This is a genomic window from Aeromonas sp. s12 (genome assembly GCF_040907925.1).
GTDB classification, from domain to species: Bacteria; Pseudomonadota; Gammaproteobacteria; order Enterobacterales; family Aeromonadaceae; genus Aeromonas; species Aeromonas veronii.
Window position 1 is genome coordinate 44,895 of record NZ_JBFOCT010000017.1, and the last position, 57,671, is coordinate 102,565.

At 59.4% G+C, this 57,671-nt stretch carries 49 protein-coding genes (1 of these 49 only partly in view); 19 read left to right on the forward strand and 30 right to left on the reverse strand.

Going from position 1 to position 57,671, the window contains the following annotated elements:
• Positions 1-25: 25 nt before the first annotated feature.
• The 4 genes from AB5Y67_RS08825 to AB5Y67_RS08840 form a co-directional block, all read right to left on the reverse strand.
• The gene (locus AB5Y67_RS08825) at positions 26-298 is read right to left on the reverse strand and encodes a hypothetical protein (protein WP_005337011.1); all 273 of its coding nucleotides are present in this window, start codon (positions 296-298) and stop codon (positions 26-28) included.
• Between the two features lie 379 nt (positions 299-677).
• The gene (gene guaA, locus AB5Y67_RS08830; protein ID WP_040066364.1) at positions 678-2,267 is read right to left on the reverse strand and encodes a glutamine-hydrolyzing GMP synthase; all 1,590 of its coding nucleotides are present in this window, start codon (positions 2,265-2,267) and stop codon (positions 678-680) included.
• An 84-nt stretch (positions 2,268-2,351) separates the two neighbouring features.
• Positions 2,352-3,815, reverse strand: coding sequence for an IMP dehydrogenase (gene guaB / locus AB5Y67_RS08835; RefSeq protein ID WP_005360033.1), 1,464 nt, complete (start codon positions 3,813-3,815; stop codon positions 2,352-2,354).
• Positions 3,816-4,259: 444 nt separating this feature from the next.
• Complete coding sequence (locus tag AB5Y67_RS08840) at positions 4,260-4,811, reverse strand: cytochrome b (RefSeq protein ID WP_199428064.1); 552 nt, start codon at positions 4,809-4,811, stop codon at positions 4,260-4,262.
• A gap of 290 nt (positions 4,812-5,101) precedes the next feature.
• Here AB5Y67_RS08840 and xseA point away from each other — a divergent pair, with 290 nt between their 5' ends.
• Complete coding sequence (gene xseA, locus AB5Y67_RS08845) at positions 5,102-6,481, forward strand: exodeoxyribonuclease VII large subunit (protein ID WP_199428065.1); 1,380 nt, start codon at positions 5,102-5,104, stop codon at positions 6,479-6,481.
• 116 nt (positions 6,482-6,597) lie between these two features.
• On the opposite strand, the gene AB5Y67_RS08850 is transcribed toward xseA, so the two are convergent.
• Positions 6,598-7,317, reverse strand: a complete 720-nt coding sequence (locus AB5Y67_RS08850; RefSeq protein ID WP_005337027.1) for a GntR family transcriptional regulator — start codon at positions 7,315-7,317, stop codon at positions 6,598-6,600.
• Positions 7,318-7,564: 247 nt separating this feature from the next.
• On the opposite strand from AB5Y67_RS08850, the gene mngA reads away from it, so the two are divergent.
• Both mngA and mngB read left to right on the forward strand, forming a co-directional pair.
• Positions 7,565-9,511, forward strand: a complete 1,947-nt coding sequence (gene mngA / locus AB5Y67_RS08855; RefSeq protein WP_199428066.1) for a PTS 2-O-a-mannosyl-D-glycerate transporter subunit IIABC — start codon at positions 7,565-7,567, stop codon at positions 9,509-9,511.
• 86 nt (positions 9,512-9,597) lie between these two features.
• The gene (mngB, locus tag AB5Y67_RS08860; protein ID WP_199428067.1) at positions 9,598-12,252 is read left to right on the forward strand and encodes a mannosylglycerate hydrolase; all 2,655 of its coding nucleotides are present in this window, start codon (positions 9,598-9,600) and stop codon (positions 12,250-12,252) included.
• Between the two features lie 168 nt (positions 12,253-12,420).
• Here the strand turns inward: mngB and AB5Y67_RS08865 are convergent, their stop codons facing one another.
• Both AB5Y67_RS08865 and AB5Y67_RS08870 read right to left on the reverse strand, forming a co-directional pair.
• Positions 12,421-13,410: a D-alanine--D-alanine ligase gene (locus tag AB5Y67_RS08865; protein ID WP_058057457.1), complete on the reverse strand. Its 990-nt coding sequence runs from the start codon at positions 13,408-13,410 to the stop codon at positions 12,421-12,423.
• Between the two features lie 204 nt (positions 13,411-13,614).
• Positions 13,615-14,223 carry a 2OG-Fe(II) oxygenase gene (locus AB5Y67_RS08870; RefSeq protein ID WP_019445550.1) on the reverse strand — a complete coding sequence of 203 codons (609 nt, stop codon included), beginning with the start codon at positions 14,221-14,223 and terminating at the stop codon, positions 13,615-13,617.
• Positions 14,224-14,572: 349 nt separating this feature from the next.
• On the opposite strand from AB5Y67_RS08870, the gene AB5Y67_RS08875 reads away from it, so the two are divergent.
• Positions 14,573-15,049, forward strand: a complete 477-nt coding sequence (locus AB5Y67_RS08875; protein WP_042080383.1) for a glutathione peroxidase — start codon at positions 14,573-14,575, stop codon at positions 15,047-15,049.
• Between the two features lie 182 nt (positions 15,050-15,231).
• Positions 15,232-16,620 carry a DEAD/DEAH box helicase gene (locus AB5Y67_RS08880; protein WP_005351275.1) on the forward strand — a complete coding sequence of 463 codons (1,389 nt, stop codon included), beginning with the start codon at positions 15,232-15,234 and terminating at the stop codon, positions 16,618-16,620.
• A gap of 111 nt (positions 16,621-16,731) precedes the next feature.
• Here AB5Y67_RS08880 and hutW read toward each other — a convergent pair whose 3' ends face one another.
• Positions 16,732-18,093: a heme anaerobic degradation radical SAM methyltransferase ChuW/HutW gene (hutW, locus tag AB5Y67_RS08885; RefSeq protein WP_199428068.1), complete on the reverse strand. Its 1,362-nt coding sequence runs from the start codon at positions 18,091-18,093 to the stop codon at positions 16,732-16,734.
• 256 nt (positions 18,094-18,349) lie between these two features.
• Between hutW and AB5Y67_RS08890 the strand changes: the two genes are divergently transcribed.
• On the forward strand, positions 18,350-19,945 hold the full coding sequence (locus AB5Y67_RS08890) for a methyl-accepting chemotaxis protein (RefSeq protein WP_199428069.1): 1,596 nt from the start codon (positions 18,350-18,352) through the stop codon (positions 19,943-19,945).
• A gap of 126 nt (positions 19,946-20,071) precedes the next feature.
• Here AB5Y67_RS08890 and aroG read toward each other — a convergent pair whose 3' ends face one another.
• The 5 genes from aroG to AB5Y67_RS08915 form a co-directional block, all read right to left on the reverse strand.
• Positions 20,072-21,127, reverse strand: a complete 1,056-nt coding sequence (gene aroG / locus AB5Y67_RS08895; protein WP_005351268.1) for a 3-deoxy-7-phosphoheptulonate synthase AroG — start codon at positions 21,125-21,127, stop codon at positions 20,072-20,074.
• A gap of 220 nt (positions 21,128-21,347) precedes the next feature.
• Positions 21,348-22,631 carry a 3-phosphoshikimate 1-carboxyvinyltransferase gene (aroA, locus tag AB5Y67_RS08900; RefSeq protein WP_005351267.1) on the reverse strand — a complete coding sequence of 428 codons (1,284 nt, stop codon included), beginning with the start codon at positions 22,629-22,631 and terminating at the stop codon, positions 21,348-21,350.
• 227 nt (positions 22,632-22,858) lie between these two features.
• The gene (gene serC / locus AB5Y67_RS08905) at positions 22,859-23,947 is read right to left on the reverse strand and encodes a 3-phosphoserine/phosphohydroxythreonine transaminase (protein WP_150388966.1); all 1,089 of its coding nucleotides are present in this window, start codon (positions 23,945-23,947) and stop codon (positions 22,859-22,861) included.
• A 225-nt stretch (positions 23,948-24,172) separates the two neighbouring features.
• Positions 24,173-25,099 (reverse strand): electron transfer flavoprotein subunit alpha/FixB family protein, encoded by a 927-nt coding sequence (locus AB5Y67_RS08910; protein WP_150388965.1) that lies wholly within the window; start codon positions 25,097-25,099, stop codon positions 24,173-24,175.
• Positions 25,096-25,848 (reverse strand): electron transfer flavoprotein subunit beta/FixA family protein, encoded by a 753-nt coding sequence (locus AB5Y67_RS08915; protein ID WP_150388964.1) that lies wholly within the window; start codon positions 25,846-25,848, stop codon positions 25,096-25,098. Before AB5Y67_RS08915 ends, AB5Y67_RS08910 begins: the two co-directional genes overlap by 4 nt.
• A 169-nt stretch (positions 25,849-26,017) precedes the next feature.
• Here AB5Y67_RS08915 and AB5Y67_RS08920 point away from each other — a divergent pair, with 169 nt between their 5' ends.
• From AB5Y67_RS08920 to AB5Y67_RS08930, 3 genes are all read left to right on the forward strand, one after another.
• The gene (locus tag AB5Y67_RS08920; protein ID WP_199428070.1) at positions 26,018-27,661 is read left to right on the forward strand and encodes an electron transfer flavoprotein-ubiquinone oxidoreductase; all 1,644 of its coding nucleotides are present in this window, start codon (positions 26,018-26,020) and stop codon (positions 27,659-27,661) included.
• 293 nt (positions 27,662-27,954) lie between these two features.
• Complete coding sequence (gene corA / locus AB5Y67_RS08925; protein ID WP_005337059.1) at positions 27,955-28,902, forward strand: magnesium/cobalt transporter CorA; 948 nt, start codon at positions 27,955-27,957, stop codon at positions 28,900-28,902.
• Positions 28,903-29,050: 148 nt separating this feature from the next.
• A complete protein-coding gene (locus AB5Y67_RS08930) occupies positions 29,051-29,512 on the forward strand; it encodes a DUF2919 domain-containing protein (protein WP_047438295.1) in 462 nt (153 codons plus the stop codon).
• 12 nt (positions 29,513-29,524) lie between these two features.
• On the opposite strand, the gene AB5Y67_RS08935 is transcribed toward AB5Y67_RS08930, so the two are convergent.
• Positions 29,525-30,244, reverse strand: a complete 720-nt coding sequence (locus tag AB5Y67_RS08935; RefSeq protein ID WP_234915175.1) for a hypothetical protein — start codon at positions 30,242-30,244, stop codon at positions 29,525-29,527.
• Positions 30,245-30,527: 283 nt separating this feature from the next.
• On the opposite strand from AB5Y67_RS08935, the gene AB5Y67_RS08940 reads away from it, so the two are divergent.
• Both AB5Y67_RS08940 and AB5Y67_RS08945 read left to right on the forward strand, forming a co-directional pair.
• Entirely contained in the window at positions 30,528-31,079 is a 552-nt protein-coding gene (locus AB5Y67_RS08940) for a lipoprotein (RefSeq protein WP_005337065.1), read from the forward strand.
• A 195-nt stretch (positions 31,080-31,274) separates the two neighbouring features.
• Entirely contained in the window at positions 31,275-33,272 is a 1,998-nt protein-coding gene (locus AB5Y67_RS08945) for a hypothetical protein (RefSeq protein ID WP_064338133.1), read from the forward strand.
• Between the two features lie 84 nt (positions 33,273-33,356).
• Here the strand turns inward: AB5Y67_RS08945 and glgC are convergent, their stop codons facing one another.
• Complete coding sequence (glgC, locus tag AB5Y67_RS08950) at positions 33,357-34,631, reverse strand: glucose-1-phosphate adenylyltransferase (protein ID WP_064338134.1); 1,275 nt, start codon at positions 34,629-34,631, stop codon at positions 33,357-33,359.
• Positions 34,632-34,820: 189 nt separating this feature from the next.
• On the opposite strand from glgC, the gene AB5Y67_RS08955 reads away from it, so the two are divergent.
• The gene (locus AB5Y67_RS08955) at positions 34,821-36,461 is read left to right on the forward strand and encodes an EAL domain-containing protein (protein WP_064338135.1); all 1,641 of its coding nucleotides are present in this window, start codon (positions 34,821-34,823) and stop codon (positions 36,459-36,461) included.
• Here AB5Y67_RS08955 and AB5Y67_RS08960 read toward each other — a convergent pair.
• The 9 genes from AB5Y67_RS08960 to AB5Y67_RS09000 form a co-directional block, all read right to left on the reverse strand.
• On the reverse strand, positions 36,424-36,918 hold the full coding sequence (locus AB5Y67_RS08960) for a hypothetical protein (RefSeq protein ID WP_042055706.1): 495 nt from the start codon (positions 36,916-36,918) through the stop codon (positions 36,424-36,426). The genes AB5Y67_RS08955 and AB5Y67_RS08960 overlap by 38 nt on opposite strands.
• A 175-nt stretch (positions 36,919-37,093) precedes the next feature.
• Entirely contained in the window at positions 37,094-37,456 is a 363-nt protein-coding gene (locus AB5Y67_RS08965) for a DUF2750 domain-containing protein (protein ID WP_005337077.1), read from the reverse strand.
• A 180-nt stretch (positions 37,457-37,636) separates the two neighbouring features.
• Complete coding sequence (locus AB5Y67_RS08970; protein ID WP_005337079.1) at positions 37,637-38,941, reverse strand: inosine/guanosine kinase; 1,305 nt, start codon at positions 38,939-38,941, stop codon at positions 37,637-37,639.
• A 186-nt stretch (positions 38,942-39,127) separates the two neighbouring features.
• Positions 39,128-39,520, reverse strand: coding sequence for an MAPEG family protein (locus AB5Y67_RS08975; protein ID WP_064338136.1), 393 nt, complete (start codon positions 39,518-39,520; stop codon positions 39,128-39,130).
• Between the two features lie 34 nt (positions 39,521-39,554).
• Positions 39,555-40,529 (reverse strand): ferrochelatase, encoded by a 975-nt coding sequence (hemH, locus tag AB5Y67_RS08980; RefSeq protein WP_064338137.1) that lies wholly within the window; start codon positions 40,527-40,529, stop codon positions 39,555-39,557.
• Between the two features lie 98 nt (positions 40,530-40,627).
• A complete protein-coding gene (gene adk, locus AB5Y67_RS08985) occupies positions 40,628-41,272 on the reverse strand; it encodes an adenylate kinase (RefSeq protein ID WP_005337083.1) in 645 nt (214 codons plus the stop codon).
• A 303-nt stretch (positions 41,273-41,575) separates the two neighbouring features.
• The gene (miaE, locus tag AB5Y67_RS08990) at positions 41,576-42,334 is read right to left on the reverse strand and encodes a tRNA-(ms[2]io[6]A)-hydroxylase (protein WP_005346385.1); all 759 of its coding nucleotides are present in this window, start codon (positions 42,332-42,334) and stop codon (positions 41,576-41,578) included.
• A gap of 205 nt (positions 42,335-42,539) precedes the next feature.
• On the reverse strand, positions 42,540-44,060 hold the full coding sequence (gene purF, locus AB5Y67_RS08995) for an amidophosphoribosyltransferase (RefSeq protein WP_005351229.1): 1,521 nt from the start codon (positions 44,058-44,060) through the stop codon (positions 42,540-42,542).
• 21 nt (positions 44,061-44,081) lie between these two features.
• Entirely contained in the window at positions 44,082-44,570 is a 489-nt protein-coding gene (locus tag AB5Y67_RS09000) for a CvpA family protein (RefSeq protein WP_005337086.1), read from the reverse strand.
• An 8-nt stretch (positions 44,571-44,578) separates the two neighbouring features.
• On the opposite strand from AB5Y67_RS09000, the gene AB5Y67_RS09005 reads away from it, so the two are divergent.
• Entirely contained in the window at positions 44,579-44,755 is a 177-nt protein-coding gene (locus AB5Y67_RS09005) for a hypothetical protein (RefSeq protein ID WP_155396129.1), read from the forward strand.
• A gap of 2 nt (positions 44,756-44,757) precedes the next feature.
• On the opposite strand, the gene serS is transcribed toward AB5Y67_RS09005, so the two are convergent.
• From serS to lrp, 5 genes are all read right to left on the reverse strand, one after another.
• Positions 44,758-46,053 carry a serine--tRNA ligase gene (gene serS, locus AB5Y67_RS09010; RefSeq protein WP_005351225.1) on the reverse strand — a complete coding sequence of 432 codons (1,296 nt, stop codon included), beginning with the start codon at positions 46,051-46,053 and terminating at the stop codon, positions 44,758-44,760.
• A gap of 306 nt (positions 46,054-46,359) precedes the next feature.
• Positions 46,360-47,697: a replication-associated recombination protein A gene (locus AB5Y67_RS09015; protein ID WP_368207680.1), complete on the reverse strand. Its 1,338-nt coding sequence runs from the start codon at positions 47,695-47,697 to the stop codon at positions 46,360-46,362.
• 76 nt (positions 47,698-47,773) lie between these two features.
• Positions 47,774-48,382 carry an outer membrane lipoprotein chaperone LolA gene (gene lolA, locus AB5Y67_RS09020; RefSeq protein ID WP_041202312.1) on the reverse strand — a complete coding sequence of 203 codons (609 nt, stop codon included), beginning with the start codon at positions 48,380-48,382 and terminating at the stop codon, positions 47,774-47,776.
• 80 nt (positions 48,383-48,462) lie between these two features.
• Positions 48,463-50,979, reverse strand: coding sequence for a DNA translocase FtsK (locus AB5Y67_RS09025; RefSeq protein ID WP_270819055.1), 2,517 nt, complete (start codon positions 50,977-50,979; stop codon positions 48,463-48,465).
• 202 nt (positions 50,980-51,181) lie between these two features.
• Positions 51,182-51,673, reverse strand: a complete 492-nt coding sequence (lrp, locus tag AB5Y67_RS09030; RefSeq protein WP_005300047.1) for a leucine-responsive transcriptional regulator Lrp — start codon at positions 51,671-51,673, stop codon at positions 51,182-51,184.
• A 150-nt stretch (positions 51,674-51,823) separates the two neighbouring features.
• Here lrp and ald point away from each other — a divergent pair, with 150 nt between their 5' ends.
• The 3 genes from ald (at position 51,824) to AB5Y67_RS09045 (ending at position 55,385) form a co-directional block, all read left to right on the forward strand.
• Complete coding sequence (gene ald, locus AB5Y67_RS09035) at positions 51,824-52,939, forward strand: alanine dehydrogenase (RefSeq protein ID WP_005337098.1); 1,116 nt, start codon at positions 51,824-51,826, stop codon at positions 52,937-52,939.
• Positions 52,940-53,124: 185 nt separating this feature from the next.
• The gene (trxB, locus tag AB5Y67_RS09040) at positions 53,125-54,075 is read left to right on the forward strand and encodes a thioredoxin-disulfide reductase (RefSeq protein ID WP_019445530.1); all 951 of its coding nucleotides are present in this window, start codon (positions 53,125-53,127) and stop codon (positions 54,073-54,075) included.
• Positions 54,076-54,137: 62 nt separating this feature from the next.
• Positions 54,138-55,385 (forward strand): diguanylate cyclase, encoded by a 1,248-nt coding sequence (locus AB5Y67_RS09045; RefSeq protein WP_064338140.1) that lies wholly within the window; start codon positions 54,138-54,140, stop codon positions 55,383-55,385.
• A gap of 108 nt (positions 55,386-55,493) precedes the next feature.
• Here the strand turns inward: AB5Y67_RS09045 and AB5Y67_RS09050 are convergent, their stop codons facing one another.
• The gene (locus AB5Y67_RS09050) at positions 55,494-55,964 is read right to left on the reverse strand and encodes a glycine zipper 2TM domain-containing protein (RefSeq protein ID WP_064338141.1); all 471 of its coding nucleotides are present in this window, start codon (positions 55,962-55,964) and stop codon (positions 55,494-55,496) included.
• A gap of 19 nt (positions 55,965-55,983) precedes the next feature.
• Between AB5Y67_RS09050 and aat the strand changes: the two genes are divergently transcribed.
• The 3 genes from aat to infA form a co-directional block, all read left to right on the forward strand.
• Positions 55,984-56,691 carry a leucyl/phenylalanyl-tRNA--protein transferase gene (gene aat / locus AB5Y67_RS09055; RefSeq protein WP_064338142.1) on the forward strand — a complete coding sequence of 236 codons (708 nt, stop codon included), beginning with the start codon at positions 55,984-55,986 and terminating at the stop codon, positions 56,689-56,691.
• Complete coding sequence (locus tag AB5Y67_RS09060; RefSeq protein WP_005351203.1) at positions 56,688-57,404, forward strand: arginyltransferase; 717 nt, start codon at positions 56,688-56,690, stop codon at positions 57,402-57,404. Before aat ends, AB5Y67_RS09060 begins: the two co-directional genes overlap by 4 nt.
• 68 nt (positions 57,405-57,472) lie before the next feature.
• On the forward strand, positions 57,473-57,671 hold the 5' portion of the coding sequence (gene infA, locus AB5Y67_RS09065; RefSeq protein ID WP_005300033.1) for a translation initiation factor IF-1. The gene runs 20 nt beyond the window's last position; 199 of the gene's 219 nt are visible here — the first part of the coding sequence; the start codon lies at positions 57,473-57,475; its stop codon lies beyond the right edge, outside the window.

Consider the following 57,671-nt stretch of genomic DNA (forward strand, 5'->3'; position numbering starts at 1 on the left):
CTCCCCACCTTGCCCCACCACCCAATCAAATCGGGGTAATGGAAGTGATATGGGCATCCCCGTCCAGTGATTTGAAGATCTGCACCACGGCTTCGCCATGGATCGGTTTGGCAAGCGGCACAGTGCTCTTGCACTTGAAGCGGTAGTTGGTGCCAGCCACCACTTGAGTGGAGACTTCAAAGGGTACGTACTGCACCCCGACAAATCCTTTCAGCGCCTGGTCAAATACCGCCTGATCCTCGGCGGTCAGCTTGTGATATGCGGTCCATCCACCCACCAACACTGCTTGTTCTGACATATCAAACTCTCCGTGCTCTATGATCCCGACTCGTTTGGCCGTTCGGGCTGCGCCCCGTTGATTCAAGTGGTTTCCGGTCTCCACCGGGGTGCCATCACTGCCGGTCGGCGCGATGACGATGAGCAAATTTGCGCAGCTATCTGCAACTGGATCAGCCCTCCCCCTTTCCACAAGCCGCTGTTGACAGCAGGCTCAATTGGCATGAGAGAGCCTAGTGCGAGATCGCAAAAATGCCCCTGTCACATATGACAGGGGCAAGGTGGCGAAAAAGCTGCTCGAAAAAAGAAGATATGTGGCGCAAACGATTGAGAAAAGAAAAGACGCCTCAAGGGCGTCTTTTTGCATTTTTATGCTCGAAGGGCAGAAGGGCGCGCGCCGCTTATTCCCATTCGATGGTTGCAGGCGGCTTGCCGGAGACGTCGTACACCACGCGGGAGATACCGTTGATCTCGTTGATGATGCGGTTCGATACGTGACCGAGGAAGTCGTACGGCAGGTGAGCCCAGTGGGCAGTCATAAAGTCGATGGTTTCGACGGCGCGAAGCGCAATAACCCAGTCATATTTGCGACCATCGCCCATCACGCCAACGGAGCGCACCGGCAGGAACACGGCGAACGCCTGGCTGACCTGGTTGTAGAGGTCGGCTTTGCGCAGCTCTTCGATAAAGACCGCATCGGCGCGGCGCAGAATATCGCAGTACTCTTTCTTCACTTCGCCAAGGACGCGCACGCCCAGACCCGGGCCCGGGAACGGGTGACGGTAGAGCATGTCGTAAGGCAGACCCAGCTCCAGACCGACGCGGCGCACTTCATCTTTGAACAGCTCGCGCAGCGGCTCGACCAAACCCATCTTCATCTCTTCCGGCAGGCCGCCGACGTTGTGGTGAGACTTGATGACGTGGGCCTTGCCGGTCTTGCTGGCAGCAGATTCGATAACGTCCGGATAGATGGTGCCTTGCGCCAGCCACTTGGCGTTTTTCAGCTTTTTCGCTTCATCATCAAACACTTCGACGAAGACGCGGCCGATGATCTTGCGCTTGGCTTCCGGCTCGTCAACACCGGCCAGGGCAGAGAGGAAGCGCTCTTCCGCTTCAACCTTGATGATGTTCAGACCAAAGTGATCGCCAAACATCTCCATCACCTGCTCGCCTTCGTTCAGACGCAGCAGACCATTGTCAACGAAGACGCAGGTGAGGCGATCGCCGATGGCACGGTGCACCAGCATGGCGACCACGGAGGAGTCGACACCACCGGAGAGGCCGAGGATCACTTCATCGTCACCCACCTGCTCGCGGATGCGGGCAACGGCGTCGTCGATGATGGTGGCCGGGGTCCAGAGGCATTCGCAGCCGCAGATGTCTTTGACGAAGTGCTCCAGCATGCGGGCACCCTGACGGGTGTGGGTCACTTCCGGGTGGAACTGCACGCCATAGAAGCGCTTGGCTTCGTTGGCCATGGCCGCGTGGGGGCAGGTCGGGGTCTGGGCGATGGTGGTGAAGTCGGCCGGAATGGTGGTGACCTTGTCACCGTGGCTCATCCAGACATCCAGCAGGGCATTGCCGTTGTCGGCGATGGCATCTTCGATATTGCGCAAGAGGGCGCTGCTCTTGCCAGCTTCGCCCAGCACTTCCACCTTGGCGTAACCGAATTCACGCTCGGTGGAGGATTGCACCTTGCCACCCAGCTGCTCGGCCATGGTCTGCATGCCGTAGCAGATACCGAACACAGGGACACCGGCGTTGAACACATACTCGGGGGCACGCGGGCTGCCCGCTTCGGTGACGGACTCGGGGCCGCCGGAGAGGATGATGCCGCTCGGATTGAATTCGCGGATCTGCTCTTCGGTTACGTCCCAGGCCCACAGTTCGCAGTAAACGCCGATTTCGCGCACGCGGCGGGCGATCAGCTGGGTGTACTGGGAACCGAAGTCGAGGATAAGGATACGGTGCTGGTGAATGTCTTTAGTCATTTTATTCCTGCATCAGGCTGATGTTGTCACAAAGGGCACGGGATAAAAAAAGGGTGGAAAAACGGGGCGCAGGGCCCCGTTTTATCAGCCCATCCGATAGTTGGGGGCTTCTTTGGTAATGGTCACATCGTGGACGTGGGACTCTTTCATCCCGGCGCCGGAGATGCGCACAAATTCAGCTTTAGTGCGCATGTCGTCGATGGTGGCGCTGCCGGTCAGGCCCATGGAGGAGCGCAGGCCGCCCATCTGCTGATGGATGATCTCTTTGAGGCGACCCTTGTACGGCACGCGACCTTCGATGCCTTCCGGCACCAGCTTGTCGGCGGCGTTGTCGGTCTGGAAGTAGCGATCGCTGGAACCTTTGGACATGGCGCCCAGGGAACCCATACCACGGTAGGATTTGAAGGAGCGACCCTGATAGAGCTCGATCTCGCCCGGCGCTTCTTCAGTACCGGCGAACATGGAGCCCACCATGACGCAGCTGGCGCCCGCGGCGATGGCCTTGGCGATGTCGCCGGAGAAGCGGATACCGCCGTCGGCAATCACCGGAATACCGGTGCCTTCCAGCGCGTCAACGGCGTCGGAGATGGCAGTGATCTGGGGCACACCCACGCCAGTCACGATACGGGTAGTACAGATGGAGCCCGGGCCGATACCGACCTTGACGGCGTTGACACCGGCAGCAGCCAGCGCCTTGGCGCCCGCGGCGGTAGCGACGTTGCCACCGATGATCTGAAGATCCGGATAGGCGTCACGAGTGGCCTTGATGCGATCCAGCACGCCCTGGGAGTGGCCGTGGGAGGAGTCGATCAGCAGCACGTCAACACCGGCTTCCACCAGCGCAGCGACACGCTCTTCGTTACCGGCACCGGCACCAACCGCAGCACCGACCCGCAGACGACCCTTGTCATCTTTACAGGCGTGGGGCTTGCGCTCGGCTTTCTGGAAATCTTTAACGGTGATCATGCCCTTGAGTTTGAAGTCGGCGTTCACCACCAGCACTTTTTCGATACGGTGCTTTTGCATCAGGGCAACCACCTCTTCACGAGGGGCCCCTTCACGCACGGTGACCAGACGATCTTTCTGGGTCATGATCTGTTCAACGGTCTGGGAGAGGTCAATCACGAAGCGCACGTCACGGCCGGTGATGATACCGACCAGCTGATTGCCGTCAGTCACCACGGGGTAACCGGCGAAGCCGTTCTTGTGGCTCAGCTCCTTGATTTGGGCGATGGTCATGTCAGGGCGCACGGTAACGGGGTCAGTGACCACGCCGCTCTCGTACTTCTTGACCTTGCGCACTTCGGCAGCCTGCTGCTCGATGGACATGTTCTTGTGGATAAAGCCGATACCGCCTTCCTGGGCCAGTGCGATAGCCAGACGGGCTTCGGTCACTGTGTCCATGGCAGCGGAGATCATCGGGATGTTCAGGCTGATGGCAGAGGTCAGCTTGGTACGCAGATCGGCAGTATTGGGAAGAACTTCGGAGTGGGCGGGAACCAACAGTACATCGTCGAAGGTTAACGCTTCTTTGGCAATCCTGAGCATGGCAATATCTCACCGTTGAGGAAGTGGGGGTGTAAAATATTGCCGACGAAGTTTACTCACGCATTGGTCACTGGTAAAGAAGTTTTTTGAATTTTTTATGGCATAGCCCTCGTTTAGGCGGCCAAAACGCCAAAAAACCAAGATTATCAGTACGAAAAGTGCCATTTCGGGGCAAAAGAGTTGGCTAACCGGTGATTTATGCAAAACCGGTAGGTGCCGACGCAGCCTAACCCCCATGCAACGGGATGATCGACAGGGGCTCAGGGGGCAAGCGGCCTCTGATCACCCTCCCCTTGTCTTGTGTCCTTGTATTGTCTCTTGCCCTCGCGGCGACCACTCGCACCGGTATCATTCTCTTCTCAATGTCCTTTGCTCGGTCTGGATAATAAATTTCGCCCGCTGACAATATATATTTTCTGGCACAACAAGGGTTGCCTCTCTTTATTATTTTCGTCCCACCATCCGCAGCAAGGTATTATCTTTATCCAGCAGATGATGTTTCAACGCCCCGACAATGTGCACTAGCAAAAATGCCAGCATGACATATGGCAAATAAATATGGATTGTGTGGGCAATATCCCGAACGGATTCACTGAATGGAATCACATTGGCAGGATCACGGATATCTGGATTCATCGGAATAATAGACCAGCCAAATATCGCAACACCTCGGCCAGCCGCTGCGGAATAACAGAGACCGGACACCGGAATAAGCAGCGTTGAAATCAGCAAACCCCAGTGGATCGCCCTGGCTGCCAATGCCTCGTAAACAGGATATTGACGCACAGGCTCAGGCCACCCTCTAACAAGGCGGAAAATGGCGCGGGGCAGGATCAAGATCAGTGCAATCACCCCCAGAGATTTATGCAGGGCATAGAGATCCCATATTTCAAATTTAACCATCAGATAGCCCACAAGGGTCAGGCCAATCATCAGCAAGGCAACCGACCAGTGCAGCAAACGGGTCGTCAAACTTAAGCGGATTGAGGGATTCATAAGCTACTCCAAACAGGGGGCGAGTAAACGTTGGTCAAGATGGTGGCGCCGTGAACATCAGCAACACCTGAGAGATCAACGGCATCTAGGCAAGCCGCGACTTGGCTAGATGCAGGCAAGCACGAGGGCTTTTATAGGGAGCCATACTGCCTGCCCGAATAAACGGCAGCGTTTCCAATCTTGCTTTTCTGCTGCTGGCGCCTCCTGCTTCACGCCCTCCCCCTGTTTCGGGTTAAGATAGCGGCCATTGTTTTATCCCGGCCCCGCCGGTGCAGACCACAGGTACGCCATTGAACCGATTTACTCCATCCAGTACGGCGAACGGCCGCGAGCAGCAGGTCTTTACCGTCACCCGCCTCAACAGCGCCGTGCGCATGATCCTGGAGCAGGATCTGGGGCTGGTGTGGCTGACCGGCGAGCTCTCCAATCTGGCGATGCCAAGCTCCGGCCACTGGTACTTCTCCCTCAAGGACATGTCGGCGCAGGTGCGCTGCGCCATGTTCAAGGGCAACAACCGGCGGGTGGCGTTTCGCCCGCAGGATGGCATGCAGGTACTGGTGCAGGCGCGGGTCTCCCTCTATGAGCCGCGCGGCGACTACCAGCTGATCATCGAGTCGATGCAGCCCGCAGGCGATGGCGTGCTGGCGCTGCGTTTTGAAGAGCTCAAGCGCCGCCTCGGCGCCGAGGGGCTGTTTGACGAAAGCCGCAAGCGGCCGCTGCCCCGCGAACCGCGGGCGGTGGGTCTTATCACCTCCGCCACCGGCGCCGCCCTGCACGATATGCTGACGGTGCTTAAACGGCGTGCGCCGGATCTGCCGATCTTTATCTACCCGACCCAGGTACAAGGCAGCGCCGCCATCAGCCAGATCGTCGCGGCGATCGCCAAAGCGAACCAGCGCGCCGAGGTGGATGTGCTGATCGTCGGCCGTGGTGGCGGGTCGCTTGAAGATCTCTGGTGCTTTAACGAAGAGGCGGTGGCGCGCGCCATTGCCCACTCCGCCATACCTGTGGTGAGCGCAGTGGGTCACGAGGTGGATGTCACCATCAGCGACTTTGCCGCCGACTTGCGCGCTCCTACCCCGTCGGCCGCCGCCGAGCTGGTGGCGCCGGATCAGAGCGCCCGTGCCCAGCGTCTCGTTCACCTCAAGCAGCGACTGCTGCAGGCGATGAGCCGCCAGCAAACCGCCGCCCGCCACGATTTCATCCTGCTGCAAAAGCGGCTCGACCATCAGGATCCGAAACGGCGACTGGAGCAGCAATCACAGCGCCTCGACGAGCTCTCCACCCGTTTGCAGCAACTGCTGCGCCAGCGGTTGCATCAGGGGGAGCGGCGCCTTACCAACCTTGAGCTGCGCCTGCAGAGCAAGAGCCCGGAACGTTTGCTGGCCGTGGGCAAGCGCCGCCACCAGCTGGCCGAGGAGCGGCTCTATGCCCTGATTGCCAAACGCCAGGATCTGGCGAGCCACCGCCTCGCCATGCTCACCGCCCGCCTCGACGGGGTGAGCCCGCTTGCTACTCTGGGTCGCGGCTACTCCATCACCCGTACTGCGCGTGGCGACGTCATCAGCCGCGCCGATCAGGTCAACAGTGGCGATCAGCTCGTCACCACCTTGGCACAAGGGAGCCTGCAGGTGCGGGTCGAGGAAGTTATCAAAGACTCAGCGCAGTAGATCAGCTGCATCAAACCACCAGCCAATCTGCTATTCAGCCCGGCAATCAGCCAAAAACAAAGGCCACCACCGCAAACAGGGTGGTGGCCTTTTTTATCTCGGGTGCTGTCGCCTGCTCACCCCTTGGCGCGGCGGGCGACCAGGGTGAACTTGTAATCATCGCTCTTGAAGAAGTTGCGACTGAACTCGAACACGGTGCCATCTTGCAAGAAGCCACGGGAAACCTTCTCGATAATGGGCTTGGCAGGATCGATACCGAGCGCCTCCACCACCTGCGCCGAGGGGAGCACCGGAATGATCTCCTGCTCGCTGCGGTCGATCACCAGCTGCTTCACCTCCTCGATGTAGTGGTACTTGGAGCCCTGCATCACCGCATAACTGAGATCGGGGAAGAGGGCGAGCGGCATCCAGGTCTCCTCGAGCGTTACCGCGATCTGGCGAATAAAACGCACCCGCTTGACGTAGTAGACCAGCGCCCCTTCCAGCAGATTGAGCCGCTCGGCCAGCTCGCTGCTTGCCTTGATCACCTCGAAGGCGAGAATGTCGCTGTGGGTCTCGGCCGCCGGATCAGTCACCTTCTCGTAGAGGCTGGTGAGCTGATAGATGTCGTAGTTCACCTTCTCCTGCCGCACATAGCTGCCGCTGCCCTGAATGCTCTCGATGACGTTGAGTTCGGTCAGCTGCTTGAGGGCCTGACGCACCGTCACCCGGCTCACCCCGAACTGCTCGCGTAGCTCGGCTTCGGTGGGCAGGGCATCGCCGGGGGCCAGCTCCCCTTGCGCAATCCACTGCTGGATGGTGTCGGCTATCTGGCGATACATGGGTTTTTTCGACACGAAAGGCCACCTCGTCGGCTCTGCGCCATGATAAATGGAAGAGGCGCCATTCTACCCCAGTTGCATGGCAGACAAAACGGCTCAGCCCCATTTGACCTAACAAATCACCTTGAACAAACAATACAAAAACAATACAAATAACGAATTGTATGATACTACTCACAAAAATCAGTCGGCCGGTTTGTTAGCATCGCTGTCACTTTCACCATGACGGCTTGCTGGCAAGCCAACCTGACAGAGGATCATCATGAATCTGACCAGTCTTACCGGCCCCCATCTCATCACGCTGCAAACCCGGTTTGCCGATCGGGATGCGGCCATTCATGCCCTGGCTGATCGGCTCGATCAGGCCGGCAAGCTGCACGACAAGGCCGCCTTTCTGGCCGCGGTCATGGCCCGCGAGGCGCAGGGCCCCACCGCCCTTGGCGAAGGGCTGGCGGTGCCCCACGGCAAGTGCGATGCGGTGCGCGAAGCGGCCTTTGCCGTCGCAACCTTAAGCGAGGAGCTGGGCTGGGAGGGGATCGACGGCCCCGAGCCGGTCAACCTGATCTTCATGCTGGCGATCCCGACCGATCAGGCGGGCTCGACCCATATGCAGCTGCTCACCACCCTCACCACCGCCCTGGTGGATGACGATACCCGCGAGGCAGTGCTGGCGGCCCAGAGTGCCGAGCAGCTGATGGCGCTGCTCGATGGTGAAGGGGATAGCGGCAAGCAACCAGCAAAAGAAGACAACTTAGATACAAATCAACCCACTGTGGTCTGTGTCACCGCCTGTCCGGCGGGGATCGCCCACACCTATATGGCTGCCGAGTATCTGGAAAAGGCGGGGCGCAAGCTGGGCATTCGGGTACTGGTCGAGAAGCAGGGTGCCAACGGCATCGAGGATCGCCTGCCGCAAGAGGCGCTCGATGCTGCGGTGGCTTGCATCTTCGCCGCCGAAGTGGCCATCAAGGAGCAGGAGCGTTTTGCCGGTATCCCCCGGATCGAGACACCGGTGGCCGAGCCCATTCGCCATGCCGAGCGGATCCTCAATGATGCGCTGGAAGCGGCCAAGGCAGGGCGCACCGCCCCGACGCCCAACCCCAGCCAGAGCGACGTGCCGACCGGCAAGAAGGTGAGCCTCAAGACCGAACTCAAGCAGGCGCTGCTGAGCGGCATCTCCTTTGCCGTGCCGCTGATCGTGGCAGGCGGTACCGTGCTCGCCGTCTCTGTGCTGCTGGCCCAGATCTTCGGCCTGCAACATCTGTTTGATACCGAGAACTCCTGGCTCTGGATGTACCGAAAACTCGGCGGTGGCATGCTGGGCACCCTGATGGTGCCGGTTCTGGCGGCCTATACCGCCTACTCGCTGGCAGACAAACCGGCGCTGGGCCCGGGCTTTGCGGCGGGACTGGCCGCCAATATGATTGGCTCCGGTTTTCTCGGCGGCGTGGTCGGTGGCCTTATCGCCGGTTACCTGATGCGCTGGGTCAAGCAACATGTGCGCCTTAGCCCCAACTTCAACGGCTTTCTCACCTTTTACCTCTATCCGGTGATCGGCACCCTGGTGGCAGGCAGCCTGATGCTGTTTGTCATCGGCCAGCCGGTAGCCTGGCTCAACAACAGCCTCACCGAGTGGCTCAATGGCCTCTCCGGCACCAATGCGCTGGTCCTGGGCGCCCTGCTCGGTTTTATGTGCTCGTTTGACCTGGGTGGCCCGGTCAACAAGGCGGCCTACGCTTTCTGCCTCGGCGCCATGGCCAACGGCGTCTACGGCCCCTACGCCATCTTCGGCGCGGTCAAGATGGTCTCGGCCTTTACCGTCACCTTCTCCACCCTGCTGGCGCCGCGCCTGTTCCAGACCTTCGAGATCGAGACCGGCAAGTCCACCTGGCTGCTGGGGCTGGCAGGGATCACCGAGGGCGCCATTCCGATGGCCATCGAAGATCCAATCCGGGTGATCGGCTCCTTCCTCGCAGGCTCGGTGGTCACCGGCGCCATGGTGGGTGCCATGGGGATTGGTCTCTCCACCCCGGGGGCCGGCATCTTCTCCCTGTTCCTGCTCCATGATGGCGGCCACGGCGCCCTGATGGCTGCCGCCGTCTGGCTCGGTGCGGCGCTGGTGGGCACCCTTATCTCCACTGTGGTGCTGATCGGCTGGCGCCGTCACGCCATGCAGCGCGGCACCTATCAGGTGGTCGCCGCAGAGTAAGGCTCATCTTCACTACCGATTTTTCAACAGACTATTTTTCCGCACGGCAGGCAAGGGCCGCCGTGCGTCAGCAAAGGATCATTGTCATGACAGTTTCACGAGTTCACATCACGCCGCACATGCACTGGGATCGGGAGTGGTACTTCACCACCGAGGAGTCCCGCATCCTGCTGGTCAACAATATGGCGGAGATCCTGGCGCGGCTTGAATCCGACCCCGACTACAAGTTCTATGTGCTGGACGGCCAGACCGCGGTGCTGGAGGATTATTTCGCCATCCAGCCCGAGAACAAGGCCCGGGTGAAGGCGCTGGTGGAAGCGGGCAAGCTCATTATCGGCCCCTGGTACACCCAGACCGACACCATGCAGGTGAGCGGCGAGTCCATCCTGCGCAACCTGCTCTACGGGATGCGCGACTGCCTTAGCCTTGGCGAGCCGATGAAGATCGGTTACCTGCCCGACTCGTTCGGCATGTCCTCCCAGCTGCCCCACATCTTCAACGGCTTCGGGATCGATCGGGCCATGTTTTGGCGCGGCTGCTCCGAGCGCCACGGCACCGACAAGACCGAGTTCCTCTGGCAGAGCAACGATGGCAGCGAGGTGACCGCCCAGGTGCTGCCGCTCGGCTACGCCATCGGCAAGTACCTGCCGGAAGATGAAGCGGGCCTGCGCAAGCGGCTCGAATCCTACTTCGAGGTGCTGGAGAAGGCCTCGGTGACCCAGGATATCCTGCTGCCCAACGGCCACGACCAGATGCCGCTGCAGCAGAACATCTTCGCCATCATCGACAAGCTTCGCGAGATCTACCCCCAACGTGAATTCCACATGAGCCGCTTCGAGCAGGTCTTCGAGCGCATCGAGGCGTGCCGCGACCAACTGGCCACCCTCAAGGGGGAGTTCAACGACGGCAAATACATGCGGGTGCACCGCACCATCTCCTCCACCCGGATGGACATCAAGCTGGCCCACGCCGCCATCGAGAACAAGATCGTCAACATCCTCGAACCGCTGGCGAGCATCGCCTGGGCGCTCGGCTTCGAGTACCACCACGGGCTGCTCGAGAAGATGTGGAAGGAGATCATGAAGAACCACGCCCATGACAGCATCGGTTGCTGCTGCAGCGACAAGGTGCATCAGGAGGTGATGACCCGCTTCATTCTGGCCGACGACATGGCCGAGAACCTGATCCGCTTCTACATGCGCAAGATTGTCGACAACATGCCGGTGGCGCTCTGTGAAGACGGAGTACAGGTGGCTGACAAGCTCTGCCTGTTCAACCTGATGCCTTTCCCCCGTCAGGAGGTGATCAACACCAGCATCCGCATTCGCGCCCAATCCTTTGCCCTGCGCGATGAAGCGGGCCAGCCGGTCCCCTATTTCATCCGCGCCAGACGCGAGATTGACCCGGGTCTGGTGGACAGACAGATCGTGCACTACGGCAACTACGACCCCTTTATGGAGTACGACATCCAGCTCTGCCATCCGCTACCTGCCATGGGCTACTGCACCCTCCATATCGAGGGCAATCAGCCGGGACTGGAGCAGCCGGTGACGACCAGCGGCGAGCTGCTGGAGAACGATTTTTACCGCATCGCCCTCAATGACAACGGCACCCTGCAGATCCTGGACAAGCTGCGCGGCACCACCTTCGATCAGGTGCTCACGCTGGAAGAGGGCTCCGATGATGGCGACGAGTATGACTACTCGCCATCGCGGGACGAGTGGCTGCGCTACTCCACCGAGTTTGCGGTGACCCGCGAGGTCACCCATCAGGCGTGGCAGAGCATCGCCACTCTCACATTGCGTATGGCATTGCCTGCCAACCTCGCCGAGCGAGCCAGCCGCCAGTGCAGCAGTCACCTCGATGTCACCTGCCGCATCACGTTGGCGCATCAGAGTCCGCGCATCGACATCGAGCTGGAGCTCGACAATCAGGCCGATGATCACCGGGTGCGGGTGCTGATCCCCACCCCCTTCCCGAGCGACACAGTTGTTTCCGATAACCAATTTGGCTGCATCACCCGCCCTACCCGCGACAGCGCCATGGCGAACTGGGAGGCAGAAGGGTGGAAAGAGGCACCCATTCCGGTCTGGCAGCTGATGAACTTCGTCGCCCTGCAAGATGGCAAGCAGGGGCTGGCGGTACTGAGCGATGGTCTGCGCGAGTTTGAAGTGATCGGTGAGCAGTGTGACACCCTAGCACTCACCCTGCTGCGCGGGGTCGGCGTACTCGGCAAAGAGGAGCTGCTGCTGCGCCCGGGTCGCCCCTCCGGCATCAAGCTGCCCACCCCGGACTCCCAGGTGCGTGGCAAGCTCAGCTGCCGTTTCAGCCTGCTGGCGTTTGCCGGCGATCACATCAGCGCCAACGTGATGCAGGCGGCGCGCAGCTACCTCACCCCGGTGCGCTGCTACAACAAGATCCCGTTCGATGCCATGAAGCTCAACAAGGCGAGCTTCACCACCCCGCTCCACTTCAGTCTGCTCACCATGGATCCGTCCGGTCCGGTGCTGAGCGCCCTGAAGAAAGCCGAAGATGAAGAGGCGCTGGTGATCCGGGTCTACAACCCGAGCGAGCAGGCGGTACTAAAGGGTGGCAAAGTGAGCAGCGAACACGCCCTGAGCGACTGGCAAGCGGTGCGAATGGACGAGCAGCCCCAGCCCCTTGAACTGGCCGCTGGCGAGTTTGGCGAGCTGGCGCCGTGCCACTCCCGCAGCGTGCGCTTTCGGGTGGCTCGCGGCTAACGGTCGGTAACACCCACAGGTAGCAACAGGCGGGGAAGAGTCATCCCCTCCCCGCCTGTTTATCCCTTCAAGCTGGCCTGCCCCGCTTGATAAAGGCATAAAAAATCCCCGCCGATTGGCGGGGATTTTTATTGGGTTCTTCTTCATCCCGCGAGCGGGAGAGCACGCTTAGCTGGCCTTGCGCAGGATCTGCTCAAGGTAGTCGGCGAAGCGGTGACCGTGATGCTCCAGCAGTTTCGGGAACATGGAGATGGAGGTCATGCCCGGGAAGGTGTTGATTTCATTCAGCAGGATCTCCCCCTCCTCGGTCAGGAAGAAGTCGATGCGCGAGAGATGGGTCAGTTTCAGCTGACGGAACGCCTTGAGGGCATACTCGTGGATCGCATCGGCCTGCGCCTGGGTCAGCCCCTCGGCACGCAGTGCCGTCTCGGTATGGCTGGCGCTGCTGTACTTCTCTTCATAGGTGTAGAACTTGTCCTGCGGCACGCAGATCTCGCCCGGATAAGTCGCCACCAGCTCGTCACCATACTGGTAAACCGCCACTTCCAGCTCACGCGGCTTGACCGCTTTCTCGATCAGAACCTGTTCGGAGTAACCAAAGGCATCGGCAATACCTTTCACCAGGTCCGCTTCGTTGCTGGCAGAGTAGCAACCAACGGAAGAGCCCTGGGAAGCCGCCTTGATAAAGACCTTGCCCCACTTGGCCAGCGCGGCTTTGGCCTCGGCCAGCGCCGCCTCATTTTGCTCGGTCAGGAACAGGTATGGGGTGTTGGGAATGCCGATGGCGGAGAGCCACAGCTTGGTACTGATCTTGTTGAAGCAGATCTTGCTCGCCTCGGCATCGCAACCGAGATAAGGCAATCCAGCCAATTCGAGGAAGGATTGCAGATCGCCGGTCTCACCCGGGTAGCCGTGGATGCAGGGCACCACGTAATCCACCGGACGGGCCACGCTGTCGAACGAAAGCAGCTTGTCGAGCCCCAGCTTGCACTCGCGGCCATCGGCACTGAGCCAGCGATCGGCGAACATCTCGACGCGGGTCACTTCGACACCGGGCAGAAGGCCCAGTTGTTGCTCGAGGAAATTGGCGCTGCGCAGAGAAACTTCGTGCTCTGAGCCACCGCCGCCGCACAGCAGCAAGACATGCATGTTCTTCATTAGATGTGATCCCTTGGGAAAAGCGGCCTCGTCATGACCATTTGATAAGCCAACCACCATAAAAACCGGACGAAGCCAGATACGAACATAAGTGCGCGCCAGTGTAGCAAGGGAGATCAACCCTTGTCAGCTGATGGGAGACCCATGACCCCACTTCTTGCAGTGAAAAGTCTCCCCTGTGTCAAAATCGGGACACATTGCCCCTCAGCGCGGGGGATCGACCCTTCCCATGCCGTTGCCATTGACCCGAAACCAGCCGGCAATACTGTAGCGCTCCTGATTGGCAGGCAGTACCTCGTGGGGAAACTCCTCGGAGAGAAACATGACCAGCCGGCCCCCCTTGGGGCTCACATCCATCAGAAACTGCTCCTTGTCGTCATACATGCGCAGCACTCCACCCGCTTCGGGCAGCCAGTCGTTGTTGAGGTAAAATACGGTGGTAAGACGGCGGTTGGAGCGACCGGCAAAGGCATCCCGATGGGTGGCGTAAAAATCCCCGCTGCGATAGCGGGCGAAGTGGGCCTCGTAGTCGAACAATCCCAGCATCAGCATCCGGTTGGCGGCAAGACGCAGGGACTCCATCCGGGCGAGGTAGTCGGCCACCGGCGCACCGAGGGAGGGCTCCAGCCAGTGGATCTGGTCACGGCGAATGTCGGGATTGCCCTGGTGCAGGGCGTCACGGCCGATCCCGGCCGGTTGCCATTCGCCTGGCAAACAGGCTTTGAGGGCATCCACCTCGGCGGCAGTCAAAAAATCATCCACTATCACCCATCCCCGGGTGTAAATGGCATCCATGGCAGCTTGATAGTCCAAGATTGGCTCACAATGAGTGGAAAGAGGGCGCTTTGTAGCGACTTACCGGCAAAGTCACAAACCGGTTTGCTTCTCTTGAGAAGTCCCAACATCAATACGCGAGTTGCTGCTCGCTTCCCCGCTTTTTATCGCCAGTTGTGATCCCGCTCCGCCAACAGGCGTATTGGCTGTCGAAACTGTGATGGCCCTTGCAATCGGTACGAGGAGGCGCCGCGGCCTCCTTGCGGTTCCAAGAGCCAGCCGATACCGTATCCGCATCGCCATGTTGCTGTTCATCCGGCGCTTGTCTCTGTCCCCGACCGAACCACTCACGGCACAACCCGCGCATCACCCACGAAAGGATCTTCTTATGCCTCTGCCCGATCTCACTTTGCAACGACTGGATGGTACCCCCTACCCGCTGACTCAACTGGCGGGCAAGGTGGTGCTGGTGGTCAACGTGGCCAGTCGCTGCGGCTTTACTCCCCAATATGAAGGGCTGGAAACGCTCTATCGGGAGCTCGGCCCCAAGGGGCTGGTGATTTTGGGCTTCCCCTGCAACCAGTTTGGCAATCAGGAGCCGGGGGATGCGGACGAGATTGCCCGCTTCTGCTCCCTCGACTATCCGGTCACCTTCCCGATCATGGCCAAGTGCGATGTCAACGGTGAGCATGCCCACCCCTTCTACCAGTGGCTCAAGCAGCAGAAACCGGGCTTTCTGGGGCTGGAAAACGTCAAATGGAACTTCACCAAGTTCCTGATCGACCGCGATGGCAATGTGGTAGAGCGCTTTGCCCCCCAGGCCAAACCGGAGAGCCTGGCCGAGCAGATCCGCGAGATGCTCTGATGCTCCCGCACCGTTTTACGCCACTGCGTTGAACGATTCTATGGCGGCCGGTGCGACAGCTACTGCGCAGCGGCCGCTCTTTTGCTATATTACGGCCCCACTATCTTTTCCATATCGTGGCTGGCCCCAACACGCTGGCTGCCCGTTGAGCCAAAGGCTCATCTCAGGAGTTTCTCTCGAACATGTCATTCAACGAACTGGGTCTGTCTCCGCATATTCTGCGGGCCGTCAAGGAGCTGGGTTACGAACAGCCAACCCCCATCCAGCAGCAAGCGATTCCGGCCATTCTGGCCGGTCAGGATGTGCTCGGCGGCGCTCAGACAGGCACAGGCAAAACGGCCGGTTTCACCCTGCCGATGTTGCAGCGTCTGCTGGCCAACCATGGTCGTGGCCGTCGTCAGGTGCGCGCACTGGTACTGACCCCGACCCGCGAACTGGCGGCACAGGTGGGCGAGAGCATCATCAAGTATGCCCACCACCTGCCGTTCAAGACTCTGATCGCCTATGGCGGTGTCAGCATCAAGCCAAATCTGGACGCAATCAAGCTGGGGGTGGACATTCTGGTCGCCACCCCGGGCCGTCTGCTGGATCTGCTGACCCAGGGCGCCCTGACCCTGAGCCAGCTGGAAGTGCTGGTGCTGGATGAAGCGGATCGCATGCTCGACATGGGCTTTATCGTCGACATCCGCCGCATCATGAAGGCGCTGCCTGCAGAGCGGCAAACCCTGCTCTTCTCTGCCACCTTCTCAAACGACATCAAGGCGCTGGCGGATGACCTGCTGAACGACCCTACACTCATCGAGGTGGACCCCAGCAATACTGCCGCCGAGCAGGTGACCCAGCGCATCATTCAGGTGGATCGGGAACGCCGCCGCGAGCTGCTCTCCCACATGATTGGCCGTGGCAACTGGCAGCGGGTGCTGGTGTTTGTTCGCACCAAGCAGATCGCCGACCGCCTCGCCCAGCAGATGCAAAAAGATGGTCTCAATACCGTGGCGATCCATGGTGACAAGAGCCAAGGAGCCCGCAACCGGGCGCTGGCCGATTTTCGCAGTGGCGAGGTGCGGGTGCTGGTAGCGACCGATATCGCCGCCCGCGGTCTGGACATCGATCAACTGCCCTACGTGATCAACTTTGAACTGCCCCAGATGGCGGAAGATTACATCCACCGTATCGGCCGTACCGGCCGCGCCGGTCGTGGCGGCGAGGCCATCTCGCTGGTCAGTCAGGACGAGCTGGGTCAGCTCAAGGCGATCGAAGCCCTGATCGGCCAATCCCTGTCCGTGGAGATCCTGGAAGGGTATGAGCCAAGCGGCAAGCCGAGTCGCCAGACTCTGCCCGGCAGCAAGCCGGTGCAGAACCCGCCTCGGGCTCGCGGTCATGCCAACGCCAAGAGCAGCAATGCCAAGGGCAAGCCAGCCGCGGGCAAGGGCAAAGCCAAGGGTGACGCCAGCAAAAAAACTGCACCGGCCCGCAAGCGGGAAGTGGTGGGCGAGGATATCGGCTTTGCGCCAATGCGCCGCCTGCCCAAGGCGCAGCGTGACAGCTATCAGGAGAGCAGCGACGAGTAAGCTCGCGCGACGCTAACTGCCAAGCCAAAAGAGGGAGCCTGCAAGGCTCCCTCTTTCGTTATGGATCGCTCGGAGCCATGCAAGTGCTCCGTGCAAATGCTCCGCTCGGGCTCAAACCAGCGAATGGCGCACCGCGGCGGTACCATGGCTGGGCGGCGCTGAACCATCGAGCGGATTGAGCTGCAAGAACTCGAACAAGCCAGCCTGCATATTGACGTTCCAGAAGCGTCCGGCGAGGGTGAGTTGCAACCGTGCGCTCCCGATCTCCGCCAGCCCGTGCTGCTGCCAGGCGACAAAAAGCGGCATCAGATGGGTCAGCAAAGTCGCTGGCAGACGATCCAGCGCCAGCACGCCACTGTCGAGGGCGCCACGCAGCAGACCGTCCATCCTTGCATTGGGATTGCGTCCCATCACCATCCCGGGCGCCCGCTTGCCACTGGCCAGCGCGTCGTGCCAAGGGGCCAGATCCCGTCCATACATCAAGCCGTGGCCAAGAATGCTGCCCCCAGCACCGGCGCCAAAGGGGAGGATCTCCGCACCGCGCTTGGCCATCTGGTTATAACGACTCTGCTCAGCCGGACTGCGCCGCCAGTGGCTGCAAGAGAGACGCTCCCAGCCGTGGGCTTCCAGTTGCGCTCCGCCATAGGCATACATGGCCGCCCGCTGCTGACCATCGGCTAGCCAATCCAGGGTGCCCTTCTCCTGCGCCCGCTCCAGATTGGTGCCCTGCATGGCGATGAGCTGGTAGAGATCGACCCCGTGTACACCGCTCGCCATCACATCGCGGATATCCTGCTGCCACACGGCATCATCCTGACCGGGCAGACCAAAGATAAGATCCGCCACGATCACAGCCGCATCATCCCGGGTCAGCTCACCCAGACGGGTCAGCAAGGTCTCCCTGTCATCGAAACGGGCCGCCTGCTGACGCACCCGGGTATCAAAGCTTTGCACCCCGAAGGAAAAGCGGTTGAAGCCCCCCGCCAGCGCAACCTGCCATTTCTCATCATCAAAGCCGTTGAGACGCCCCTCCAGCGTCACCTCGGCATCGGCCGCCAATGGGAAACGGCGGATCACGGCGGCCAGCATGGCCAGCTCGTCGGCGCTCATGTCGGTCGGCGTACCCCCCCCCACATAGACGGCTGAAAATGGCATGCTCTGCGCCAGCGGGGTGTCAGCCGCCTGCGCAAGGGAGGCGCACAAGGCATTGACATAGCGGTTGATCCGCGCCGGATTGGCGCCATTTTCAAAGAAATTGCAGAAGCTGCAGCGCTTGCGGCAAAACGGAATATGGATGTAGAGGGCGCGCTCCTCAGCTTCACTCTCTCGCTGCCACCAGCTCTGCCAGCCAGCCTCATCCAGCGGGAAAGGGCGCATCCCTCCCCGACTGGCGTGAGCCGAGGTCTTGGCGCTAAAAGCAAACTTGAGAGGATCCGGCGTGGCAATACCGGTCATGGAAGGGGTCAGATTCATGATGGTCACTATTATCAGTAAATAATGACAATGATAACGATTATCGTTACTGGCAATTTGTTCTGGATCAACCCGAGGAGCAGCACCCCTCCCGAAAGGCATTTTGGCAACCTGCATTACCGATCTGCTTAACAGATTATTTACTCAAGAGTGGTTATCGTGTGCCGATAGAGAACCATCTCCCGCCGTTTCTTCGTCTACGATCAAGATGATACGGGATCACATAACAACACCAAGCGCATGGAACTTGCCCAAAATGCATAACCTCTCCTTGAACTGGAAAATATTCCTCCCTCTTGCGCTGGTCATCAGCACCACCTTTGGCCTCTGCTTCGAACTCTCCGCCTGGCTGCAACGGGATCTCGCCATCCGGCTGGCAGAGGAGAAAGTTGAGAGCATGGCCAACACCTATATGGATCAGGTGAACGTGCTGATGATGACCGGTGGCATGGCCAATCGGCAGATAGTGCAGACCAAACTCAAGAGTGAAGCGGGCATCGTTGAAGCCCGTCTGGTACGCGCCCCCGCCGTCAGCAACCTGTTTGGCCCGGGTCACCCGGATCAGAAAGCGCAGGATCCCCTCGATGAGCGAGCCATCAATCAGGGCGAAGCCATTCTGGAGCAGCAGGGCAACCTGCTCACCCTGATCAAACCGTTCAAAGCCTACAAGGAGTATCGCGGCACCCAGTGCCTCACCTGTCACCAGGTCAATGAAGGGACCGTGATGGGGGCGGTGCGGATCAGTTATGACCTCAGCCACACCTTCGGCGAGATCCGCCACAACAACCTGATCCTGAGTGGCAGCCTGGCCGCCGTCTTCAGCCTCGGCTTCGGCTTGCTCTGGTGGGTATTGCAACGCTACGTGAAACACCCCCTACGCCAGTTGCAGCTCACCATGATCCGGATGGCCAAAGAGCGCGACCTCGCCCTCCCCCTGGTCAATGACAGCCGGGATGAACTGGGCCAGATGACCCGCGCCGTCAATGACATGGTGCAGGGATTCCGCCACAGCCTGCAGGAGGTGGAAGGGGCGACCCACCAGCTCTATCAGGAATCAAACCAGATCCGTCAAGTGGCGACCCAGACCGAAAACTCGGCCCGCCAGCAAGAGGGGATGACTACCCAGGTCGCCACCGCCGTGAGCGAGCTGGCCGCCAGCTCTCATGAAGTGCGCGAACATGCCCGCCACAGCGCCGAGCTCTCCGCCCTCACCAATCAGGATGCCGCTGACACCAGCCGTCTCGCCCAGCACTCCATCACCGACATGGGCGAGATGTCGGCAGAGATCGATCGGGTGGATCAGGTGATCCAGCAGCTCGACAGCCGCTGCCTGGCGGTTGACGGTGTGCTCGAGGTGATCAAGGGGATTGCCGATCAGACCAACCTGCTGGCCCTCAACGCTGCGATTGAAGCAGCCCGGGCAGGTGAGCAAGGCCGTGGCTTTGCGGTAGTAGCCGATGAAGTGCGGGCCCTCTCCAACCGCAGCCGCGCCGCCAGCGAAGAGATCTCACAGATGATCGCCGCCCTGCAAAATGAGGCCCAGAGCGCAGTTACGGTGATCGGGGATGCAAAAAGCAAAGCCGATGAGAGCATCAGCAAGACCGAAGCGACCCTGGCAGCCATGCAGAACATCATCGAGCGCATCGCCCGCATCAACGACCTCAACGCCCAGATGGCGCAGTCGGCCGAAGAGCAGGACAGGGTCTGCCATGAGGTAGACAGCTCGGTGAGCGATATTCGCAACACCTCCAACGACACCCTGGGTCAGGCGCACGCCGCCAATCTCGCCAGCATCCAGCTGGTGGAGCAGTGTCAGAAACTGGAGGCTCTGCTGAAAACCTACCGTTGGTAATCAACTTCACCAACGAAAAAGCGCGACCCGAGGGTCGCGCTTTTGCTTTATGGATTCGATTTGGCCGAACGGCCGCGTTGCTACTCCAGCGGCGCGCTGACTATTAACAGCGCCGCCAAGATAGCTTTAACGGGCGTTACGGGTTGCGACGGCATCCGCCAGATTGCGCAACAGCACTTCGGTATCGGCCCAACCGATGCAGGCATCGGTGATGCTCTGACCGACGGTGAGTTCACACCCTTCCACCAGATCCTGACGGCCTTCTACCAGATGGCTCTCCACCATCACACCAAACACCGCCTTGCTGCCGGCACGCAGCTGACCGGCTACATCTTCAGCCACCACCATCTGGTTCTTGAACTGTTTGCTGCTGTTGGCGTGACTAAAGTCGATCATCACCTTCTGTGGCAGACCGGCCTTCTCCAGCCCCTTCACAACTTCGCTGACATGGGCGGCGCTGTAGTTCGGCTCACGACCACCACGCAGAATGATGTGACAGTCCGGGTTGCCGCGGGTCGCCACGATGGCGGAGTGACCGTATTTGGTGACCGACAGGAAGTGGTGCGGCGCACTGGCAGCGCCAATGGCATCGATGGCAACCTTGATGGTGCCGTCAGTGCCATTCTTGAAGCCCACCGGACAGGAGAGACCGGAGGCCAGCTCGCGGTGCACTTGGGATTCGGTGGTACGAGCGCCGATCGCACCCCAGCTCATCAGATCCGCCACATATTGCGGGGTGATCATGTCGAGGAACTCGGAGGCAGTCGGCAGCCCCATGTCATTGAGATCCAGCAACAGCTTGCGACCAATGCGCAGACCGTCGTTGATCTTGCAGCTATTGTCGAGGTACGGATCGTTGATCAGCCCCTTCCAGCCCACTGTGGTGCGCGGTTTTTCGAAGTAGACCCGCATCACGATCTCCAGCTGACCTTTCAGCTCGTCGCGCAACGCCTTGAGGCGCTTGCCGTACTCCAGCGCGGCAACCGGATCATGGATGGAGCAAGGACCAATCACCACCAGCAGACGATCATCTTCGCCAGCCAGGATATTGTGAATGGCCTGACGGGATTCAAAAACGGTGGACGAGGCCACCTCGGTAGCCGGAAACTTCTCAAGCACCGCAACCGGGGGTAATAACTCTTTGATTTCACTGATACGAACGTCGTCGGTTTGATGCTGCATGACAAGGCTTCCTGCTAGATGACTGCGATTAGGAAATCTCAACATAGCCCGCGACAGGGCATGTGTAAATAGGAAATTACAGCAATTACAAAACTATTTTATATGGCAATCTTGCAAGTTATTGAAATGATGCTAAGCGAAATGACGATACTGGTGAGGAAGGCAAAAAGGCCCGCTCAGCGCGGGCCCGAAGCGTCGGTGATGACGGGTTTGTCAGTGATCAGCCACGCTGGCTGATACTGGCCAGCTTGTCGAAGTAATCCGGGAAGGTCTTCGACGTGCACTTGGGATCATTGATGGTGACCGGGGTATCCGACAGCGCCACCAGCGAGAAGCACATGGCGATACGGTGATCGTTGTAGGTATCGATCTCGGCATGCTTGAGCTGGGTCGGCGGGGTCACGGTGATAAAGTCATGCCCCTCCTCCACTTCAACGCCCAGCTTGCGCAGCTCGGTCGCCATGGCGTGCAGACGATCGGTCTCCTTCACCCGCCAGTTGTAGATATTGCGAATGGAGGTCGGCCCCTCGGCAAACAGCGCGGCAACCGCGATGGTCATGGCCGCATCGGGAATATGGTTCATGTCCATATCCACTCCGTGCAGCGGCGCCTGCTCCGCCTCGATGAAATCATCACCCCAGGTGATGCGCGCGCCCATCTTCTCCAGCACGTCGGCGAAGTGGATATCACCCTGAATGCTGTGCTTGCCGATACCGGTGACCCGCACCTTGCCCTTGATGGCGCCCGCCGCGAGGAAGTAGGAGGCGCTCGAGGCATCCCCTTCCACCAGAAAGTCACCCGGGCTGATGTAGGTCTGGTTGCCCTTGATGTAGAACAGCTTGTAGTTGTCGTGCTCGATGACCACCCCGAACTGCTTCATGATGTGCAGGGTGATGTCGATATAAGGCTTGGAGACCAGCTCCCCCTTGATGTGGATCCGGGTATCACCGGCCGCCATCGGCGCCGCCATCAAAAACGCGGTCAGGAACTGGCTGGAGACGGAGCCATCGACGTGCACATCGCCGCCCCACAGCCCCTTGGCATCCACCACCAGCGGCGGATAACCATCGTGTTTCAGGTACTGGATATGGGCACCTGCTTCACGCAGGGCATCCACCAGATGGCCGATGGGACGCTCTTCCATGCGCGGCTCGCCGCCCAGGGTATATTCACCGGAGCCGAGGCACAGGGCGGCGCAGAGCGGGCGCATGGCGGTACCGGCGTTACCGAGAAACAGATTGACCGGCTCTTTCACCGCAAAGCTGCGGCCCAGCCCCTGAACGGTACACTCGGTCTTGTCGGCAGAGAGCTTGTACTTGACCCCGAGCTGGGTCAGCGCAGCCAGCATATGACGAATGTCATCGCTGTCGAGCAGGTTGGTCAGACGGGTGGTGCCACGAGCCAGCGCCGCCAGCAGCAGCGCACGGTTAGAGACACTCTTGGAGCCGGGCAGATTGACCTCACCGGCCACACGAGAAATGGGTTCCAAACGCAACGAATTCATAGGCTTCCTGTGCTATCTCAAAAATAAACGCCTGTCCGGACGTTAACAGCCTGCGTCCCGCTCGGCAAGGGCACTTTCAGGGGAAATCGCACGGTAAACGCCAGCGCACTGGTTCTGTTGAAAAAAAGACGCCGGGGTATCCCCGGCGTCTTGAATCACTGCAATAGCTGGAAGCGGCTCACTGGTTGTCACGAGAGGCCACCAGCAAACACATAGGGGCTCTGTTCTCAGCCGTTGCGCTTGGCAAAGCCATCCATAAAGCTGACCAGGGCCTTCACTCCCTCCAGCGGCATGGCGTTGTAGATGCTGGCGCGCATGCCACCGACGATGCGGTGCCCTTTGAGGGCCAGCAGGCCAGCGGCTTCCGATTCGGCCAGGAACTGCTTGTCCAGCTCGGCATTTTTCAGCTGGAACGGGATGTTCATCCGCGAACGGCAGCTGACATCGACCTGATTGCCATAGAAGCTCGACTGATCGAGATAGTCATAGAGGAAGTCGGCCTTCTCCTTGTTGCGCGTTTCCATCGCCTCGAGGCCACCCTGTTCTTTTAGCCACTCGAACACCAGACCGGCCAGATACCAGGCGTAGGTGGGCGGCGTGTTGAACATGGAGTCGTTCTTGGCGGTGAGCTGGTAGTCGAAAATCGAGGGGACATCGGCTCTGGCCTGATCCAGCAGATCATCGCGCACGATGGCGATGGCAAGCCCGGACGGGCCGATATTTTTCTGGGCACCGGCATAGATGATGCCAAAGCGGCTCACGTCGAGAGGACGGGAGAGAATGGTGGAGGAGAGATCTGCTACGAGCGGCGCCTCGCCGGTGGCCGGGATGTCGAACATCTCGATGCCGTCGATGGTTTCGTTCGAGCAGTAGTGAACATAGGCCGCATCGGCGCGAAACGCCGGGGTCGGCAGCAGGTGGGAGATCCCCTGCTCGTTCTTGGCAACCCCCTGGAAGGTCTGGATATCGCCATACTTTTTGGCTTCATCCACAGCGCTCTGGGACCAGACACCGGTCAGCAGGAAGTCCGCCTTCTTGTTGGCGCCACCCAGCAGGTTCATGGGCACGGCGGAGAACTGACCGCGGCCGCCACCGTGCATGAAGAGCACCTTGTAGTTGTCCGGCACCGCCAGCAGCTCGCGCAGATCCGCTTCGGCCTTCTCGGCAACCGCCATGTAGGGCTTGCCGCGATGGGAAAGCTCCATGACCGAGGCTCCCAGCCCCTGAAAATTACAAAATTCGCGCTGGGCGCGCTCCATGACTTCAACCGGCAGCATGGCGGGGCCGGCGCAGAAGTTGTAAATCTGTTTGCTCATGACGCTTTCCGTGAGTGGATGAGAGTAATCGATGACTTGTCAGGTTTTACACAAGAGCAGCCAGCGGATCAAAGGCTTTTTGGTAGCTGGCTCAACCTTTTACCGTCACTCTGCCTCCCCCTTGCAGTAGAAAAAGCCCTGAACGGGTCAGGGCTTGCAGGGAACATGCACAGAAATGGCGGGCAGAGCGCATAAACGACCACAGCCCAGCCATTTCTGACAAATTTACAGTTTGGCGGTGAGCTCCGGCAGCAGAGTGAAGAGATCCCCCACCAGCCCGTAGTCCGCCACCTGAAAGATGGGGGCATCGCTGTCCTTGTTGATGGCCACAATCACCTTCGACTCCTTCATTCCCGCCAGATGCTGGATGGCGCCCGAAATGCCGACCGCGATATAGAGCTCGGGCGCCACCACCTTGCCGGTCTGCCCCACTTGCAGATCGTTGGCGACATATCCCGCATCAACGGCGGCTCGCGATGCCCCCACGGCACCGCCCAGCTTGTCGGCCAGCGCTTCTATCAAAGCAAACTGCGCCTTGGAGCCCAGTGCCCGGCCACCGGAGACCACCACCCGGGCGGCGGTCAGTTCGGGCCTGCTGGAGCGCACCGCGCGGCGCTCGGCCAGCCGGGTACGGCCAACGAATTCGGGCACGGCCAAGCGTTCGATGAGAGCCTGCCCGCCCGTCGCCGCCTTGGCAAACGCGGTGGCCCGCACCGTCATCACTTTGACGGGCGCCGAGCTTGCCACTCTGGCAATGGCATTGCCCGCATAGATGGGGCGCAGGAAGGTGTCGCTGCTCTCGATAGCCGTCACCTCGGAGAGCATCTCCACCCCGAGGCGAGCCGCCACCTGTGGCAGCAGCGCCTTGCCCATGGCACTCGCCGCCATCAGGCAGTGGTTGTAACCTTCGCACCAGCTGGCCAGCAGCTTGTCCACCCCATCCAGCAGCCCGTCGGCCAAGCGGGGATGTTCGGCAAGCAACACCTTGTCGACACCGCCAATGGCAGCCGCCTGTTCACCCGCCTCGGTCAGCCCCTGCCCGAGCAACAGCAGGTCAACCTGACCGCCGATGGATCCGGCGGCGGTGACCAGTTGTGCCACATTGTCGGCCAGATGGCCCTGATGATGTTCGGCAATGATCAGCACGCTCATGGCAGCACCTTCGCTTCGTGTTTGAGTTTGTCCACCAGCTCGTCCACCGAGCCCACCTTGATCCCGGCGCTGCGGGCTGGCGGCGCCATCACCCCGAGCAAACGGGTCTGGTTGGCCACCTCAACGGCGAGTGTCGAGAACGGAGCGCTATCAAGCGGCTTGCGCTTGGCCTTCATGATGTTCGGCAGCGAGGCAAAACGCGGTTCATTCAAACGCAGATCGGCGCTCACCACCGCAGGCAACGGCATGCCCAGGGTCTCGAGGCCACCGTCGATTTCGCGAGTCACCAGCAGTTCTCCCGCTTCCACCTTGAGGGCTGACGCGCAGGTCGCCAGCGGCCAATCATTTAGGGCAGCCAGCATCTGGGCCACCTGATTGTTGTCTGAATCGATGGACTGCTTGCCAAGCAGCACCAGATCCGGCTGCTCCTGCCCACACACCTTGTGCAAGGCGCGGGCAACCGTCAGCGGGGTGAGCGTCTCATCGGTGACATAATGCAGCGCCCGATCCGCCCCCAGCGCCAGCCCATGGCGCAGTTGCTCGGCGGCAGCGTCAGGGCCGAAGGTCACCACCACCAGTTCGCTGGCAACCCCGGCTTCCCGCAGCCTGACCCCCTCCTCCACCGCAATTTCACAAAAGGGGTTGATCCCCATCTTCACATTGGCGAGCTCCACGTCGGAGCCGTCTCCCTTCACCCGGATCTTGACGTTGTAGTCGACTACCCGTTTGATCGCGACCAGCAGCTTCATGGGGTCATGCCTCGTCTCTTTGGATTGAATTCATTAGTGTGCCTCTGCGTTTGTTGCAGTACTCTCTTCCCTGATTTTTTGCTTTTTCTTGCTCAGCTTTGCTTACAACTGCTTTACGTTTACGTAAACTACCAGCATTACCCTAGGCCAACCAGAGCGCAGAGGCAAGATGGAACGGGAAGCAATGGAATTTGATGTCGTCATCGTCGGCGGCGGTCCGGCGGGGCTCAGTGCAGCCATCGCCCTGAAACAGCAGGATGCCACTCTCTCTGTCTGTCTGCTGGAGAAGGGGACCGAAATTGGCGCCCATCTGCTCTCCGGCGCCCTGTTTGATCCCGTCGCCTTGCAAGAGCTGCTGCCGGATTGCTGGCAGCAAGCGCCGCTCGGCGTACCGGTCAACGACGATCAGGTGCATCTGCTGCAAAGCGAGCAACGCTCCCTGCAACTCCCCGCTTGGGCGGTGCCGCCCCGGATGCACAATGAGGGTTGCCATGTGGTCAGTCTGGGCAATCTCTGCCGCTGGCTTGGCCAACAGGCGGAAAAACTGGGAGTCGAAATATACCCGGGATTTACCGCCAGCGAACTTATCATGGAAGCGGGCCGGGTCAAGGGGGTCATCACCGGCGATCTGGGGCTGGATCGGGCGGGCAATCCAAAAGCTGATCATGTGCCCGGCATGGCACTGCTCGGTCGCTACACCCTCTTTGCCGAAGGGGCCCGCGGTCATCTCGGCAAGCAGCTGATCGCCGACTTCAACCTGGCCAGCCCTGCCCAGCCCCAGCACTATGCCATCGGCTTCAAGGAGCTGTGGCAACTGCCTGCTGGCCAAGGCAAAGCGGGACAGGTGCTACACGGTAGTGGCTGGCCCCTTGGCAAGCAGGGGGGCGGCAATAGCCACGGTGGCTTCTATCTCTATCACATGGAGGGGGATCAGGTGGCAGTAGGGCTGATTGTCGATCTCAACTACCAGAATCCCTGGCTCAGCCCGTTCGACGAATTCCAGCGCCTCAAGCATCACCCGCTTATCGCCGGCGTGTTGCAAGGGGGTGAACGCATCAGCTATGGCGCCCGCGCCATCACCAAGGGGGGCTGGCACGCCCTGCCCCGTATGCACTTCCCGGGCGGCCTGCTGATCGGCTGCGATGCCGGCACCCTCGACTTTTCCCGCATCAAGGGGATCCACACCGCCATGAAATCGGGGATGCTGGCGGCAAAAACCGTCGCGATGGCGCTGCGGGGGGGCGATGAAGGGGGCCGGGATCTGGCCCAGTATGGTGACGAGCTGCACCAGAGCTGGCTGGCCCGCGAACTCAAGGCGGCGCGCAACTTCGGCGCGGCTCTTCATCGCTATGGTCCCTGGTTGGGCGGTGCCTTCAACTGGCTGGAGCAACGGCTGTTTGGCGCAAACTCGCCCTTCAAGCTGCTCGATAAGGCTCACGACTACCGTCAGTTGCGCGTGGCCAGCCGCTGCAAGCCCATCCCTTATCCCAAACCCGATGGCAAGCTGAGCTTTGACAAGCTCTCGTCTGTGTATCTGGCCAACACAAGTCACGACGAGGATCAACCTTGCCACCTCAAGCTGCAGGACGAGCGCATTCCGGTCGAGGTCAATCTGCCCACCTGGGCCGAACCCGCCCAACGCTACTGCCCGGCAGGGGTGTTTGAAGTGCTTGAAATGGAAGGCGCGCCCAAACTGCAGATCAACGCCGCCAACTGCATCCACTGCAAAACCTGCGATATCAAGGACCCCAGTCAAAACATTATCTGGACGCCGCCACAGGGGGGCTCCGGGCCCAATTATCCGAATATGTGATGAAGCGGGGCAGCGGCAACAAGCAGCCCCAGCTAGCCCTCCCCCAGCCAAAGGCTGGGTTCTACCCCGCATAGCCACTCAGGTGATCCGACCTCGCTGTTTTTTTGAACAAACAAGCTGAATCCCTGATGAATAGCCCCTGACAAGCGCGGCCCGCCCCTGTATAGTTCGCCGCATTCAGGTTTTCCATCGGCCCGATCTGCTTATCCACGGGATCGCCTTCTGCAGCGATCTAAGGCCGCATGACCTGTGCAACCATCCCTGATTACCCATGACTTTTTAAGGGGGGACAGATGATCACCGCCTACATTCTCAATAACAAGGTGCTGGACATAGTCACGCTCGGGCCTGACGACATAGTACCTGACAACACGGTCTGGCTGGATGCCTATAAGCCGGACACGGCAGAGCGAGAATGGTTGACGGGCCTGTTCCTGGAAGAGGTCCCCGACAAGGAAGAGCTCGACGACATCGAAGCATCCGCCCGTTTTTACTGGGATACCGATGGTCTGCACATTCACTCCCTGTTTCCCCAGCGGATCGGTCGTGACACCAAGGGTGTCCACGTCTCCTTTACCCTGCGCAACAACCTGCTGATCAGCATTCGTGAAGATGACATCGGGCTGGTGCGCCTGCTGCGCCACTATATGCGCCAGGATCGGCTGGAGGTGGAGGATGCCCTCGACATCCTGCTGGAAGTGCAAAACCTCAAGGTGGAGTACCTCTCCGACCTTATCGAAGATGGTTACAAGACCTTGGAAAACACCGCCGATCAGATCTTCGAGCCGGATCAGATCAACCCCATGCTGAAAGAGTTGATGGCACAGGAAGAGGCCAACGGCCAGATCCGTCTCTCTCTGCACGATACCCGCCGCGCCCTGCGCTTCCTCAAACGCAGCCTGCGCCAGCGCATGAGCCTTGAGCAGAACAAGTGGATCGACGAGATGCTGCACGACGTGGAATCCCTGTTGCCCCACACCCAGTTCCTGTTCGACAAGATCAACTTCCAGCTGGAGGCCTCCATGGGGGTGACCAATCTGGAGCAGAACAAGGTGATCAAGATCTTCTCGGTAGCCGCCGTGATCTTCCTGCCGCCGACCCTGATCGCCAGTATCTACGGCATGAACTTCGGCCGCATGCCGGAGCTCGCTTGGGAGTATGGTTATCCCATGTCACTGGTGCTGATGGTGATGTCATCGCTCGGCACCGGCCTCTTCTTCAAGCGCAAAGGCTGGCTGTAACGCCGCCGACGCGCGCTGCGATATCTGAAGAAACCGATTGGGGGGCATGGCCCCCCGATTAATTTGCGCCACGCCCAACGCCTTGCAAAGGGCGCTTCGTCGCCCCATATCCCCTTCATCACTCAATTCAAGTGGATAACGGGCAACCATGACCCTCTACCCCGAACACCGATATGACGATCACGGCCAGTTGCGCCCGCCCCTCTGGTTCTGGCCCATCGCCCTGTTGCTGACCCGCTCGGTCTGGCTCTTTTTGATGGCAGGGGTCACCCGCGAGCGCGGCAGCGAGATCCTGACCCTCTTCTATCCAGACAAGATCACCCTCTACATCAGCCTGCTGACCGACGTGCCCGCCATCCTGGCGTTGCTCGCCTGCGGCGGCACCTATCAGCAGACCCAGAGCATTCGCGCCAGACTCCGGCGCCACAGCCCGCTGCTGCTGCTCTGCTCTGCCGTCAGCGGCCTGCTGATGCAGTTGCACAGCCTCAATCTGCAGAAGTGGTCATTCAGCTGGCCCACCGCACTGGTGCTGGTCGCCAGCCTCTGGGCGCTCTGGTATCTGCTGCGCAGTCGCCAACTGCGGGAATATGCCGCAGATCAGCCCCACTGACGGGGCTGACACCTATTGACGAGTGACCCGGATCTGCAGAGTCTGGCGCTCGCTCTGGCTGCCTCGCCCCCCCTGTAGCTGGGTACCGAGGCTGCTCCCCTGATCCGCTGAGCTGGTCGAGAGCTCCCCCACCGTCAGCCACTGGCCCGGGGCCCCGCTCACCTCGGTGGCACTCTGCCCACGATTGATGGTGCCCTGATCCAGCCTCGCCTGTTCACTGCTCAGCGCAATCTGCACCCGATCGCCAATCAAGGTGGCCGTGGCATAGAGGCCGTTCACCAGCGGCATCATCCCCACCACGGCCCCCCCGTTCCATTGGTAGAAAGTCACCGGTTGATAGGAGCCCATCTGCAGCAGCACGGGACGGCCCGACAGCCCGCGCACCTGCCAGCTGTCGTTCTGGCTGCGCTGGTACTGCTGTGCGCTGCCATCGAGCAACCACTGCCGCTTGGCCTCGTCGCGACTGATTGAGCCCCCCAGTTGCTGACCGCTGGCGGCACCATCGACCCGCCACTCGATAAGCAGACTTTGCGGTGGCTGGTTGATCTGCGCCAGCGTGGCTTCGGCCTCCTGCAGCTGGGCTGGCGTCCCGCTCAGCACCAGCTGATTACCCATGGCGCTGACCCCAAGCTGGGGATAGATCTCCTTGAGGGTCTGCACCGCCGCCTGCGCCTCGAATACCGGGATCACCTTTACCTCGGCCCACAGCGACGGGCTCCAGAGTCCCATCATGCAGCCAAGCCAAAACAGCGCCCTGCGGCCAACCTTGCCCATCCGAACCATTACGCTCTCCTCGTTCTCTTTGCTCTTCTCGCTCTCTGTTCTCTTCTCTCTGCTCAGTGCCCGAAGCAACAGCTCAGCCCTATTCCGTTCACCCGTCGATGATGAACCCGGCGGTTGCCAAAAAACAGTCGGGAATGCAGCAACTCCGTGATTTCCCACGGTATGAGGCTCTCATTCCACGCCCGTTATCGCGTAAGATAGCGCCATCATAGTTGCCCAAGCGGAATCCATCATGTTGAAACAGCTGTTGTTACTCCCTCTCGCCCTGCTGCTGGGAGCCTGCTCCCTGACCCAGTACAACGTCAGCGAGGCCGAAATCAACCAGTACCTCAAAGATCAGGTCTCTTTTGAAAAACAGCTGGGGATCCCCGGCATCATGTCGAGCAAGATCCGTCTGGATGAGATGCAGAGCCGTATCGGCCGCAAACAAGCAGATCGCATCGAGCTGGATGCCGCTGGCGACCTGCAGGTGAGCAGTCCCCTTGGCAGCCAGCAGATGAAGATCCGCTTTGCCCTGAGCGCCCGTCCGGACTATGTGGCCGATCAAGGCGCCATCTATCTGCGCGACCTTGAGCTTGTCTCGGTCAAGACCGAGCCGGCCGATATCGGGGCCGCCCTCACCCCGCTGCTGCCCACCTTCAATCAGTCGCTCTCCCTGTTCCTGTCGCAGACGCCGGTCTACCGCCTCGACAGCAGCCGCAAGAACGAAGCCAGGATCAAGGAGAAGGTCGAAGCCCTCAAGGTAGAGCCGGGCCGTCTGGTCATCCCGTTCAAGCTGCTCTGATCCCCGCAGCGCTGGCACTTTCAGCGCGCTCAACAGATAACCGTCCTATTCGACAGCGCACATCCGGTTTAACGTGCAGCCGAATGGGGCGGTTTTTTACTTCTCAAGTCCCCCTCAACACAGCATAATGCAGACCATTCTCATTTAGATTCGTCATGAGAAGCGTCAATAATAAAACCAATGGTGAGAAGGGACATGAGAAAAACCGTACTGGTTCAGGCGATCGCCTGCGCACTGATCAGCGGCGCCGCACACGCTGCCGTCAAAGTCGAAGACAAGACATTCAATACCGCCGCCAACATGCTGGCCTATACCGAATTCGAGCTCTCCGGTGAGCCGCTGGCCGAAGCGCTGGGGCTGGACCTGGATGTGCTGGATGCCAACCGTGCCGATGAGCCGACCCCGTTCGACTTCGCTGCCGGCATCGAATCCTACGAATACTCCGAAGAGGCGATGTACGCCCTCAACTACCAATCCGGCATGGGTCCTCATCTGGTAAACGGGCCGCAAAACCTGGCCCGAGGCGGCACCATGGCCTCTCTGGGGCAACGGGTGTTGGCCATGGCCGACGCCGTTGGCTTCCCGGCTGATGAAGTGCCGCAGGGCATGTATCCCCTCTCCCTGCCCTACGCCTCCGCCAACCCGGAGTTTGCCCAGGCAGTGAATACCACTCCAGTCAATGGTGACCAGATCACCATCAAGACCGCCAAAGGGACCGAGAAAACCGTCAAGACCCAGGTGCCCGCCTACTTCCGTGACTACAGCACCCTCCGCTGGAGCGGCAGTGACAACCTGCTGGTGCCCGCAGCGGTGGGCGGCATCCTGCTCAAAGAGGTGATGTGGTCGCAGGACTTCCTCGGCGGCATGCACGTGGCCGAGACCGATGAAGAGGTAGAAGCCGCCTCCGCGACCATGGATCAGGATGGCAAGCACAAGCTGGGCGTCTCTGCCGCCGATGGCTTCAACGGCATGATGCTGACCGAGCAATCCATCGACAAGCTAGCCATCATGCAGAACCAGCTCGGCTTCGATGGCAAGCAACTGGGCGCCAAAATCACCCCGCAGTACGATCCGGCCAAGGGCGTGATTTACTTCCCCCATCAGGTGAAAGTGACCGAAACCAGCAACAACGATGCCGGTGCCATCGGCAAGCTGGAGGTGGTGGATGGCTCCGCCCAGCTGCGCGATGCCTGGATGATGCTGTGGCCGCTCTCCGAGTTCTATGCCTTCAGCGATCAGCGCAGCGCCAACACCAACCAGAACCCGGCCTTCCACGCCGTGTTTGACGGTGCGCCGTTTGCCGCCGCACCGGCTGCCAACAAGACCAATGACCTGGGCAAAGCGGTCACGGGCAGCGATGCCTTCTCGCTGGCGATCAATCTCTCAAACCTCACCTTCAAGAACCTGGTAGCCCTGCACTTTGATACCAAGGCTGGCACCCTGGTCGACAGCTGGCAGGCAGGCAAACAGGGCAAGCACGTCACCACCTTTGACGCCGCTTACGCACTGGTCGCCCTGCAGATCTTCCAGCGCGCTCAGGATGCGCTGCCGGTCGGCTACGCCGCCGGTGACAATGGCGAGCTGAACCTCAAGACCAGGCAGGGTCAGCAAGCGCTTGAGCTTATCCGCAAGCAGGCCGATTTCATCCTTGCCAACCTCAAGGGCAAAAATGGTCTGGTGCATGACGGCATCACGCTAGGTGGCAAGCTCGATGCCGGCCACTCCATCGATGCACAGTTCGCAGCCATCCGTGGTCTGACCGCTGCGTTCCTCGCTACCTCCGATGCCAAGTACCGCACCGCTGCCCGCGAGCTGTTTATCGCTGCCGACAAGGCCTACTTCAATGCCAAGGCGGGCACCTGGCTGGCGGGTAAACAGGGTGAATACACTCCCTGGACCCAGGCTGCCATCTCCGGCGCCCTGCGCTCTGCCATGCTGAACCTGCGCAACGAAGGGGCCGAGAAGGCGCCCGAGCTGGAGCTGGCCAAGCTGACCGGTCAGTACGTCAGCTGGTTCCGTGGCACCGTCAACGGTGGCATGCAGATGGCTGAGTGGATCGGTGACTCCGGCGAGAACATCATCGAAGGTGCCGGCAGCGATACCGACGAAGATGGCGTACCGCAAGTGACCGCCGCCGGTGGCAAGCACGGCACCGCCATGGTGATGGCCGCTAAAGCAGTGGTTAGCGAATAATCCTCGCCATTCACCAGCATGAAAAAGGGAGCCAAGTTGGCTCCCTTTGCATTACAGCGTCTGACACAGTTTCAAGGGCCTTCCTCAAGCCAGCTTGTCCAGCATCTCCTTGGTCACCAGCACAATCCCCTGCTCGGAGCGGTAGAAGCGGCGGCTATCCTCATCGGCATTCTCGCCCACCACCAGCCCATCGGGTAGCACACACCCTTTATCCACCACCACCCGGCGCAGACGGCAACCGGCACCAATCTCTACCCCGGGGAAGATGATGGCCTGATCCAAGGTGCAGAAGGAGTGCACCCGCACATTGGTAAAGAGCACCGAGTTGAGCACAAATGACCCACTGACGATGGTACCGCCCGAGAACATGGAGTTGATGGTCATGCCATGCTGACCATTGCGATCCTGCACAAACTTGGCCGGTGGCGTCAGGGTCTGGCTGGTCCAGATGGGCCAGTTCTGATCGTAGATATCGAGCTCGGGCAGCACGGAGGCGAGATCCATGTTCGCTTCCCAGAAGGAGTCCAGCGTACCCACGTCACGCCAGTAGGGCTTTTGCCCCTCGCGCGCCCCGACACAGGACATGTTGAAGGGGTGAGCAAATGCCATCCCCTCCTCCACGATGCGGGGGATCACATCCATCCCGAAGTCGTGTTTGGAGTCCTGATTATGAATATCCTCCTCCAGCAGTTGATAGAGGTACTCCGCCTCGAAGATATAGATCCCCATGGAGGCCAGCGAGCGATCTTCGCAACCCGGCATGGCGGGCGGATTGGCCGGTTTTTCGACGAAGGCGCGGATCTTGCGCTGCTCGTCGATATCCATGATCCCGAAGGCGGATGCCTCAGCCCGCGGCACCTCGATACAAGCCACAGTCACCTTGGCGCCAAGGCGCACATGGTCGAGCAGCATGGCAGCGTAATCCATCTTGTAGATGTGATCCCCCGCCAGCACCACCAGGTATTTGGGGCCGTAGTCACGGATGATATCGACGTTCTGATAGATGGCATCGGCGGTGCCGCGATACCAGTGCACCTCGTCCACCCGTTGCTGGGCAGGGAGCAGGTCGATGAATTCGTTCATCTGGTAACGCAGGAAGGACCAGCCCGATTGCAGGTGACGCAGCAGACTGTGAGACTTGTATTGGGTGACTACACCAACGCGGCGGATCCCCGAGTTGATACAGTTGGAGAGCACAAAATCAATGATCCGGAATTTGCCACCGAAATGGACGGCAGGCTTGGCGCGGTTGTCAGTCAACTGCTTCAGGCGACTACCACGTCCACCCGCCAACACCAGTGCCATACTCTGGTTCAATAATTGTCGTGCTTTGGCACTATTTTCGGGCTCTAACAACATGATTTACCTCTGCCTTGTTTGATCTATTTTCAACTCATCTTCGCCTGTTTCGGCACCTGTGAAAGTGGTTTCACTCACATTTAACCGATCTCAATTGACCCTTTTCACCGAGTTGCGAGGAATAGCATGCTTTGCTCCGCCAGCTTGGTTAAAATTCCCCCACAAAGCAGCCACTTCAAGGATGACAAGATGGTTCACAAGCTCGGACGCACCCTCTTTCTGATCGCCACCATAGTGACCATACCCCTGCTGCTCCTGCAAGCAGTTTGGTTGGCCCTTCAGAGCACACCGCTCACTTTGGCCATTATTCTGGCCACCACACTGCTTGGCATGATCCTGCTGTTGATGCTGGCCATCCGCACCATGGATGGCATGCTCCAGCATCAGGAGCTAACCTGGGTCAAGGCGATCAGGGGGCGGGATCCCTCACAACTCGATGAGCCCGCCTCCCAGGAGGTGCTGCAACAGCTGCTGGAACAGTTCGAAAGCGCCGAGCAGAGCGCTCATCGCCAGCTGACCGAGCTCAGCAACCTGGCCACCACAGACGAGCTGACCCAGCTACTCAACCGCCACGCGTTTCGCCGCGACATGACCGAGTTGCTGCAGCGGGATCAGGACACCCAGACCGCGACCCTGGTGCTGATCCGTGCCACCGAGCTTGGCAAGATCAACGCCCAGCGCGGCTTCCAGTCTGGTGATGCCTACATCAAGGACATGGCGGCCCTTATCAAGCGGGTGGTAAGCCGCTTCCCGGGCAATCAGGTCTACCGCATCTCGGGGGCCGATTTTGCCGTGCTGGTGCAACCGGTGGCCAATATTCCCCCCCATCTGCTGGGGCAGGATTTGAAGGTGGCCTTCGATCACTATCAGGATCAGCACGAGCTGGAGAGCACCGGTTACTCGGGGCTGACCAAGCTCAGCAGCGGCCAGAAAATCGAAGCTGTGCTGGCCAGAGCGGATCTGGCGCTGGCTCGCGCCCAGACTGAAACCATCAACGGCTGGGCCATCCAGCAGGATGACAGCGCCTCCGAGCTACAGGGGCAACACCACTGGCGCGACGTGCTGACCGAAGTGCTGGCGCAGGAGCGCCTCAGCTTTACTTACCAGCCGATCCAGCCCCTGCACCGTAGCATGCTGGCCTACAACGAGATCTACACCCGCTTCAGCGGCAATGACGGCACCGCCCTGCCCACCGACACCCTGTTTGCCATGGCCCAGCGGCTCGATATGGTGATGCGGCTGGAGCAACTGGTCATTACCCACATCATGCGCCAGTACCGGGCCTTTGGTGCCAACCAGAGTCGCTGGGGGATCAACCTCTCCCCCAACCTGCTGCAAAACAGCGCCTTCCTGATCTGGCTGGACCGCCAGCTGCTCAAAGATCCCAATACCAGCGCCAATCTGGTGTTCGAACTGGATGAAGAGCATCTGGAGCGCAACCTGACCGGCGCCAAGCGGGTGTTTGAACTGCTGCGCCGCAACGGCAGTCGCTCGGCCATCGCCAATTTCGGCAAGGGGATCGGTTCCTTTACCCTGTTTCGCGAGCTCAAGCCCGACTACATCAAGCTCGATCCTGCCCTGATCACCGGACTGGAGCAGGATCAGACCAACCAGCAGTTCGTGCGGATGATCGTCGATGTATCACATCGGATGGGGTGTCAGGTGATTGCAGAGGGGGTAGAACAGCTTGGCCAGAAACAGCTGCTGCAGGGGATGTACGTGGATGGCTTGCAGGGCTATCTGATCGCCCGGCCGCAACCGCTGCGACCGGATATCAGCCAGCTGGGGCTCTTTACTGAGGATGCTTCAGCTTCAAAAGGGTCAGAATGATGTCATTGAGCTGGCGATAGCGCTCCAGCTCTTTCTGATCGTACCGGGTCGCCAGGGTGGTGGGGTTGTGGCGGTTCTTGAGGTAACGGTTGATTTGCAGGCGATTGAACCCCGCCACCTGATAGACCTGGCCAAGCAGGGTATTGAGTTCATCGTGCTCCAGACCTGCTCTGGCCAGATAGTCCCCATCGGCGGGACTCTCGGTCTGGTGACTCCACTTGCCAATGCGACCACTCTCCTGCAGATAGCTGAGCCACTGTTCGATATAGAGAGGTTTACACCCCGCCAACAGGTTGAAAAAGCCCACCGCGTCGCAACGACAACCGCTCAGAAGCACGACCGCCAGCTGATCGTCATCGCACTGGAAGGTCACTGGTCCGGCTTGCGCCCAATCCAGGGCCTGCACCCGAATACTGGCCTTCTCACCCGCAGCTCCCGTTACGTCGAATACAAACATGGCGCTCCTCCCTTGGCAAAAGGTTGATGATGGACCATCCCCCTGACAGGTGCAAAGGCAAATCGGCTTTTAACTCATCAATCGGGCTATTCGACCATAAAAAAGACCGGCACCCTCACGGATGCCGGTCTTTGTCCCGATGGCCTGTGCGTTCAGGCCATCAATGGAGGCGCTTTCAGGCGTCCAGTTCAACCAGAGCCTTGGCCAGCTCGATGGGTTCGAGCTCCTGGCCTTCCAGATCGGCGTTCCAATTCGGGCCGACCAGTACATCGTCTTCATCCAGATCGTTGATCCAGATATCGAGAAACTCTTCCAGATCGATCACTTCCGGCTCGTAATCGGCCCACTCATCGACGCAATGCAGACGGGCGTCCTCTTCGGCAGACCAGAGCGGCATCACGTCGGCATCTTCAAATTCGGCGGAGCGGCAGACGACCCAGTCTTCCCCATAGCGCAGACCCCACACCTGACCCGACTCGCGGACTTGTTCGATAAACAGTTGGAAATTGGCGTCAAGGTTGTCGTTAAGCATGCTCATGGGATTCTCTCTTTCTTTCGGGTGCTGCGGCATTGTCGGGCGACAATACGATGGCCAAATGGTGTCGTAAAAGTGACATGGACTCAAGCATATTGGGGTTATTCCGGGAAAAAAGCCGGGATAACTCCCATTTGCCTGCAAAAACGCCTCCCGATGGAGGCGTCTTGCAGATTCAGGAGATCAACGCTCCCAGTAAACCTCTTCCAGGCTGTCCTCTTTCTCCGGCAAACCGCGGGAGAGACGGGGACTGCTCTGGGCCAACACCTCGTAGCTGACGCGGTTGGCGTATTTGCACACCTGGGCCAGTGAGGAGTAAGTCAGGAACTCGGAGATGTGCTTGGCGGAGTTGGGCACATTCATCCGGTGATAGGAGTTGGCCACCATGTCGTGCAGCACGGCGGAAAGGGCGCCATCCCCTGCCCCGTTGGTGTTCTTGATCTTCTCCGGGCCACCCATGTACGGGGAGATGTGGGAGTAGATACGGGCCGGTTTACGGCACTTGGCCCGGGCCATCGGGCGGCTGAACTCATACATGTTGAACTCGGGGATAACGCCCGGCAACAGGGTATGAGTGGTCTCGCGCTTGTAGTCCTCGTCGGTGTAGCTCGCCATATAGAGGCCGATGGGGCCAGCAGTACAGAGCACCATGTCGGCCCAGTCGAGCGCCTTGTCGGCAGCACCGAGCGGATCAGCGATACCGGTCAGGGCTTCACCTTCGTCTTCGTTCATCGCCAGCACGGTCACGTTCTCGGCAATGAAGTCGCGCCACCACTGGGGGTTTTCGTCGATGACGAAACGGGTGCCCAGGGTCAGCACCACGGGAATACCGGCCTCACGGGCATAACGCACCGCGGTCATGGCCGCCTCTTTCATCGGGTCACCATCGTCGCCACGCACCAGATAGGCGGTGATCACCAGGGCAGACGCCCCCTTGATCACATCCTCCGGAATGTGCTGCACATCCAGCTGGTTCATCTTGCCGGCGTTGATACCGAAGCTGCGCTCGCCGCACTCGGTGATGAAGGTGAAGCAACGACCGATGGGGCCATCCACCGGCTGCAGATAGTCCAGATTGACGCGGGAAGAGGTGTTGCACAGATAACGGTAGGCGTAGCAGCCGATGCGAATATCCTGACTCATCACACCCAGCAGGATGGAGTGGGAATCGGCCAGTACCGAGTAGTTGTGTACCGTGTTGCCAATGGTGCCACCGGCAAACTCGCTCACCACCATGTTGTTGGCCTTGAGCTCGTCATAAATGCGTTCTGCCACGTCGTCGTTGATGACGACGGAGTGCCCCTTGCTCAGACCATAACGGGTCAGAAAGTCTTCATCCACATGGGCTTCGATATCAACCAGGGTCTGATCAATCCCGACGACGTAGGCTTTGCCCAGCTCGGTTAACAGGGGATTTTGCGGCACCAAGGGATCGCGTCTGTCGACAGGGAAGTAGTGTTTGGACTTGCGCTGACCGGGAAATTTCATGGCAATGTTCTGTGCTCTGGGGGAAAGAGGGGCGGGATTTTAACACAATCCGCCGCCCCGAAAAGTCGCCCTGTTTAAATAATGGAGTCAGTATAGACAAGGCTTGCAAGGAAAAACGTTTGCCTTTTCACCATATAAAAACCACCCCGCCCGGGGTGGCTCTATAGCATAAAAAAGCGTCGGTTTTCAGGCGGCCGCCATCCCCTGCAACAGGGCCAGCAGCGAGAAGAGGCCGAGGGCTAGCCAGAACAGCAAGGTGCCCAGAAAACGGGGCACATTGGGGGCTTTGGGGATCTGGATGCCAATGGCATGCAGGATGCGGCCGACCAACAGCATGGCGCCACCGGCATGCAGCCAGAGCGCACCGGCACCGGATAGCTCGCACAGCGCCATCAGCAGCAGGGTCAGCGGCACATACTCGGCAAAATTGCCGTGAGCCCGGATCGCCGCCAGCAGCTCGGGAGCTTCCCCCTGCCCTATCATCACCCCGAACTGGGCACGACGTCTGACCACCCAGAAGGAGAGCCCCAGAAACAGCAGCCCCAGCAGACCTGCATAAATCAGCGTGATATGTACCATGACTCGACTCCTTGTTTGACTGACTGCCGGTCACTCATGCCAATTCGCGGCAGATGAGCGAGACCATCATCCTGATATGGGCCTGATCGCTGTTGAGGGCCGGAATATATTCAAACCGCTCGCCACCAGCCTCCATGAAGATCTCCCGGTTCTGTACCTGAATTTCCTCAAGGGTTTCGAGGCAGTCGGCGGCAAAGGCGGGGCAAATTACATCGAGCCGCTTGATGCCCGCAGCTGGCATACCGGCGATGGTCACGTCGGTGTAGGGCTTGAGCCACTCCTCCTTGCCAAAGCGGGACTGGAAGCTGGCCGTCCACTGCCCGGCCTCCAGCCCGAGCGCCTCGGCCAGCAAGCTGGCGGTATGGCGACACTGGTGACCATAGGGGTCCCCTTCGTTCTCGTAGCGCTCGGGAATACCGTGGAACGACATCAGCAGGTGATCGCCCTGACCGTGCTGCTCCCAGTGACGGCGCACGCTCATGGCCAGCGCCTGAATGTATTCGGGATGGGCGTGATAATCACGAATAAGCCGTACCACCGGCAGATTGCGTTCTCTCTTCATCGCCTTGCCCCAGGCATCGAAGACCGAGGCGGTGGTACTGACCGAATATTGCGGATAGAGCGGCAACAGGATCACCCGGTTGACCCCTTTGGCCTTGAGCGCCTGCCAGCCATCATTCACTGACGGGGAACCATAGGTCATCGCCAGTTCCACCGGCACCTCAACCCCCTCCCGCTTGAGCTCCTGCTCCAGTGCGGTGCGCTGCTGCTTGCTTATCACCATCAGCGGCGAGCCCTGCTCGGTCCACACCTGCTGATAGAGCTTGGCCACTTTGGGCGAGCGCGTCGGCAAGATGATGAAGTGGAGCAGCGGACACCAGAGGTAACGGGGCAGGTCCACCACACGGGGATCGTGCAGGAACTGGCTGAGGAACGCTTTGACGGCAGCGGTGGTCGGTGCGGCTGGGGTACCCAGATTGACCAGCAATATTCCGGTTTTCGTGGTCACGTTGGCTTCCTGTCTATCTGTCATTATGCAAAAAGGGCCCGACAGGGCCCTTCTCTTTATTTATCTGATGGCACGGGAAACTGTGCCGGCAGCAAAGATCAGCCCAGAATGGTGGCAAGCTGCTTGCTGACCAGATCAACCGGCTGGGTGCCGTCGATCTTGACGTAACGGGTGTGGCCCGCTTCCGCCTCTTTGCCGTAGAAACCGATCAGCGGCGCGGTCTGCTGATGATATACATCCAGACGCTTGCGTACTGTGGTCTCTTCGTCGTCGGCGCGGATCACCAGATCTTCACCAGTCACGTCATCCTTGCCTTCCACTTTCGGCGGGTTGAACACCACGTGGTAGGTACGGCCGGAGCCGGAGTGAACGCGACGGCCGCTCATGCGCTTGACGATCTCTTCGTCCGGCACATCGAACTCCAGCACGAAATCAACCACGACACCGGCGTCCTTCATGGCTTGCGCCTGGGGAATGGTGCGCGGGAAACCGTCCAACAGGAAGCCTTTGGCGCAGTCCGGCTGAGCGATGCGCTCTTTCACCAGACCGATGATGATGTCGTCAGAGACCAGCTGACCTGCGTCCATCACAGCTTTGGCTTTCAGACCGAGCTCGGTGCCCGCTTTGATCGCCGCACGCAGCATGTCGCCGGTGGAGATCTGGGGAATACCGTGTTTTTCCATGATGAACTGAGCCTGGGTACCTTTGCCGGCGCCCGGAGCCCCCAACAGAACAATGCGCATACACGCTCCTATTGATTGGTTATTCAAATCTTGCGAAGGCAAAAAAGTACACGGTTTCGCCCGTTTCTACAAGGGTGAGCCACCTGAATGAGCACTTTATCACCACAATAACCGGCTGATCGAACAGGATTTCATCGCAAGGGGAAGACGCAAAAATAGCCAGGGATTCAGCATAGAGCGCCAAAAGCAGGAAGGAGGTACGACAGAAAAAAAGATCCCGGCTCAGGGCCGGGAATTGCGCTCAAAAGTAACTACTTGTCGCTCGTAGTAGGAACAGGGCAATAGTAGTTTGCCCCCTGTGCGTCAACAACTGTCAGATGTGACAGGCAGGCCGCTATGAAACCGGAACTGCGGATCCGGCGAGCAGATTAGCTCGGCTTCCAGCTTGCCAAAGAAGGCCACCCGTTCGCTGATATCCTCCCCTGCGTACTGTTCGGCCAGGCTCAGGTAATCCTGATAGTGGCGCGCTTCGGAGCGCAGCAAAGAGACATAGAAGCGGCTCAGCTCTTCGTCCAGATGGGGCGCCAGCTTGGCAAACCGCTCGCACGAGCGTGCCTCGATATAGGCGCCGATGATCATCTTGTCGACTATGGTGGCCGGCTCATGGGTGCGCACATGCTGCATCAACTGGCGGGCATAGCGGGAGGCCGTCACCGGCCCGTATTCGATGCCGCGGGCCTGCATGATCTCCAGCACCTGCTCGAAGTGATGCAGCTCCTCCTGAATGAGCCGCACCATGGGAAACAGCAGTGGATTGCGCTCCAGCTCGGCAAAGACGGTGCGATCAGACTCTCCCATGCTGCGTTTGCCCAGGATCTCGGCCTTCTCCGGGATGGCATCCAGCTCGCGATAAAACTCCAGCTTGGGCAGCAGATGGCGCTTGCCCTTGGGCAGGCAGTAGCGGCGCACCAGACTGTGGGCAGTGAGTGCGGCCTTGGTCTCGCAGTTGGCGTGATCGATGAGCAAGGTCGGTAAACGGGCCGGATCCCGCGCCATCTCTACCCACTCATCCGGGGTCTCGCACTGCAAAAACTGGCGCACCGGGGCTAGCAGATCATCCATCTGAACTCTCGTCTCTTAAAAGCGTATCGATCATATATGTTGCCGCCTATGCTAGCGGATCCCGCTGGCCATGCCCATATCCGGCAAGATAAACGGATGTTTTTCAAACAGATACCCCCTACCCCTTCTGCCCGTGCAAGGTAGAAACGACAATGGGGGCCACTGGCCCCCATCTCGCTATCCCATCCGGCAAAACCGCAAACGTTTAACTACCTTCGTTAAAAATTTCCAGATTGCTGGTGCCTTCCTGCCATTCACGCACCGCTTTGGTGTCATCGTTGCGTAGGGCATTGAGATGATCCAGATAGGACTGGTCCACGTCGGAGGTGACGTAGTGGCCATTGAACACCGAGGTCTCGAAGTGACGCAGATCCGGGTTGATCTCCCGTACGGCGGCTTCCAGATCTTCCAGATCCTGGAAAATCAGACCGTCAGCGCCAATCAGCTTGCACACCTCTTCCACTTCGCGGCCGTGGGCGATCAGCTCGTTGGCTGTGGGCATATCGATGCCATAGACGTTGGGGAAGCGAATTTCCGGCGCCGCCGAGGCGAAGTAGACCTTGGCTGCCCCTGCTTCACGGGCCATCTGGATGATCTGCTCGGACGTGGTACCACGCACGATGGAATCGTCCACCAGCAACACCTTCTTGCCCTTGAATTCGGAGCTGATGGCGTTGAGCTTGCGACGCACCGACTTCTTGCGCTGGGTCTGGCCCGGCATGATGAAGGTACGGCCGATGTAGCGGTTCTTCACGAAGCCCTGACGGTACGGCAGGTCGAGGGTATGGGCGATCTCCAGCGCCACGTCACAGGAGGTCTCGGGGATGGGGATGACCACGTCTACATCGAGATCTTCCCACTCGCGGGCAATCTTCTGACCCAGCTTGCGACCCATGTTGAGGCGGGCGGCGTAGACCGAGACCTTGTCGATGCACGAATCGGGACGGGCGAAATAGACATATTCGAAGATACAGGAGCTCATCTGCGGGTTCTCCGCACACTGCTCGGAGAAGAGTTGACCCTGCTCGGTAATGTAGATGGCTTCACCCGGCGCAATATCCCGCACCGTCTCGAAACCGATGGCGTCGAGCGCCACGCTCTCGGAGGCGAGCATGTACTCCACCTGGCCCTGCTCGTCCTGACGACGACCGAGGATCAGCGGACGAATGCCGTTGGGATCACGAAAACCGATGAGACCATGGCCAATCACCAGCGAGACCACCGCATAAGCACCGCGGATCTGCTGATGGGTTCTGCGCACCGCGGCGAAGATATCTTCGGGACGCAGCGCCATCTTGTCACAGCGATCCAGCTCGTGGGCCAGCACGTTCAGCAGCACTTCCGAGTCGGAGGTGGTGTTGATGTGACGGCGGGCGACCTTGAACTGCTGCTCCTTGAGCTCCTTGGCGTTGGTGAGGTTGCCGTTATGGGCCAGCACCATGCCGTAGGGCGAGTTCACATAAAAAGGTTGGGCTTCAGCGGCACTTGAGCTGCCTGCGGTGGGGTATCTGACATGACCTATGCCGATGTTCCCTTGCAAACGCTGCATGTGGCGCACTTCAAACACGTCCTTCACCAGGCCATTGGCCTTGCGTTGCCGGAAGTTTCCACTATCAATGGTCACGATCCCGGCGGCATCCTGTCCCCTGTGCTGCAACACCGTCAAGGCGTCGTAGAGGGCCTGATTGACGGGGGTGGTGCCAACTATACCGACAATACCACACATGTCTTTGCTACCTCGAAGTCACTATACCTGTTTAAGAAAACTGGATGAGTTCAACATGAACCCGAAAAACCACTGGATCACCGGCTTGAACTCCGGCACCAGCTTGGACGCCACCCACCAGTCGCTCTGGGAGAGGCTGGTGAAGGTATCCATGAAAAAAAGCAGGGCACTGACGATCAGCACCCCGCGAATTGCACCGAAGCAGACCCCCAGCACCCGATCGGTACCGGAGAGACCCGTCTTGTCCACCAACAGGCCCACCACATAGTTGACCACGCTGCCGAGGATCAGGGTCGCCACAAACAGCGCCGCGATGGCCAGACCGTTGCGAACCAGCGCGTCGGAGAAGGAGGTGAAATAGACGGCGAGATCGGGATAGAAATGGCTGGCAATAAAGAAGGCGACGAACCAGGTGACAAGAGACATGGCCTCCTTGACGAAGCCGCGCACCAGGCTGATGAGAGCAGAGAAACCGACGATGCCGATGATGGCGTAATCAATCCAGACCATAGAAAGAGATGTCCTGCGAAATTGCGGCGCAGTCTAACAAAAACGATTGCGCATTGCTTGATAAAAATGTGTTAACTGTTCAAAGCGACGCCGAAAAGCCGCATTTTTTCAGCACTAAAACGGTTGATCGGCGCCAGAATGCACAACGCCATGGCAATGCCATGGCGTTGTGGTCTGCGGTGTGAGCTTACCCGATGTGGGTCAGGCCACCCATGTAGGATTGCAGCGCAGCCGGGATGGCGATGCGGCCATCTTCCTGCTGGTAGTTCTCCATCACGGCAACCAGGGTACGACCCACCGCCAGACCGGAGCCGTTCAGGGTGTGCAGCAGCTGCGGCTTGCCGTCGATACGCACGCGAGCCTGCATGCGGCGCGCCTGGAAGTCGGTGCAGTTGGAGACAGAGGAGATCTCACGGTAAGTATTCTGGGCCGGCAGCCACACTTCCAGATCGTAGGTCTTGGAAGCGCAGAAGCCCATGTCACCGGTAGAGAGCGCCATCACGCGATACGGCAGCTCCAGCAGTTGCAGTACCTTCTCGGCGTGACCCACCATCTCTTCCAGTGCATCCCAAGATTTCTCCGGGTGAACCAGCTGAACCATTTCAACCTTGTCGAACTGGTGCATACGGATGAGGCCACGGGTATCACGACCGTAGGAACCGGCTTCGGAGCGGAAGCAGGGGCTGTGGGCGGTCATCTTGATTGGCAGCTCTTGCGCGTCAAAGATCTCGTCACGGGCCATGTTGGTGAGCGGCACTTCAGAGGTCGGGATCAGAGAGAACTTGCGCAGCTTGCCCTCTTCTTCCCCTTCACCTTCGATACCGGTGTTGAACAGGTCCTGAGCAAATTTCGGCAACTGACCGGTGCCATAGAGGCTGTCCGGGTTCACCAGATAGGGCACGTAGCACTCGGTGTAACCGTGCTGCTGGGTGTGCAGATCCAGCATGAACTGAGCCAGGGCACGGTGCAGACGGGCAATCTGACCCTTCATCACCACGAAACGGGTACCGGAGAGTTTGACGCCATTCTTGAAGTCAACGCCCTTGGCCGCTTCGCCCAGATCGATGTGATCGCGTACCGGGAAGCTGAACTCGCGCGGGGTCCCCCAGCGGCGCACTTCCACGTTGTCGTTCTCGTCACGGCCCACCGGAGTAGTCTCGCTCGGCAGGTTGGGGATGGCGTCGGCAATGGCTTTCAGCTGGGCCAGCAGGGCATCCAGCTCGACCTTGCTGGTTTCCAGCTCGTCGTTGATCTTGGTCACTTCGGCCTTGAGCGGGGCAACATCTTCACCACGACGGGCAGCTTCACCGATGGATTTGGAGCGGGCGTTGCGCTCGGCCTGCAGCTCCTGGGTACGGGACTGCAGATCCTTGCGTTTCTCTTCCAGAGCGTTGACAGCCGCTACGTCCAGAACGTAGCCACGTGTCGCCAGACGAGCGGCAGCCTCTTCGATATCGCTGCGCAGATATTTGGGATCCAGCATGGTTTACCTACTTTTTTAAAATGGGATCTGGGCCTGAGTCGTCATGACGGGCTGGGAAACAGATCCGGAAGTTAACATCGGTTGGCGCACCCCAATCGTCTTCAGAATCGGGCCTTAACTATCAGGCCTTCGAGATCAAGAAGATGGCGCAAGGCCAAGACAAGCGGGGTCAGACGGGCAGTGTAGCAGACCGCCCCCCCGCCCGAACAGGGACTATTTGTGTCGTTTTTACCGACTTTGGCACGCAAACCGTCCTGCATATTCAAACGCCTGACCAATTTTCAGCCATGCGAGGTAACAAAGGGGCTATTTGCCCCGTTGCTGCGGACTTTGCCTGTCCAGTTCATGGAGGTAATCGAGCTTCTGGCCAATCTGCTTTTCAAGGCCGCGATCGGTGGGCTGGTAGTACTGCTTGCCCGCCAGCTCGGGCGGAAAATACTGCTCGCCAGCGGCATAGGCGCCCGGCTCGTCATGGGCATAGCGATACTCGGCGCCATAGCCCAGATCGCTCATCAGCTTGGTCGGCGCATTGCGCAGGTGTACCGGCACCTCGAAGTCAGGGAGGTTTTTGGCATCATGAAGCGCCGCCTTCCAGGCGGTATAGACCGCATTGCTTTTCGGGGCGCAGGCGAGATAGACGATCGCCTGGGCGATAGCCCGCTCCCCTTCCGCCGGCCCAATCCGATGGAAACAATCCCAGGCCGACAGGGCGACCTGCATGGCACGGGGATCGGCATTGCCCACATCTTCCGAGGCAATCGCCAGCAAGCGGCGGGCAATATAGAGGGGATCGCAACCGGCGCTCACCATACGGGCGTACCAATAGAGCGCCGCATCCGGCGCCGAGCCGCGAATGGATTTGTGCACCGCCGAGATGAGGTCGTAGAAGTGATCGCCCCCCTTGTCGAAGCGGGCCACATGCTCCCCCACCACGGCGGCGAGCAGGGCACTGTCGATCACCCGCGCCCCTATACTGTCGGTTTCGGCCATGTCGGCCAACAGCTCCAGATAGTTGAGGGATTTACGCCCGTCCCCATCCACCGCCTTGGCCAGCGCCTCTTTGACGCCGGGGGCGAAGGTGAGTGCCGGATCATTGAGACCACGGGGATCGGTCATCGCCTGATCGAGCATGGCGAGAATATCGCTCTCCTCCAGTCGCTTGAGCAGATAGACCCGGGCTCGTGAGAGCAGTGCGTTGTTGAGTTCGAACGAGGGGTTTTCAGTGGTGGCACCGATAAAGGTGATGGTGCCATCTTCGATGTGAGGCAGGAACACATCCTGCTGGCTCTTGTTGAAGCGGTGCACCTCATCCACGAACAGAATGGTGCGCACTCCGCGCCAGCTGTTCTCTTTGGCCTTGTCGATGGCGGCGCGGATCTCCTTGATGCCGGAGGTGACCGCAGAGAGTCGCTCCACTTCCGCCTGACAGTAGTGAGCCATCAACTCCGCCAGCGTAGTCTTGCCGGTACCGGGCGGTCCCCACAGGATCATCGAGTGGCAGTGACCAGCCAGAATGGCTTTGCGCAGGGGCTTGTCAGCCCCCAGGATATGTTGCTGACCGATATACTGGTCGAGGTTTTGCGGCCGCATCCGGGCCGCCAGCGGACGAAAGTCCGACGAGAAATCCAGCGACAAGTTACTCATCTGTATTGACCACCCAGCGTCACGCCACTCGCCTTTGACTGGCGCGGTGGCGAGCAATCCAACGACCGCTTGCTCATTAGCGCTGGTCGTCCAGCTCTACCCCCTTCGGGATCTTGAAAACAAATTCGTTGCCCTTGAGCACCGGCTTGCGGTTGAAGCTGCTCAGGGTGAATTCACTCCACTGCCCTTGCGCCTCTTTCACATCGAAACGACTGATGTTGTCTTGTCTGTCGAAGGTGACACGGAAGGAGGCGATCAGCTCATCCTTGTTGCGGCTGGTGACGGTGTAGACATCGCCCTGCTGGGTCACGTCATAGTTCTTCCAGAACTTGTCGTCATTACCGGCGATCAAGATAAAGGGGGTGTTGAGCACCGCATCTTTCAGCTTGAGGGCAGTGACCTGCTCGACGAAGGGATCATAGACCCAGACATCCTGACCATCTGCCACGATCAGGCTCTCGTCCGGCGAGGTAGTGTGCCAGTTGAAACGGTTTGGCCGCTGCACCAGCAGGTCGCCGCTGGCCTTTTGCAGCTCCTTGCCCTTGCTGTCATAGACGGTCTGGGCAAATTTGGCGGAGAAGAGGCTCACCCCCGCCAGCTTCTGTTTGAGATCGCTGGCCGCATCGGCCCACACCTGGCTGCTGGCCATCAGCAGCACGGTACCCATCAACAGTTGTTTTTTCATCACGCTCTTCATAAAGACGCTCTCGATAAAAGGCCACGCCCACGGAGGGCATGGCCAGGGATAGTATGAAACGGTGAGGCTTAGTCCCGCACCGGCGGCGGTGCCAACACGTCGCGCTGACCATTGCCACCCGGTGAGCTAACGATGCCCTGATTCTCCATCTGCTCGATGAGACGGGCTGCCCGGTTGTAACCAATCTTGAACTTGCGCTGGACGCTGGAGGTCGAGCCACGGCGGGACTCCACCACGAAAGCAACCGCTTCGTCGAACAGGGGGTCGAGCTCTTCATCGCCACCACTGCCATATTCGCCGCTGCCACCTTCGCCACCCGACTCACCGGAGAGGATCTCCTCGATGTAGTTCGGCTCGCCGCGCAGTTTCCAGTCCGCCACCACCTTGTGCACTTCGTGATCATCGACGAACGCACCGTGTACGCGGGTCGGGTTGGAGGTCCCAGCCGGCATGTAGAGCATGTCGCCCATACCGAGCAGAGATTCGGCGCCGCCCTGATCGATGATGGTGCGCGAGTCGATCTTGCTCGACACCTGGAACGAAATACGGGTCGGGATGTTGGCCTTGATAAGACCGGTAATGACATCCACCGACGGGCGCTGGGTCGCCAGAATGAGGTGAATACCGGCGGCCCGCGCCTTCTGGGCGATACGGGCGATCAGCTCTTCCACCTTCTTGCCGACGATCATCATCATGTCGGCAAATTCGTCCACCACCACCACGATGTGGGGCAGCTTCTCCAGCTCCGGCGGCATCTGATCCATGGAGTCACCCGGGCGCCACAACGGATCCAGCAGGGGTTCTCCCTCCTCGATGGCGGCCAGTACCTTGTCGTTGTAGCCCTTGAGGTTACGCACCCCGACCGCCGACATCAGCTTGTAACGGCGCTCCATCTCGCCCACACACCAGCGCAGGGCGTTGGCGGCGTCCTTCATGTCGGTCACCACCTCGGTCAGCAGATGCGGGATCCCTTCGTAGACCGAGAGTTCCAGCATCTTGGGGTCGATCATGATGAAGCGCAGATCATCGGGGGATGACTTGTAGAGCATCGAGATGATCATGGTGTTGACCCCCACCGACTTACCTGAACCTGTGGTACCGGCCACCAGCAGGTGCGGCATCTTGGCCAGGTTCACCACCACCGGCTCGCCGGCGATGTCCTGACCCAGGCCCATGGTGAGCGGGTTGCGGCTATCGCGGAAAGCATCGCAGTCAAGGGTTTCGCGCAGATAAACGGTCTGACGCACCCGGTTGGGCAGCTCGATCCCCACATAAGTCTTGCCCGGGATCACCTCAACCACCCGCACGCTGCTTGCAGACAAGGAGCGGGCCAGATCGCGCGAGAGGTTGGTGATCTTGCTCGCCTTCATGCCCGGCGCCAGATCCAGCTCGAAACGAGTAATGACCGGGCCCGGATAGACACCGACCACCTTGGCCTGCACGTTGTAGTCGGCAAGCTTGGCCTCCACCAGACGCCCCATGCGATCCAGCTCATCCTTGCTCATCATCTGGGTCTTGGCTGGCGGTCTGTCCAGCAGTTCGATACTCGGCAACGGCGGCATTGTTGACTGCGGACGACGCTTGGGCTTGGTTGGTGCGACGACTACCGGCGCGGCGACCTCGTCGTCCCCTTCGGCCCACGGCAGATCCAGATCGTCCTCATCATCGTCGTCGGCCACAGCCAGTACCGGCTGGCGGCGACCATTGGCGGCCGCCACCGCACGTTTCGGCTTGGCAGCCGGAGTCGGCTCGTCCTCTTCATCATCAAACTGTGGGTCGAACTCGAAGGTATCGTCGTCGAGTTCCGGCAGCCACTCTTCGGCGGCAGCCTTCTGATTCTTGGCCTTGGGCTTGCGAGTCCAGCTGGTGTGCGGCTCATCTTCCTCATCATCAAACGCGATGGCCCCTACCCCGCCTTCCAACAAGGGATCCGGCCCCTCGTTGCGAGGTTGACGCCAGCCACCGGTCAGCCAGCGGCCGAGGGTGGTCGGGAAGTGGTAAACAGCGCTGACCGAACCGGTACAGGCCGCGCCGATCTGCTCGACGATGGTGAGCCAGGACCAGCCGGTAAACAGGGTGATGCCGGTTGCCACGAAGCAGAGCAGCATCAGGTTGGCCCCGACGCCGCCAAACAGCGGCACCACTGCAGAAGCGATCACATCCCCCACCAGACCACCGGCGGAGAAGTTTTGCATATCGTTGAAGTTCATGCTGGCAATTGCCGACATGCCGAGCACGGTCAGGATAAAGCCGATGATCCGCACCCCCAGGGTGAGGTAATCCACATCGAGCAGACGGCTCGGGCGCCAGAACAGACTCCAGCCCAGCAGCACCACCAGCGGCGGCACCAGATAGGAGAAGGCACCAAAGGTAAACATGGTGATATCGGCGAGCCAGGCACCGGCACTACCGGCGAGGTTCTTCACCTCCCCTTGCCAGGAGGTCTGGGACCAGCCGGGATCAGCGGGATGATAGGACAACAGGGCAAGCAGAAGATAAGCAGCCATCAGGGTGATGGCGATCAAGACGGCTTCGAAGATCCGTTGTATACCTGATAAAGGAGTAAACAGCTTTTTATCGGCCAAACTCCGGCTCCTTTCTGAAAACATGTAATGCAGGAAATAAGGGGGCCTAGTATCCCCGAAAAGCCCATCGATTGTCAGCCAGAGCCTGATGGGACGGGGCCATATTTGCAATTATCTTTACAAGAAGAAACGAGCGGACCGGCCGCTCGTTTCTGACTGTCATGGTGTCTCATATGGAAAAGACACCACGGCATAACCTGCTTTATCGGGTGCTGATCACCAGACGACTGCTCTGCTTGACCTCTTCCATCACCACATAGGTGCGGGTGTCATTGACACCGGGCAGACGCAGCAGGGTTTCCCCCAACAGACGGCGGTAAGCCGACATGTCGCTGACTCGGGTCTTGAGCAGATAGTCGAAGTCACCGGAAACCAGATGACACTCCTGGATCTCTTCGAGTACCTGAACAGCCTTGTTGAACTGTTCAAACACATCAGGCGCCCCGCGATTGAGGGTTATCTCTACAAACACCAGCAGAGATGCGTCCAGATAATGAGGGTTCAGAATAGCGGCATATCCTTCGATATAACCTTGTCGCTCGAGGCGACGAACCCGTTCCAGACACGGTGTAGGACTCAGGCCAACTCGCTTGGACAACTCAACATTCGAAATCCTGCCATCCTTTTGCAGTTCATTAAGAATGTTGCGGTCAATCCTGTCCAAATCCTTTAGCCGACTCTTAGCTTCCATCATTTTATTCCATCCTTTGGCTATTTTTTGGTAAGAATCACCAGTCATTTTATAATTATGGTCACAAATCCTGTCAATACCTGAATATACTAGGCGCAAATGTTGGTTAACATTTTGGCAACATGAAACACCAATCTATAGACGAGGGATAGCATGATTATCGGTGTACCTAAAGAGATAAAAAACCATGAATACCGCGTAGGCATGGTTCCGGCCAGTGTACGTGAACTGACAGCACGAAACCATACTGTTTTCGTCCAAAGCGGTGCCGGAAACGGCATTGGCTTCAGCGATGCAGATTATATCGCTGTTGGCGCCGAAATTTTGGCCTCTGCAGCAGAGGTTTTCGCCAAAGCCGAGATGATCGTCAAGGTCAAGGAACCTCAGCCTGTCGAATGTGCCATGCTGCGTCCGGGTCAAACCCTGTTCACCTATCTGCATCTGGCGCCAGACTTGCCCCAGACCGAAGCCCTGCTGAAAAGCGGCGCCATCTGTATCGCCTATGAAACCGTCACCGACGGCCGTGGCGGCCTGCCCCTGCTGGCCCCCATGTCGGAAGTCGCAGGTCGCATGTCTATTCAGGCGGGTGCCCAAGCGCTGGAAAAATCGCGCGGTGGTAGCGGTGTGCTGCTCGGCGGCGTACCCGGTGTCGAACCGGCCAAGGTGGTGATCATCGGTGGCGGCGTGGTCGGCTCCAATGCGGCCCGCATGGCCATTGGCCTGCGCGCGGATGTCACCATCCTCGATAACAACGTCGATACCCTGCGCCGTCTCGATAACGAGTTCCAGGGAGCGGCCAAGGTGGTCTACTCCAACAGCGAGACGCTGGAGCGCCATCTGCTGGCGGCCGATCTGGTCATCGGTGGCGTGCTGGTACCGGGTGCCACTGCGCCAAAACTTGTCCGCCGTGACCACATTGCGCGCATGAAGCCGGGTTCTGCCATCGTCGATGTGGCCATCGATCAGGGCGGCTGTGTGGAAACCTCCCACGCCACCACCCACCAGGATCCGACCTATATTGTCGATGAAGTGGTGCACTACTGTGTCGCCAACATGCCGGGGGCGGTGGCCCGCACCTCGACCGTGGCGCTCAACAATGCCACCCTCCCCTTTATCATCAAGCTGGCCCAGCAAGGGTATCGTCAGGCACTGCTGAGCGACCCCAACCTGTTGCACGGGCTCAACGTGATGGAGGGCAAGCTCACCTGCAAGGAAGTGGCCGTGGCACATGGCCTTGCCTACACGGATCCCCTGACCCTGCTGAACTGATCTGCGCTGGCCTGCGCCAGTTGGAGATGAGTGAAAATCCGCCCGCGATGGGCGGTTTTTTTATTCCTTTATTTTGCATGTCACCCCTTGTGAACACGATTAGTGCAATCGACTCACCAGCCTTTGACCCCGGATCACGAATTACCTACAATCGCGCAAACTCATCACATCCCGGAAATGACATCATGAGCCAAGTCACTCACAGCAAATTGCTGATCTTAGGGTCAGGCCCGGCCGGTTACACCGCGGCCGTCTACGCCGCCCGCGCCAACCTCAATCCACTGCTCATCACCGGCATGCAGCAAGGGGGTCAGCTGACCACCACCACCGAAGTGGAGAACTGGCCAGGTGATCCGGAAGGGCTGACCGGCCCTGCCCTGATGGAGCGCATGAAAGAGCATGCAGAGAAGTTCGACACCCGCATCCTGTTTGATCACATCAACAGTGTCGAACTGACTCAGCGCCCGTTCCGCCTCAAAGGGGACAACGGCGAATACACCTGCGATGCCCTGATCATTGCGACCGGCGCCTCCGCCAAGTATCTGGGCCTGCCCTCCGAAGAGGCCTTCAAGGGGCGCGGCGTCTCCGCCTGTGCCACCTGTGACGGTTTCTTCTACCGCAATCAGGAAGTGGCGGTGATCGGCGGCGGCAACACCGCTGTTGAAGAGGCCTTGTATCTGGCCAACATCGCCAAAAAGGTGCACCTGATCCACCGCCGCGACGAGTTCCGTGCCGAGAAGATCCTGATCAAGCGTCTGCACGACAAAGTCGCGAGCGGCAACATCGTGCTGCACACCCACCAGACCCTGGACGAAGTGCTGGGCGATCAGATGGGGGTCACCGGTGTGCGCCTGCGCAACACTCAGGACAACAGCACCAGCGAGCTGCCGCTGATGGGCGTCTTCATCGCCATCGGCCATCAGCCCAATACCCAGATCTTCGATGGCCAGCTGGAGATGCAAAACGGTTATCTGAAGGTACGTGGCGGCCTCGACGGTTTTGCCACCCAGACCAGCATTGAAGGTGTCTTCGCTGCCGGCGACGTGGCCGACCACAACTACCGTCAGGCGATCACCTCTGCCGGTACCGGCTGCATGGCAGCCCTCGATGCCGAACGCTACCTCGACGCGCAATAAACAAGCGCAGATGTGATATAAGGCATACCAGTCGGTATGCCTTTTTTATTTAAAGGAGTCTAATGAAACAGAAGATATTGATTGTCGAAGATAGCCTGACCATCCGCCGTATGCTGACTCAGGCCATTGCCCAGCAGACAGGCCTCGAGATTGACGCCTTCGATACCCTCGAAGGTGCCCGTCACTGCCGGGGCGAGGAGTATGTGGTCGCGCTGGTGGACCTGACCTTGCCGGATGCGCCCCGTGGCGAAGCGGTCAACGAGCTGCTGGCTCGAGGTTTGCCGGTGGTGATCCTCACTGCCGACATCAGCGAGGATAAACGTGCCGCCTGGCTGGAAACCGGCGTGCTGGACTATGTGATGAAGGATTCGCGCCACTCGCTGCAATATGCCGTCAGTCTGGTGCACCGCCTCTATCTCAACCAGTCGATCGAAGTGCTGGTAGTCGACGACTCACGCACCTCCCGTCACCGCACCATGGCCCAGTTGCGCAAGCAGTTGTTGCAGGTGCATGAGGCCAGTCATGCCCGTGAAGCGATGGCGATGCTGGAGCAACACCCGGACATCCGGCTGGCACTGGTCGACTACTATATGCCGGATATCGATGGCATCAGTCTGGTGCGGATGCTGAGAGAGCGTTACAGCAAGCAGCAGCTCGCGATTATCGGGATCTCGGTCTCGGACAAGCGCGGTCTCTCTGCTCGCTATCTCAAGCAGGGCGCCAACGACTTTCTCAACCAGCCGTTCGAGCCGGAAGAACTGCAGTGTCGGGTCAGCCACAATCTGGAAGCGCTCGAGCAGTTCAACAGCATTCAGGAGTCAGCCAATCGTGACTACCTGACCGGTCTCTACAATCGGCGCTACTGGTTCAACGAAGGGCAAAAATGGTTTGAAGAATATCAGCGCCAGCAGACGCCTCTTGCACTCTGTGTGCTCGATGTGGATCACTTCAAGCAGGTCAACGATCACTGGGGCCATGCCATCGGCGATCAACTGCTCTGCCATCTGACCCGGCTACTGACCCAGTTCTTCCCCGATGCCATGATCGCCCGGTTTGGCGGAGAGGAGTTTGCCATGATGGTGCCTCACTGTACCGTCCCCGTGTTGATCAAGCGTCTTGAAGGGCTGCGTCAGCAGCTGCGCCAGCAACCCTTGTCACCGGAAACCCCGCTCTTTGTTCGCGCCAGTTACGGCGTGATCAGCGTCGGGCGGATATCCATGGACGAGGCGCTGAGCGTAGCGGATCGGCTGCTCTATCAGGCAAAGAACACCGGTCGCGATAAGATAGTCTCTCAAGAGACAGCTATCTGAATCCTCAGGGCATCAGTCCCGTGTATTACCGCCCGACAGACTTTCCGACAGGAGAGTCTGCGGGTTCCTTCCCTGCCACAGTCTCCCCATCACCATGACTATCGAAAGTCAGTAAGTCTTGTCGACCCGCACCCCATCATCGAAGTAGAGAATGCGCACCTTGTCCCCATTGGCAAAGACCATGGCGGGATCATAATCCTGGATCACGTTGATAAGGGCATTTTGCTCGTTGCGGATCAGCAGCTCCACCAACTTGTTTTCCACCACGGTTCCCTCGGACTGGTATTGCTGCGCAGCTGCAGCCCCCGCAAGCGCGCCGACGGCGGTGGCGATTTCACGGCCATGACCGCCGCCAAACTGGTTGCCCAGCAGACCGCCCAACACGGCACCACCAAGCGTCTTCCAGCCAGAGTGCTCGGACTCCAGGATCTGGCGCTGGGTAATATTGCGCACCGTTTCGACCTGACCAAACACCACCTGATTGACCGGCCGCGCGGTATTGCGCTGGTAGACCTCCGCCCCGGCGGGCGCCGTGACAAAGCAGAGCAAGCTGGATACTATCAGGATAATGGCCTTCATCTATGAACCTCGTTGCCTTATGTCTCGCTATCTTACCCAACTGGATGATGAGCTTTGCTGGTTTCCCGACCCCAGCCATGCGCTGGAAGAGCCCAACGGCTTGCTGGCGATCGGCGGGGATCTCTCCCCGGCCAGATTGCTGGCAGCTTATCACAAGGGGATCTTTCCGTGGAATGAACCCCACCAACCGACCCTGTGGTGGTCACCGGATCCCCGCGGGGTGATCCGTCCCGACCAACTCCATGTGGGGCGGACACTGCAGAAGATTATCCGCCGAACCCCATTCGATATTTCCGTCAATCGCGCCTTTAATGAAGTCATTACTGCCTGCGCCGCCCCTCGTCGCACTGCCGATGGCACCTGGATCAGCCAACCCATGATCGATGCCTACCAGCAGTTGCACCGGCTGGGTCATGCCCACTCTATCGAGATCTGGCAGGAGGGAGAGCTGCAAGCGGGACTGTATGGCCTCTCTATCGGCCGACTGTTTTGCGGTGAATCCATGTTCAGCCGGATTGATAACGGTGCCAAACTTGCCATGGTGGCACTCTGTCGCCACTTCGCCCGCCATCACGGCGCCCTCATCGATTGCCAGATGCAAAACCCGTTTCTGGCGACCCTGGGTATCGAGGAGTGGCCACGGGCCCGTTTTCTGGCTGAGCTCGCGCGCCTTGGCCATCAACCACTATTGGCTTCCTGCTGGCAAGAGGGGGAGATCAGCTTATGACTGAAGAAGTGATCCTCAAAGTAGGGCTGACCCCCAAGCATCCCTGCAGTTATCTGGACCATGAACAGGAGCAGTTGCTGGTGCTGATGGATCACAATCTGCTCAACGCCAACGGTTACGAACGATTGTTGACTGCCGGTTTTCGCCGCAGTGGCAACGACATCTATCGTCCCCACTGCCCGGCGTGCCATGCCTGCCAATCCCTTCGTATTCACAGTGAACACTTTCGTCCCAGCCGCGGCCAGAAGCGGATCCGCCAGCTCAACAGGGATATCGAGATCGTCCTGAGCTACGATGACAAACCCGAGTATTACCTGCTCTACGAACGCTATATCCGCGAACGCCACCACGATGGCAGCATGTATCCCCCCAACCGCAGCCAGTATCGCGGTTTTCTCCATTGTGACTGGATGCCGCCACTCTATCTGGAGATGCGCAAGGAGGGCCGTCTTATCGGCGTGGCCACCACAGACCTGCTACCCCACTCCTTGAGCGCCATGTACACCTTCTTCGATCCGGATTATGCCGATCGCTCCCTGGGCACCTTTGCCATCCTTTGCCAGCTCGATCTGGCCAGGCGAACCGGGCGAAGCTGGCTCTATCTTGGCTATCTGGTAGAGGCGTGTCGCAAGATGAATTACAAACGCAATTACCTCCCTCATGAGCTGTTAATTCAGGGGGAATGGAAAAATATCGACACCAAGCCCGAGTAAACTTTACACATAGCCTTAAATCCGGCATGATCCAGCGGTTTTTTGTTGTGGCTTATCAAGAGGATTCAATGGCTAAAGAAGACAGTATTGAGATGCAGGGCACTATTCTCGAAACCCTGCCCAATACCATGTTCCGTGTGGAACTGGAGAATGGTCACGTGGTTATCGCTCATATTTCAGGCAAGATGCGCAAAAACTACATTCGTATCCTGACTGGAGACAAAGTAACGGTAGCACTGACTCCCTACGATCTCTCCAAGGGACGTA

Bases quoted from the DNA above. Each gene is read 5' to 3' on its own strand.
- AB5Y67_RS08825 (WP_005337011.1), bottom strand. From the start codon at position 298: ATGTCAGAACAAGCAGTGTTGGTGGGTGGATGGACCGCATATCACAAG.
- guaA (WP_040066364.1), bottom strand. From the start codon at position 2,267: ATGACTAAAGACATTCACCAGCACCGTATCCTTATCCTCGACTTCGGT.
- guaB (WP_005360033.1), bottom strand. From the start codon at position 3,815: ATGCTCAGGATTGCCAAAGAAGCGTTAACCTTCGACGATGTACTGTTG.
- AB5Y67_RS08840 (WP_199428064.1), bottom strand. From the start codon at position 4,811: ATGAATCCCTCAATCCGCTTAAGTTTGACGACCCGTTTGCTGCACTGG.
- mngA (WP_199428066.1), top strand. From the start codon at position 7,565: ATGAATCTGACCAGTCTTACCGGCCCCCATCTCATCACGCTGCAAACC.
- mngB (WP_199428067.1), top strand. From the start codon at position 9,598: ATGACAGTTTCACGAGTTCACATCACGCCGCACATGCACTGGGATCGG.
- AB5Y67_RS08865 (WP_058057457.1), bottom strand. From the start codon at position 13,410: ATGAAGAACATGCATGTCTTGCTGCTGTGCGGCGGCGGTGGCTCAGAG.
- AB5Y67_RS08875 (WP_042080383.1), top strand. From the start codon at position 14,573: ATGCCTCTGCCCGATCTCACTTTGCAACGACTGGATGGTACCCCCTAC.
- AB5Y67_RS08880 (WP_005351275.1), top strand. From the start codon at position 15,232: ATGTCATTCAACGAACTGGGTCTGTCTCCGCATATTCTGCGGGCCGTC.
- hutW (WP_199428068.1), bottom strand. From the start codon at position 18,093: ATGAATCTGACCCCTTCCATGACCGGTATTGCCACGCCGGATCCTCTC.
- AB5Y67_RS08890 (WP_199428069.1), top strand. From the start codon at position 18,350: ATGCATAACCTCTCCTTGAACTGGAAAATATTCCTCCCTCTTGCGCTG.
- aroG (WP_005351268.1), bottom strand. From the start codon at position 21,127: ATGCAGCATCAAACCGACGACGTTCGTATCAGTGAAATCAAAGAGTTA.
- aroA (WP_005351267.1), bottom strand. From the start codon at position 22,631: ATGAATTCGTTGCGTTTGGAACCCATTTCTCGTGTGGCCGGTGAGGTC.
- serC (WP_150388966.1), bottom strand. From the start codon at position 23,947: ATGAGCAAACAGATTTACAACTTCTGCGCCGGCCCCGCCATGCTGCCG.
- AB5Y67_RS08910 (WP_150388965.1), bottom strand. From the start codon at position 25,099: ATGAGCGTGCTGATCATTGCCGAACATCATCAGGGCCATCTGGCCGAC.
- AB5Y67_RS08915 (WP_150388964.1), bottom strand. From the start codon at position 25,848: ATGAAGCTGCTGGTCGCGATCAAACGGGTAGTCGACTACAACGTCAAG.
- AB5Y67_RS08920 (WP_199428070.1), top strand. From the start codon at position 26,018: ATGGAACGGGAAGCAATGGAATTTGATGTCGTCATCGTCGGCGGCGGT.
- corA (WP_005337059.1), top strand. From the start codon at position 27,955: ATGATCACCGCCTACATTCTCAATAACAAGGTGCTGGACATAGTCACG.
- AB5Y67_RS08930 (WP_047438295.1), top strand. From the start codon at position 29,051: ATGACCCTCTACCCCGAACACCGATATGACGATCACGGCCAGTTGCGC.
- AB5Y67_RS08935 (WP_234915175.1), bottom strand. From the start codon at position 30,244: ATGATGGGACTCTGGAGCCCGTCGCTGTGGGCCGAGGTAAAGGTGATC.
- AB5Y67_RS08940 (WP_005337065.1), top strand. From the start codon at position 30,528: ATGTTGAAACAGCTGTTGTTACTCCCTCTCGCCCTGCTGCTGGGAGCC.
- AB5Y67_RS08945 (WP_064338133.1), top strand. From the start codon at position 31,275: ATGAGAAAAACCGTACTGGTTCAGGCGATCGCCTGCGCACTGATCAGC.
- glgC (WP_064338134.1), bottom strand. From the start codon at position 34,631: ATGTTGTTAGAGCCCGAAAATAGTGCCAAAGCACGACAATTATTGAAC.
- AB5Y67_RS08955 (WP_064338135.1), top strand. From the start codon at position 34,821: ATGGTTCACAAGCTCGGACGCACCCTCTTTCTGATCGCCACCATAGTG.
- AB5Y67_RS08960 (WP_042055706.1), bottom strand. From the start codon at position 36,918: ATGTTTGTATTCGACGTAACGGGAGCTGCGGGTGAGAAGGCCAGTATT.
- AB5Y67_RS08965 (WP_005337077.1), bottom strand. From the start codon at position 37,456: ATGAGCATGCTTAACGACAACCTTGACGCCAATTTCCAACTGTTTATC.
- AB5Y67_RS08970 (WP_005337079.1), bottom strand. From the start codon at position 38,941: ATGAAATTTCCCGGTCAGCGCAAGTCCAAACACTACTTCCCTGTCGAC.
- AB5Y67_RS08975 (WP_064338136.1), bottom strand. From the start codon at position 39,520: ATGGTACATATCACGCTGATTTATGCAGGTCTGCTGGGGCTGCTGTTT.
- adk (WP_005337083.1), bottom strand. From the start codon at position 41,272: ATGCGCATTGTTCTGTTGGGGGCTCCGGGCGCCGGCAAAGGTACCCAG.
- miaE (WP_005346385.1), bottom strand. From the start codon at position 42,334: ATGGATGATCTGCTAGCCCCGGTGCGCCAGTTTTTGCAGTGCGAGACC.
- purF (WP_005351229.1), bottom strand. From the start codon at position 44,060: ATGTGTGGTATTGTCGGTATAGTTGGCACCACCCCCGTCAATCAGGCC.
- AB5Y67_RS09000 (WP_005337086.1), bottom strand. From the start codon at position 44,570: ATGGTCTGGATTGATTACGCCATCATCGGCATCGTCGGTTTCTCTGCT.
- AB5Y67_RS09005 (WP_155396129.1), top strand. From the start codon at position 44,579: ATGTCCTGCGAAATTGCGGCGCAGTCTAACAAAAACGATTGCGCATTG.
- serS (WP_005351225.1), bottom strand. From the start codon at position 46,053: ATGCTGGATCCCAAATATCTGCGCAGCGATATCGAAGAGGCTGCCGCT.
- AB5Y67_RS09015 (WP_368207680.1), bottom strand. From the start codon at position 47,697: ATGAGTAACTTGTCGCTGGATTTCTCGTCGGACTTTCGTCCGCTGGCG.
- lolA (WP_041202312.1), bottom strand. From the start codon at position 48,382: ATGAAAAAACAACTGTTGATGGGTACCGTGCTGCTGATGGCCAGCAGC.
- lrp (WP_005300047.1), bottom strand. From the start codon at position 51,673: ATGATGGAAGCTAAGAGTCGGCTAAAGGATTTGGACAGGATTGACCGC.
- ald (WP_005337098.1), top strand. From the start codon at position 51,824: ATGATTATCGGTGTACCTAAAGAGATAAAAAACCATGAATACCGCGTA.
- trxB (WP_019445530.1), top strand. From the start codon at position 53,125: ATGAGCCAAGTCACTCACAGCAAATTGCTGATCTTAGGGTCAGGCCCG.
- AB5Y67_RS09045 (WP_064338140.1), top strand. From the start codon at position 54,138: ATGAAACAGAAGATATTGATTGTCGAAGATAGCCTGACCATCCGCCGT.
- AB5Y67_RS09050 (WP_064338141.1), bottom strand. From the start codon at position 55,964: ATGAAGGCCATTATCCTGATAGTATCCAGCTTGCTCTGCTTTGTCACG.
- aat (WP_064338142.1), top strand. From the start codon at position 55,984: ATGTCTCGCTATCTTACCCAACTGGATGATGAGCTTTGCTGGTTTCCC.
- AB5Y67_RS09060 (WP_005351203.1), top strand. From the start codon at position 56,688: ATGACTGAAGAAGTGATCCTCAAAGTAGGGCTGACCCCCAAGCATCCC.